General features: G+C 35.3%; 50 protein-coding genes and 1 riboswitch (1 of these 51 running past the window's edge). Of the genes, 34 read left to right on the forward strand and 16 right to left on the reverse strand.

What is annotated here, in order from left to right; all coding sequences use genetic code 11:
• Positions 1–163: 163 nt before the first annotated feature.
• The gene (locus K8344_RS09730; RefSeq protein WP_237608604.1) at positions 164–334 is read right to left on the reverse strand and encodes a C1orf53 family protein; all 171 of its coding nucleotides are present in this window, start codon (positions 332–334) and stop codon (positions 164–166) included.
• Positions 335–434: 100 nt separating this feature from the next.
• Here K8344_RS09730 and era point away from each other — a divergent pair, with 100 nt between their 5' ends.
• On the forward strand, positions 435–1,325 hold the full coding sequence (era, locus tag K8344_RS09735; RefSeq protein WP_237608511.1) for a GTPase Era: 891 nt from the start codon (positions 435–437) through the stop codon (positions 1,323–1,325).
• Positions 1,322–2,110 carry a M90 family metallopeptidase gene (locus K8344_RS09740; RefSeq protein WP_237608512.1) on the forward strand — a complete coding sequence of 263 codons (789 nt, stop codon included), beginning with the start codon at positions 1,322–1,324 and terminating at the stop codon, positions 2,108–2,110. Before era ends, K8344_RS09740 begins: the two co-directional genes overlap by 4 nt.
• Before the next feature lie 45 nt (positions 2,111–2,155).
• Here the strand turns inward: K8344_RS09740 and K8344_RS09745 are convergent, their stop codons facing one another.
• The gene (locus tag K8344_RS09745) at positions 2,156–2,647 is read right to left on the reverse strand and encodes a GTP-binding protein (RefSeq protein ID WP_237608513.1); all 492 of its coding nucleotides are present in this window, start codon (positions 2,645–2,647) and stop codon (positions 2,156–2,158) included.
• A 241-nt stretch (positions 2,648–2,888) separates the two neighbouring features.
• Here K8344_RS09745 and der point away from each other — a divergent pair, with 241 nt between their 5' ends.
• Positions 2,889–4,196 carry a ribosome biogenesis GTPase Der gene (gene der, locus K8344_RS09750; protein WP_237608605.1) on the forward strand — a complete coding sequence of 436 codons (1,308 nt, stop codon included), beginning with the start codon at positions 2,889–2,891 and terminating at the stop codon, positions 4,194–4,196.
• A gap of 41 nt (positions 4,197–4,237) precedes the next feature.
• On the opposite strand, the gene K8344_RS09755 is transcribed toward der, so the two are convergent.
• Complete coding sequence (locus K8344_RS09755; RefSeq protein WP_237608514.1) at positions 4,238–4,894, reverse strand: YczE/YyaS/YitT family protein; 657 nt, start codon at positions 4,892–4,894, stop codon at positions 4,238–4,240.
• A 108-nt stretch (positions 4,895–5,002) separates the two neighbouring features.
• The gene (gene lysS / locus K8344_RS09760) at positions 5,003–6,694 is read right to left on the reverse strand and encodes a lysine--tRNA ligase (RefSeq protein WP_237608515.1); all 1,692 of its coding nucleotides are present in this window, start codon (positions 6,692–6,694) and stop codon (positions 5,003–5,005) included.
• Positions 6,695–6,910: 216 nt separating this feature from the next.
• Here lysS and K8344_RS09765 point away from each other — a divergent pair, with 216 nt between their 5' ends.
• The 3 genes from K8344_RS09765 (at position 6,911) to K8344_RS09775 (ending at position 8,506) form a co-directional block, all read left to right on the forward strand.
• The gene (locus K8344_RS09765) at positions 6,911–7,069 is read left to right on the forward strand and encodes a YqaE/Pmp3 family membrane protein (RefSeq protein ID WP_139855930.1); all 159 of its coding nucleotides are present in this window, start codon (positions 6,911–6,913) and stop codon (positions 7,067–7,069) included.
• Positions 7,070–7,075: 6 nt separating this feature from the next.
• Complete coding sequence (locus K8344_RS09770) at positions 7,076–7,816, forward strand: hypothetical protein (RefSeq protein ID WP_237608516.1); 741 nt, start codon at positions 7,076–7,078, stop codon at positions 7,814–7,816.
• 150 nt (positions 7,817–7,966) lie between these two features.
• Positions 7,967–8,506, forward strand: coding sequence for a hypothetical protein (locus tag K8344_RS09775; protein ID WP_237608517.1), 540 nt, complete (start codon positions 7,967–7,969; stop codon positions 8,504–8,506).
• A 97-nt stretch (positions 8,507–8,603) separates the two neighbouring features.
• On the opposite strand, the gene K8344_RS09780 is transcribed toward K8344_RS09775, so the two are convergent.
• From K8344_RS09780 to K8344_RS09790, 3 genes are all read right to left on the reverse strand, one after another.
• Positions 8,604–10,877, reverse strand: a complete 2,274-nt coding sequence (locus K8344_RS09780) for a zinc-dependent metalloprotease (RefSeq protein WP_237608518.1) — start codon at positions 10,875–10,877, stop codon at positions 8,604–8,606.
• A 235-nt stretch (positions 10,878–11,112) separates the two neighbouring features.
• A complete protein-coding gene (locus tag K8344_RS09785) occupies positions 11,113–13,554 on the reverse strand; it encodes a hypothetical protein (protein WP_237608519.1) in 2,442 nt (813 codons plus the stop codon).
• 112 nt (positions 13,555–13,666) lie between these two features.
• Positions 13,667–14,266 (reverse strand): ribonuclease HII, encoded by a 600-nt coding sequence (locus K8344_RS09790; RefSeq protein ID WP_237608606.1) that lies wholly within the window; start codon positions 14,264–14,266, stop codon positions 13,667–13,669.
• 618 nt (positions 14,267–14,884) lie between these two features.
• On the opposite strand from K8344_RS09790, the gene K8344_RS09795 reads away from it, so the two are divergent.
• Positions 14,885–16,768, forward strand: a complete 1,884-nt coding sequence (locus tag K8344_RS09795; RefSeq protein WP_237608520.1) for a putative porin — start codon at positions 14,885–14,887, stop codon at positions 16,766–16,768.
• A 243-nt stretch (positions 16,769–17,011) separates the two neighbouring features.
• Here K8344_RS09795 and K8344_RS09800 read toward each other — a convergent pair whose 3' ends face one another.
• Entirely contained in the window at positions 17,012–18,154 is a 1,143-nt protein-coding gene (locus K8344_RS09800; RefSeq protein ID WP_237608521.1) for an acyl-CoA dehydrogenase, read from the reverse strand.
• A gap of 241 nt (positions 18,155–18,395) precedes the next feature.
• Between K8344_RS09800 and K8344_RS09805 the strand changes: the two genes are divergently transcribed.
• The 6 genes from K8344_RS09805 to K8344_RS09830 all read left to right on the forward strand — a co-directional run bounded on the left by K8344_RS09805 (position 18,396) and on the right by K8344_RS09830 (position 24,397).
• Positions 18,396–19,517, forward strand: coding sequence for an anhydro-N-acetylmuramic acid kinase (locus K8344_RS09805; protein ID WP_237608522.1), 1,122 nt, complete (start codon positions 18,396–18,398; stop codon positions 19,515–19,517).
• 129 nt (positions 19,518–19,646) lie between these two features.
• Positions 19,647–20,873, forward strand: a complete 1,227-nt coding sequence (locus tag K8344_RS09810; RefSeq protein ID WP_237608523.1) for a Glu/Leu/Phe/Val dehydrogenase dimerization domain-containing protein — start codon at positions 19,647–19,649, stop codon at positions 20,871–20,873.
• A gap of 167 nt (positions 20,874–21,040) precedes the next feature.
• Positions 21,041–21,760, forward strand: coding sequence for a MotA/TolQ/ExbB proton channel family protein (locus K8344_RS09815; protein ID WP_139855939.1), 720 nt, complete (start codon positions 21,041–21,043; stop codon positions 21,758–21,760).
• Positions 21,760–22,152 carry an ExbD/TolR family protein gene (locus K8344_RS09820; protein ID WP_237608524.1) on the forward strand — a complete coding sequence of 131 codons (393 nt, stop codon included), beginning with the start codon at positions 21,760–21,762 and terminating at the stop codon, positions 22,150–22,152. The genes K8344_RS09815 and K8344_RS09820 overlap by 1 nt, the downstream gene beginning before the upstream one ends.
• 95 nt (positions 22,153–22,247) lie before the next feature.
• Positions 22,248–23,066 (forward strand): energy transducer TonB, encoded by an 819-nt coding sequence (locus tag K8344_RS09825; RefSeq protein ID WP_165149299.1) that lies wholly within the window; start codon positions 22,248–22,250, stop codon positions 23,064–23,066.
• 113 nt (positions 23,067–23,179) lie between these two features.
• Positions 23,180–24,397, forward strand: coding sequence for a bifunctional folylpolyglutamate synthase/dihydrofolate synthase (locus K8344_RS09830; protein WP_237608607.1), 1,218 nt, complete (start codon positions 23,180–23,182; stop codon positions 24,395–24,397).
• A gap of 56 nt (positions 24,398–24,453) precedes the next feature.
• Here the strand turns inward: K8344_RS09830 and K8344_RS09835 are convergent, their stop codons facing one another.
• Positions 24,454–24,798 (reverse strand): hypothetical protein, encoded by a 345-nt coding sequence (locus K8344_RS09835; protein WP_139855943.1) that lies wholly within the window; start codon positions 24,796–24,798, stop codon positions 24,454–24,456.
• Positions 24,799–25,143: 345 nt separating this feature from the next.
• Between K8344_RS09835 and K8344_RS09840 the strand changes: the two genes are divergently transcribed.
• Positions 25,144–26,103, forward strand: coding sequence for a YheT family hydrolase (locus tag K8344_RS09840; protein ID WP_237608525.1), 960 nt, complete (start codon positions 25,144–25,146; stop codon positions 26,101–26,103).
• 67 nt (positions 26,104–26,170) lie between these two features.
• Here K8344_RS09840 and K8344_RS09845 read toward each other — a convergent pair whose 3' ends face one another.
• From K8344_RS09845 to K8344_RS09865, 5 genes are all read right to left on the reverse strand, one after another.
• Positions 26,171–26,965, reverse strand: a complete 795-nt coding sequence (locus tag K8344_RS09845) for a TPM domain-containing protein (protein ID WP_139855945.1) — start codon at positions 26,963–26,965, stop codon at positions 26,171–26,173.
• 18 nt (positions 26,966–26,983) lie between these two features.
• The gene (locus K8344_RS09850; protein ID WP_237608526.1) at positions 26,984–27,445 is read right to left on the reverse strand and encodes a TPM domain-containing protein; all 462 of its coding nucleotides are present in this window, start codon (positions 27,443–27,445) and stop codon (positions 26,984–26,986) included.
• A gap of 101 nt (positions 27,446–27,546) precedes the next feature.
• On the reverse strand, positions 27,547–28,152 hold the full coding sequence (locus K8344_RS09855; RefSeq protein WP_237608527.1) for a LemA family protein: 606 nt from the start codon (positions 28,150–28,152) through the stop codon (positions 27,547–27,549).
• Between the two features lie 14 nt (positions 28,153–28,166).
• A complete protein-coding gene (locus K8344_RS09860; protein WP_139855948.1) occupies positions 28,167–28,496 on the reverse strand; it encodes a MerR family transcriptional regulator in 330 nt (109 codons plus the stop codon).
• Between the two features lie 48 nt (positions 28,497–28,544).
• Positions 28,545–29,522, reverse strand: coding sequence for a M23 family metallopeptidase (locus K8344_RS09865; protein WP_237608528.1), 978 nt, complete (start codon positions 29,520–29,522; stop codon positions 28,545–28,547).
• Between the two features lie 212 nt (positions 29,523–29,734).
• Here K8344_RS09865 and alaS point away from each other — a divergent pair, with 212 nt between their 5' ends.
• The 8 genes from alaS (at position 29,735) to K8344_RS09905 (ending at position 40,842) form a co-directional block, all read left to right on the forward strand.
• Positions 29,735–32,347 carry an alanine--tRNA ligase gene (alaS, locus tag K8344_RS09870; protein ID WP_237608529.1) on the forward strand — a complete coding sequence of 871 codons (2,613 nt, stop codon included), beginning with the start codon at positions 29,735–29,737 and terminating at the stop codon, positions 32,345–32,347.
• An 84-nt stretch (positions 32,348–32,431) separates the two neighbouring features.
• Positions 32,432–33,385 (forward strand): GSCFA domain-containing protein, encoded by a 954-nt coding sequence (locus tag K8344_RS09875; RefSeq protein ID WP_237608530.1) that lies wholly within the window; start codon positions 32,432–32,434, stop codon positions 33,383–33,385.
• Between the two features lie 133 nt (positions 33,386–33,518).
• A complete protein-coding gene (locus K8344_RS09880; protein WP_237608531.1) occupies positions 33,519–34,043 on the forward strand; it encodes a Riean_0653 family protein in 525 nt (174 codons plus the stop codon).
• Between the two features lie 192 nt (positions 34,044–34,235).
• Positions 34,236–36,104: an outer membrane protein assembly factor BamB family protein gene (locus tag K8344_RS09885; RefSeq protein WP_237608532.1), complete on the forward strand. Its 1,869-nt coding sequence runs from the start codon at positions 34,236–34,238 to the stop codon at positions 36,102–36,104.
• A 111-nt stretch (positions 36,105–36,215) separates the two neighbouring features.
• Positions 36,216–36,524 carry a hypothetical protein gene (locus K8344_RS09890; protein WP_237608533.1) on the forward strand — a complete coding sequence of 103 codons (309 nt, stop codon included), beginning with the start codon at positions 36,216–36,218 and terminating at the stop codon, positions 36,522–36,524.
• Positions 36,521–38,422 (forward strand): tetratricopeptide repeat-containing sensor histidine kinase, encoded by a 1,902-nt coding sequence (locus K8344_RS09895; protein WP_237608534.1) that lies wholly within the window; start codon positions 36,521–36,523, stop codon positions 38,420–38,422. The genes K8344_RS09890 and K8344_RS09895 overlap by 4 nt, the downstream gene beginning before the upstream one ends.
• An 81-nt stretch (positions 38,423–38,503) precedes the next feature.
• Positions 38,504–39,151, forward strand: a complete 648-nt coding sequence (locus K8344_RS09900) for a response regulator (protein WP_139855956.1) — start codon at positions 38,504–38,506, stop codon at positions 39,149–39,151.
• 146 nt (positions 39,152–39,297) lie between these two features.
• Positions 39,298–40,842, forward strand: coding sequence for a M20/M25/M40 family metallo-hydrolase (locus tag K8344_RS09905; RefSeq protein WP_237608535.1), 1,545 nt, complete (start codon positions 39,298–39,300; stop codon positions 40,840–40,842).
• A gap of 152 nt (positions 40,843–40,994) precedes the next feature.
• Here the strand turns inward: K8344_RS09905 and metK are convergent, their stop codons facing one another.
• Positions 40,995–42,251 carry a methionine adenosyltransferase gene (gene metK, locus K8344_RS09910; RefSeq protein ID WP_237608536.1) on the reverse strand — a complete coding sequence of 419 codons (1,257 nt, stop codon included), beginning with the start codon at positions 42,249–42,251 and terminating at the stop codon, positions 40,995–40,997.
• Positions 42,252–42,608: 357 nt separating this feature from the next.
• Positions 42,609–42,727, forward strand: a riboswitch (SAM riboswitch).
• Positions 42,728–42,843: 116 nt separating this feature from the next.
• Here metK and K8344_RS09915 point away from each other — a divergent pair.
• From K8344_RS09915 to K8344_RS09945, 7 genes are all read left to right on the forward strand, one after another.
• On the forward strand, positions 42,844–44,139 hold the full coding sequence (locus K8344_RS09915; RefSeq protein ID WP_237608537.1) for an O-acetylhomoserine aminocarboxypropyltransferase/cysteine synthase family protein: 1,296 nt from the start codon (positions 42,844–42,846) through the stop codon (positions 44,137–44,139).
• A gap of 27 nt (positions 44,140–44,166) precedes the next feature.
• Positions 44,167–45,141 (forward strand): alpha/beta fold hydrolase, encoded by a 975-nt coding sequence (locus K8344_RS09920; protein WP_237608538.1) that lies wholly within the window; start codon positions 44,167–44,169, stop codon positions 45,139–45,141.
• A gap of 31 nt (positions 45,142–45,172) precedes the next feature.
• The gene (locus tag K8344_RS09925) at positions 45,173–46,315 is read left to right on the forward strand and encodes a homoserine dehydrogenase family protein (RefSeq protein ID WP_338144600.1); all 1,143 of its coding nucleotides are present in this window, start codon (positions 45,173–45,175) and stop codon (positions 46,313–46,315) included.
• Between the two features lie 119 nt (positions 46,316–46,434).
• Complete coding sequence (locus K8344_RS09930; protein WP_139855962.1) at positions 46,435–46,869, forward strand: OsmC family protein; 435 nt, start codon at positions 46,435–46,437, stop codon at positions 46,867–46,869.
• 38 nt (positions 46,870–46,907) lie between these two features.
• Complete coding sequence (locus tag K8344_RS09935; RefSeq protein WP_237608539.1) at positions 46,908–47,849, forward strand: pyridoxal-phosphate dependent enzyme; 942 nt, start codon at positions 46,908–46,910, stop codon at positions 47,847–47,849.
• 129 nt (positions 47,850–47,978) lie between these two features.
• Entirely contained in the window at positions 47,979–49,088 is a 1,110-nt protein-coding gene (locus K8344_RS09940; protein WP_237608540.1) for an acyloxyacyl hydrolase, read from the forward strand.
• An 11-nt stretch (positions 49,089–49,099) separates the two neighbouring features.
• A complete protein-coding gene (locus K8344_RS09945; RefSeq protein ID WP_237608541.1) occupies positions 49,100–49,849 on the forward strand; it encodes a head GIN domain-containing protein in 750 nt (249 codons plus the stop codon).
• On the opposite strand, the gene gldA is transcribed toward K8344_RS09945, so the two are convergent.
• A complete protein-coding gene (gene gldA, locus K8344_RS09950) occupies positions 49,836–50,735 on the reverse strand; it encodes a gliding motility-associated ABC transporter ATP-binding subunit GldA (RefSeq protein WP_237608542.1) in 900 nt (299 codons plus the stop codon). The two genes, K8344_RS09945 and gldA, sit on opposite strands and share 14 nt — an antisense overlap.
• A 411-nt stretch (positions 50,736–51,146) precedes the next feature.
• Between gldA and K8344_RS09955 the strand changes: the two genes are divergently transcribed.
• The 5 genes from K8344_RS09955 to K8344_RS09975 form a co-directional block, all read left to right on the forward strand.
• On the forward strand, positions 51,147–52,229 hold the full coding sequence (locus tag K8344_RS09955) for a bifunctional 3-deoxy-7-phosphoheptulonate synthase/chorismate mutase type II (RefSeq protein ID WP_237608543.1): 1,083 nt from the start codon (positions 51,147–51,149) through the stop codon (positions 52,227–52,229).
• 65 nt (positions 52,230–52,294) lie between these two features.
• Positions 52,295–53,248, forward strand: a complete 954-nt coding sequence (rsgA, locus tag K8344_RS09960) for a ribosome small subunit-dependent GTPase A (protein ID WP_237608544.1) — start codon at positions 52,295–52,297, stop codon at positions 53,246–53,248.
• 30 nt (positions 53,249–53,278) lie between these two features.
• Positions 53,279–53,731 carry a D-aminoacyl-tRNA deacylase gene (dtd, locus tag K8344_RS09965; RefSeq protein ID WP_237608545.1) on the forward strand — a complete coding sequence of 151 codons (453 nt, stop codon included), beginning with the start codon at positions 53,279–53,281 and terminating at the stop codon, positions 53,729–53,731.
• A 61-nt stretch (positions 53,732–53,792) separates the two neighbouring features.
• Positions 53,793–55,694 carry a DUF3857 domain-containing protein gene (locus K8344_RS09970; RefSeq protein WP_237608546.1) on the forward strand — a complete coding sequence of 634 codons (1,902 nt, stop codon included), beginning with the start codon at positions 53,793–53,795 and terminating at the stop codon, positions 55,692–55,694.
• 13 nt (positions 55,695–55,707) lie between these two features.
• Positions 55,708–57,671, forward strand: partial view of a transglutaminase domain-containing protein gene (locus tag K8344_RS09975; RefSeq protein ID WP_237608547.1) — the 5' portion only. 55 nt of this gene lie beyond the right edge of the window; 1,964 of the gene's 2,019 nt are visible here — the first part of the coding sequence; the start codon lies at positions 55,708–55,710; the stop codon falls past the right edge of the window.

The following is a 57,671-nucleotide window of genomic DNA, read 5'->3' on the forward strand; positions in this document are numbered from 1 at the left end:
TTCAATTGAGTATTTACGCTGCTTGCGAATACTCCGTACATTTGCTTTCATAGGTTTTCACTCGTTAAGTGGTCAACCTATATCAGAGACGTACAAGTCTCTAGTCTCTAGTCTCTAGTCTCTAGTCTCTAGTCTCTAGTCTCTAGTCTCTAGTCTCTAGTCTCTAGTCGCTTCTCCCTGTTTTTTTGTCAAACCCATACGGGCAATGGCGACATCCACTCTGGCAACAATACCCGCGTTTTAAATGATATTGTTCGGTAAAACATTTATATCCTTCAGGAGTAAGGTAGTAATCACCTTCTTCTAGTTCTATTTTTTTCTTTGGAAATAACATAATACAAAAGTACGGATTTCGATGATGAATTTTTAAAAATGAATTGGAATCCATCCATTCAATAATTAAGCCTTAAATTTGTAAGACTAATACTACAAAGATGACAAAACATAAAGCCGGATTCGTAAATATAATAGGAAACCCTAACGTGGGCAAAAGTACATTAATGAACGCTTTTGTAGGCGAGCGACTTTCAATTATTACTTCTAAAGCGCAAACCACCCGTCACCGTATTTTAGGAATTGTAAACGGGGATAATTTTCAAGTGCTATTGAGCGATACCCCAGGGATTATAAAACCTGCTTATCAGTTGCAGGAAAGTATGATGGACTTCGTTAAATCTGCTTTTGAAGATGCCGACGTATTACTGTATTTGGTAGAATTAGGGGAAAAGGAGCTTAAAGATGAAGCTTTCTTTAATAAGATTAAAAACGCCAAGATTCCCGTATTACTTCTTATAAACAAAATCGACCAAGGTAATGAAGAGCTGCTTACGGAAGCCCTTCAACTATGGCAAGAAAAAGTGCCAAATGCCGAAATTTTTGCTATTTCAGCCCTTCAGAATTTTGGAGTTCCTGAAGTATTTAATCGAATCATCGAATTATTACCCGAATCGCCAGCTTTCTATCCAAAAGATCAACTAACAGATAAGCCTGAACGCTTTTTCGTAAACGAAGCGATTCGCGAGAAAATATTGATTCACTATAAAAAGGAAATTCCATATTCAGTAGAAATTGATACAGAAGAGTTTTTTGAAGATGACAACATAATCCGAATTCGAAGTGTGATTATGGTTGAACGGGAAACTCAAAAAGGAATTATTATTGGTCATAAAGGTTCGGCCTTAAAACGTGTGGGAATAGAAGCAAGAAAGGATCTGGAGAAATTCTTCGGAAAACAAATTCACCTTGAATTATATGTGAAAGTGAATAAAAATTGGCGTAGCGACGAGCGACAATTACGCCGTTTTGGATATAATAACAAGCAATGATTTATGTAATTCTCTTTATTGCATTAGTGGCGTTTGCGGTTTATGCTTTTACACAAAACAAAAAACGTCCAGTTAAGCCTTTTCCTGAGGAATGGAAACCGCTTTTGAAGGAGAATGTACTATTTTACAGAAATCTTTCTGAATCTGAACAACAAAGGTTTCGCGAGCGAATGATGCTTTTTTTAAGCGAAGTTTACATTGAAGCCATTAATACAGATTTAGAGGAATTGGATAAAGTGCTAATTGCCGCAAGTTCTGTAATTCCTGTTTTTGGTTTTAAAGAATGGCATTACAACAATTTAAGCGGGATTATTCTTTACCCAGATAACTTCAACAACGAACTTGTGTTTGAAACTAATGGTGAAAAGCGTATTATCGCAGGCCTTGTTGGTTCGGGAAGATTTGAAAAACAAATGATTCTTTCTAAAAAAGCACTGTATCACGGTTTTGAGAATGAAACTGATAAAGGAAATACATCAGTTCACGAATTTGTTCACCTTATCGATAAAATGGATGGGGAAGCAGATGGGGTGCCTGAGCGACTATTGCAACAACAATATATTACTCCTTGGTTGAAATTAATGCACGAGGAAATGGAAGCCATAAACAATAATAAATCTGATATCCGTGCATATGGCGGAACTAGTGAAGTAGAATTCTTAGCTGTAGCTTCAGAATATTTTTTTGAGCGACCAGCACTTTTTAAAAGAAAACATCCTGAACTTTATGAAATGCTAGAAAAATGTTTTCAGCAAAATCCAGCGAAGAAAAAGTCTAAAAAGTGAAACTAAAAAAATGTTTCTATTTACTAGGAAAGGAATATTGGTCTCTTATTTAGAATTTAAAACTTCATACATAAAGTCATACAGTTTTCGCATTCCCGGCTTTCCTTTTTTCTTTCCTATACTTCCAGCTAAATAGAGCAAGAACCAAATAATTACCAATGCTACCGCTATTCCGATTTGAAGCGTTATAGGGTTTCCTAAATTATGGTTGGAGTAAAGCCAGATTAAATCTACCATAAACAATATGGCTACTACTACGTGAAAAAACATGAACATAGTCCATACCGTTGGATTTGGTCCAAAGAAACCGTGAAGGGTGCTAGTATTTTCAAATTCAGAAATTTCTAAATGAAGTTGTGGAGACCAAAAATGCTGCTCGTTTTTTGGGAGTTTTATGAAAATATGATCGTCTATACAAGATATATGAAACCGCTCTTGTGCATTTTTTGCTTCAGAAAATTTGCCAAGTATTATTGAGTGCGGTTGTTCTAACTCGATTTTAAACCGCGGTCTTAAAACTATTTCATTCGGAAGCATAATTCACTCTTGTGCGTTTAATAAATATATGGGAGATTCAGTATTCTATAAACCTAATTTTAAACCTGAAAGTTATCTGATTCTTGAGGCGAAAATAAGTTGTAAAACCCTTTTAACCCTCATCTTAAGTGTTACAGTTTTTCATGATTTTAAAATATCAAATAGTAACTATTTTTTTATAAGCGGTTAAAATAGTATTTTTTGTGCGAACTAAAACCTATTTTTGCACCCTAAATTTAAGATTATGAGCATTGTTGCCATAGTGGGGAGACCAAATGTTGGGAAATCCACTTTTTTTAACAGATTAATTCAGCGTAGAGAGGCTATAGTTGATGCTGTGAGCGGTGTTACTCGCGACCGTCATTATGGAAAGAGCGATTGGAATGGAAAAGAGTTTTCGCTAATAGACACTGGAGGTTATGTAAAAGGGAGCGACGATATTTTTGAAGCTGAAATTGATAAACAAGTAGAATTAGCAATAGATGAAGCCGATGCAATTATCTTTATGGTAGATGTTGAAAGTGGCGTTACAGGTATGGATCAAGAAGTTGCAAAACTACTGAGACGATCTAAAAAACCTATTTTTCTAGCTATAAATAAAGTAGATGGGGCGTCTAGGGTAAATGCCGCACTAGAATTCTATTCCTTAGGGTTTGAACATCAATACAATCTATCTAGTATAAATGGAAGTGGTACGGGAGACCTTTTAGATGATCTTGTAAAAGCGCTGCCAGACACAGAGGAGCGTGATGATAGTGAATTACCACGGTTTGCTGTTGTGGGTCGCCCGAATGCTGGGAAGTCGTCGTTTATTAATGCTCTTATTGGGGAAGATAGGTATATTGTAACAGATATTGCAGGTACTACTCGCGATAGTATTGATACCAAATACAACCGTTTTGGATTTGAATTTAACCTAGTTGATACTGCGGGAATTCGTAAGAAGAGTAAGGTAAAAGAAGACTTAGAGTTTTATTCTGTAATGCGAAGTGTTCGTGCAATCGAGCATTGCGATGTTATTATTCTTGTTTTTGATGCCACAAGAGGATTTGACGGACAAGTTGAAAACATCTTTTGGTTAGCACAGCGAAATAATAAAGGAATTGTGATTCTTGCTAACAAATGGGATTTAGTTGAAGATAAAGACACAAGTAGCGTTAAAGATTACGAAAAGTATATCCGTCAGCAAATAGAACCTTTTGTAGATGTGCCGATTGTGTTTATTTCAGTACTTACAAAACAACGAATTTACAAGGCTATTGAAACAGCTGTTGAGGTTTACAATAACCGAAGTAAAAAAATTAAAACTAGCGAGCTAAACGAGGTGATGCTGCCGATAATTCAGAATTATCCACCACCAGCATATAAAGCAAAATATGTAAAAATTAAGTTCTGTATGCAATTGCCTACTCCATATCCTAGTTTTGTTTTCTTCTGTAATCTACCGCAGTATGTAAAAGATCCTTACAAGCGCTTTATAGAAAATAAACTTCGAGAAAACTTCGACTTTAATGGAGTTCCGATTACTATTTATTTCAGAAAGAAATAATATTCCTTATATAAAGAAATCAATTACTAATAAAGGTTTGCTTAAGAAGAGTGAACCTTTATTTTTTTATCTAGCTTTAATCGCAAACGACTGAAAAACTTAAGAGAAAATTGAAAAATAGGGCTTAATAGGAAGGTGTAAATAAAAGTCACCCAAAAAACAGGTCCTCCTAAAAAATACCCTATAACTAGTACTATACTTTCTACCAAAATTCTAGCTTTACTAATAGACCATCGCAAGCGCTCAGATATTGATAACATAAAGCCGTCGCGCGGTCCTGCGCCTACTCCCCCAGAAACGTATAAACCGCCTCCTATTCCTATAAGCACAATCCCAACAAACAGAATTAAATAATCGGTCCAAGTGTTACTTGCGTTAGGTAAAATATCTAGCCATAAAAAGAAATCCATTATGGGGCCAATTAACAAGGCATTTAAAAATGTACCGATGTTTACGTATTTTTTGCTAACTACTAGTGAAACTCCAATTAAAGCTAAACCTACAATAATACTCCAAGTTCCAATAGTTAGTCCAAGTTGATCGTAAAGGGCTACGTTTAAGACATCCCAAGGGTGTAAACCTAAGTACTGAACTTTGATTGAAAAAGCAGCGCCAAGACCAAAGCATACTAAACCGCTAAAGTAAAAAATATAGCGGATGATATTTTGTGAGAGAGTAGCTTTAGGTTGTTCTTTCATTTTAAATTACTACTAAAAAAGTATAGACTTGTAGTTTTTATTACTGAAATGAAAAAAAGGGATGCATCCAATATGGAGCCTCCCTTTTATACAATTTCAAATTTTGGTTTATAGTAAAGAAACAGTCAAACCTGCGTCTGTTTTTTCAACTTTTGCAATCTTACTTTTTGTAAGACCTTTAATGGCTTTATCCCATTTCTTATTGCTCAAACCACTTTGTGCTTTCAATTCTTCTAAATCAATTGGAGAATTAGCTTTTAAAAGATTGAAAACAGCTTTTTCATCTTCGCTCATTTCAACATTCTTTTTCTCTGGACGCATTTGCGGGAAGAAAAGAACTTCTTGAATGGAAGCGTTATTTGTTAAAAACATAATTAATCGGTCCATGCCAATTCCCATTCCGCTTGTAGGAGGCATTCCGTATTCTAGAGCTCTTAAGAAGTCGAAGTCTATAAATGCTGTTGCTTCATCGTCACCTCTATCGGCAAGTTTTAATTGAGCTTCAAAACGTTCGCGTTGGTCAATAGGGTCGTTAAGCTCGCTATAAGCATTTGCAATTTCTTTCCCACAAACCATTAATTCAAAACGTTCGGTTAGGTCTGGGTTATCGCGGTGTTCTTTACACAACGGGCTCATTTCCTTAGGGTAATCTGTAATGAAAGTTGGCTGTATAAAGTTGCCTTCACACTTTTCGCCAAAAATCTCATCGATTAATTTACCTTTCCCCATAGTGCTATCTATTGGTACATCTAGGTCTATGGCAGCTTGACGAATTTCATCTTCAGTTTTTCCAGTTATGTCAAACCCTGTGAATTTTTTAATAGCATCTGCCATTGTAACTCTTGGGTAAGGTGCTTTAAAATCGATTTTATGTTCTCCGAAAGTAGCTTCAGTAGTGCCATTAACTTCCATAGCACAGTGCTCCAACAATTGCTCACAGAAATCCATCATCCAGTTGTAGTCCTTGTAGGAAACGTAAATTTCCATTGCAGTAAACTCTGGATTATGCGTTCTGTCCATGCCTTCATTTCTGAAGTTTTTTGAGAATTCATACACTCCATCAAAACCACCTACAATCAATCTTTTTAGGTATAATTCGTTTGCAATTCGCATATACAAAGGTATGTCAAGCGAATTGTGATGCGTTACGAAAGGTCTCGCAGCAGCACCACCTGGAATAGGTTGTAAAATTGGAGTTTCAACTTCAAAATAGCCACGCTCATTAAAGAAATCACGCATAGCATTAAAGAGCTTAGTGCGTTTTATAAAAATTTCTTTCACGTGTGGGTTTACAACTAAATCGGCGTAACGCTGGCGGTAACGTTGCTCTGGATCGGTAAAAGCATCGTGTACTTTTCCATCGGCATCAATACGAGGTTGAGGTAGTGGTTTTAAAGCCTTGCTTAAAAGAGTGAAATCTTTAACCATTATGGTTTTTTCACCAACTTGAGTTTTAAAAAGCTCGCCTTCAATTCCGATAAAGTCGCCTATATCTAATAATTTTTTATAAACGTCATTGTAAAGTGTTTTGTCTTCGCCTGTACAAATTTCATCTCTGTTAAAATACACTTGAATACGACCTTCAGCATCTTGAAGCTCTGCGAAGGATGCTTTTCCTTGAATTCGCCTAGACATAAGTCTTCCAGCAACAACTACCTTCTTACCTTCTTCAAAGTTTTCCTTTATCTTTTTAGAGGTTTCGGTAACTGGGTATAATTCTGCAGGGTAAGGGTTGATTCCCATTTCTCGCAGCTGCTTTAATTTGTCTCTACGGATGATTTCTAGTTCAGAAAGTTGCATATATTTTATGTAAAAAATGAATTTGCAAAGATAGGGAAATGAAATGTGAAATAAGAGAAGAGAATTGTCAAATGAAACGTGATATTTTGAAGGGTTTGGTTGTTGTGATTGTTTCTTATATAATGAAATGGATTGGGAGAGATATTTATAAATTTCTAGGCAAACGAATTCGAATTAAATTAAACTTCATTATTAAAAAAAACGTAGATTTGTTTTATGAGTTTTTGGAGAGTCTTACTTGCAATTATTTTCCCACCACTATCTGTGATAGACAAAGGATGTGGATCTGTTTTAATAGTTCTGATACTAACCCTTTTGGGATGGATTCCAGGTGTGATAGCTGCCCTAATTATATTAAACAATCCTAACAAATAAACACTTATGAAAAAATTAATTATTCTAGGTCTGTTAGCTATCTCATTTGTGAGTTGTCAATTTTCAGAAACCCTTGTTATGAACGAAGATGGTTCTGGAAATTTAAGCGTTGAAGTTAATCTAAATGAGATGATGGCTTTTGGTGCAGGAGCAATGGGCGATTCGGTACCTATGAAACTTGATACCATAGTGTATATAAAACAATTTTTGGAGGAGAAAAAAGATAGTATTGCTACGCTTTCAGCCTCTGAACAAAAGAAATTAAAAGCCTTAGAAAACTATAATATCGGAATTAAAATAGATTCTGATGCCTATGAAATGGTTTATAATATCGCAACAAATTTTAAAGATATAAGCGAGGCAAATAATATTCACGAGGGCTTAGGCCAGATGGGGAATATGGCGCCAAACTTAAATTCAAATTCTTCGGAAGGAAAGAAAAAAGAATCTTCAGAAGAAAGTATTGGCGTGCTTTACACCTTTAATAATGGTGTGTTTAAGCGCGATGCTTATATTAAAGATGAAGCAAGTCATAAAAAAGAAGTAGATAGCTTAAAAAACACCGAAGCATTTCTAAGCAGTTCTAAGTATACGTTGAACTACACTTTCCCTAGAAAAATTAAAAAAGCTTCAAATCCTAAAGCAACTTTTTCCGCAGACCAAAAAACAGTGATTTTAAAAGAGTCGTTTGTAGAATACTTTAAAAATCCAGATTTATTAGACTTGGAAATAGAACTGGAAAAGTAAGCCCATAATAATTCCACATATTATTTTTTCGGGAGCTGCAATATATCGCCTTAACACTTTTGTGCTTAATATTTGGTTTGGTATTTGTATATTTCAGGTATAGATGGTTTAAAATCAATAAATCAAACACTAACCTTAAATTACTTAATTATGAAATTGCTAATATACATGCTGCCTTTATTAATGGTTGGCGCCTGTAAAACGACACAAACCGATTCGGTTATTACTAAAACAAATACAGTGGAAGAGACTATAAATAAGAATTCTGGATGTCCTGACGATGGTACTTGTGGTATTGAAGTATATAAGAATAAAAAGTTAACTATTCTCGACGACGGCACAGGTTCTTTATACCCTGAAATGATTGAAGGAGATGCGATGGTGGTTGAATACACTTACTTTAAAGAGGGACCCGAAGGAACGGTAGATGGAAATTACTCGGAAACTATCCACTTCGAAATTCCGCAAACAGCTACCAATCTTAAAAAGGAAAATGCGGCTTTAGCTGATGTAAATTTATATTATGGAAAACATTGTTTCTGTAAAGGAGAAGCGGGATATTACCCAGTAACAGATGGAAAACTATTAGTAGATGTTAGCGAAGAAGGGCTTGTATTTGATTTGGTTTTTAACGTAAATAAAACCCCCCAGGTAATAAGACATGTTTCTGAAATGATAAAGTTCGACTAAATCTTACGTTTGCTTTACTACAGAATATTTATAAAATTAAAATGGCCGTCCATATTTAGACGGCCATTTTTTATGGTTTAAAAAGCTTGATTAAGAATTAATTTTTCATCAATTTCTTAGTAGCAGTTTTGTTTCCGTTTTTAACCACTAGGAAGTACATTCCACTATCAATATAGTTGTAGTCTAATTGCTTGTTAAATACTCCTGAAGTATTAACATCGTCATAGATAAACTGATTGATAATTCTACCTCTTAGGTCATAAAGCGATACTTCGATGTTATCACTAGAATCCGGAGTAAAGCTTAAGTTGAATACTCCGCTAGATGGGTTAGGGTATACTGAGAAGTTCTCGAATGAGAAGTCTTCAGTACCAACAGTTCCTTCTACGATAATTTTAGTATCGTTAATAGAGTAGAAAATATTATCAGAAGCCATAACCATAACTCTACCATTGTTTGTGTTTACGTTAGGTACGTTAACAGTTGCGCTTCCCGTGTTAGGAACATTAAGAGCAATTGTAATTGGATAAGTAAAACCTCCATCAGTTGAGAATTTAATATCAACATTAGAGCAGTTTACTGGAGCCGCATCACTATTTGCAACATCCCAAGTAATAACTTCAGTACTTTGTGTAGTCCAAGTAATTGGGTTATTAGGGTCTGACTGAGAAGTTACTTTAAATGGTCCACTATTTCCATCAACAGTAACAAAAGTATTGTCACTTGCTGTAGCTCCACCACCGGCAGCGTTATCTCTTACAGTATATCTAAAGTTCATGTTTCTACCTACAGCAGGAACTGCTTCCCACCTGTTTGCTGTTGGAGGATTGTTTCCACCAAGGTCACCGGCAAGAACAAAATTAATTCTTGGCATAAATCTATCAGGTGAATCTGAAGGCTCTTCCGATCTAAATGCTGGTCCGCCAATTGAAGTATTTCTTGGTGGCATAGGAGCAATTTCAGTATTCATTTGTTCCCATGTATGAGTAAGTGCATCGCCATCAGGATCTGAAGCCGTACCCATTAAGATAAATGGAGTAGACTTTGGAATTGTACGCCCAGGACCTGCATCTGCCAGAGGAGCTTGGTTTCCTGTTGGTGTTTGTACACCACATTGACCAACACCAGCAGAAATATTTATCCACATTTCTTGGATACTTCTTGCATGGAAATAATCGTCACTTCTACTCTGTACGTTAGGGTTACAAATACCAGCATAAGCCATAATTGTAGATCCACTACCTGGTTCTACAGCTGTACTGTTATTACGGTTACCATTACAAGAGTTATTAAAAGTATGGTTAGCTCCATATTGGTGACCCATTTCGTGTGATACATAGTCAACATCATAAGCATCCCCTTTTGGACTGCTTGTACCTGTTACACCACGAGCTTTGTTAGGGGTACATGGAGATCTTAGCTGAGCTAAACCACCAGCACCTGTACTAAAGGTATGTCCGATATCGTAATTTGCAGGACCAATTTCAGCATCAATCACAGTCTGACTTTGGTTGATAAGTGTTCCTGCATTGTTATTTGTAAATGGATCACTTGAAGCATTTAAATAAATAATGTCAGTATTGTTTGGTACTAAAATCATTGTAAGCGATAAATCTCTTTCGTAAATGCCATTAACACGTGTCATTGTTGCGTTAATAGCAGCAAGTACAGCGGCCTTTTTAACTTCGTCTGTAGCTGAAGCAGGTATTCCTTGGTCATTTAAATGAAATTGAGAATACTCACCCGTTGTTGCAACCGCTAGTCTGAAAGTTCTTAACATACCATCATTGGCATTTCTTTCATTATAATTTGGCTCTGGTCCTACAGCTTCTTCAACTAAACACTCAAAACTTTCTGGGTTAGAAGGAAGTTGGTTAAGATTGTAAGAAATGTAAAAATCTTTGTTTTGTGTAAACGGATCGATGTAAACAGTAGAATGATTACCAGAAGAAATCATACCGTGTAATCCTAAGTCTGAAACACTAAAACGCGCTACAGCAGTTGGGTCGTCGATACCTTTTGCAGTGTACGAACGAATGTTTCTGTATCTGTTTTGTAATTCAGGAGACATAACTGAAGCTTCATAAACGCGGAAACTCTGAAGTTCGCCGTTATTGGAAGGAAGCTTTATAATTACATTTGAATTTCCAGTATTTCTAGCTGGAGCTTGTGCTAATGCAGATCTTAGCGATGGAGTATTTAATTTGTATAGGCTGTATTCTGCAGGCATAGTTCTGCGAAATTCTTTCTGCAGAGACTCTGTGTCTGTGTTGCGGGCTTTCGTCCACAACGAATTGTTCTGGGCACTTAATCCAAAGCTAAATAAAGCAATGATTAAAACCAGTAGTGGTTTAAAAGTACTTTTTTTCATTTTTAGGTATAATTTTTATGAATGTTTAGAATTGTAAATATAAGAAACCTTTAATAGATTTAAGGAAAATTTAAGAGGTTATGTATTGAGTTTAGTAGATAAATATTGGTATTCAGCTCAAAACGACCTTTTATTCTCTACTCAAGTATTCCAATAATTATATGATTATAGCCTTGTAAAGCCGTACATCTTAAAAATTATCTGAGAAAAAACTGTAGAACTAACGCACTAATTTTTACATCGAATACATTATTACAGAATCTGCACCCCCTTTAACCACTAGGTTTGTAGTTCGTTTTCCTTGACTTAAACTCGCTTCTGAAGTTCCATAAACAGGAAACCCATTTTGAAGTTTTCCATTTTCATCAAAAACATAAACCTTTTTCTCTTGAGTTTCGGTTATGGTAGTGTAGTAATTTCTGTTTATCTTATAAAGCTGAGGTTGTGTGTAGATTCCCAATGGCAATTCTGCTAGCTTGCCATTTATACGCAGTAAATTATCGTCCAGAGTAGCCTTTGTGTTTCCAGAAATTGTAAACCAATAATTAGCACCAACATCTAATTTTAAAGATGACACTTTACCGTCTGGAGTGATTCTTTCTTTAGTGTTTTCTTTTGTAATTACCACAAAAGTGTTGTCCTCTTCAGCAATTGGAATACTTGAAAAATTGAATTTTTTAGAAACTGAAACCCTAGATTTCCCAACGCGACTTAAAATATTTAAACTACCGTTTTCTTCGGCAATTACGATATAATCCTTACTTCCCATTCTAATGTGAATTGGCGATTGTACTATCGAGCTTTTCGCTTTCTTAAAACCAAAGCCTGTAACAAGTTTTGCGTTTTTATCGTACATAAGCACTTCCTTGTCCTGAATAACTACAAAACGATAATTTCCATTGTTGTCGTAGTCAAACACTGAAAGGGGTTGTGTTACCTCATCTTTAAACTTTATAGGAAACGATTTTGAATCTTTTCCATTTCTATCTAATAGGTAGAAAGCACTCTTAGTGGTAAACGCAATGTGTTTGTTTCCTGAAATGGAAACTTCTTCAACTTCGCCGAGTACTGCAGAATCTAGGTTTTTTGACCAAAGAATTTTCCCGCTTTCAGAAATGAAGTAAAGTTTATTCGTAATATCCTGTACCACAATTTTACTTTCTCCATTCTTGGTTTTAACGAGTTTCGGAGCATTTAAAATCGTGTTTTCAAGTTTTACATTGAATTTTTCTGAAACTTTTTCTGACGATTTTTTTACATTGCCACCTACTTCTTTGCAGCTTAAAGTAACGTGAGCGAAATTGCGATCGTAGCTAAATTGTATAGCTGCTAGTGGAAACTTTTCAAATGAAATTTTCTTAAAAGTATTGTCATTTTCAAAAAACAGAGATAGGGACTCAGATAAATCTCCTTGTAATTTTAAAACTAACAATGAAGAAGCGGTGCTTAAATCTACAATAGTGTTTTCAAAATATGATGTGTTTTGTAATGTATTGTTGTTTTGATAATCACTGATAATCTGTTGCGCAGAAATTTCACTTTCTGTAAAAACGAAAAAATTATCCAATTGAAATACATAGTTAGCTTTTTCCGAATTGATAAGTGGTGAAAAGGTTTCTGCAAACAATTTTGGCTCGCTAAAACTTTTAATTTCAACTTCACGAAATGAACTTTTTGAAGTAACAAAGCGGGCTAATGCATCGCTTGTTAATAAGGCGTCAATGCTTTTTATGAAAATTGCAGATTCTTGTTTAAGTTCGATTATCCCAGCCTCACTTACCGACCCGAATATACCAGTGGTTTGTATAGGTTTTGTTTCACCTTTATAATGGCGAATTTTTTCTTGAATACTTTCTGCGTCGTTAAAGGTAAAGCTTAAAGCACTTTTTGCATCCGAAGGGATTAACAGCGCAACGTCATTTTGTTGTGGTATCTGACCTTCAAAAATATTAAGCAGTTGAGGAATAGTGTCTGTAGCCATGCTTATTCCAGTTGCTGTAAAACTCTCTGAAGAAAAGTTAATGTCTAAAGCGCTCCAAGATGTGAAATTTATTTTTATTGAGTCATTTATTGCCTCTTTTTTGCCGCGCAGTAAGGCTGTAAAATCGTTGGAGGACGGTAAATTAAACACTTTTTTAAAGGTGGCATCACGCTCGGTCTTCCCATTTAAAATGTCCTGAATAATTTGTTGGGACGACGAAACAACTAATACACTATCAATAATTGTTGAATAAGCTGTGTTTTCATCAATTGAAACCCTTTGAAATGACTTTTTATCTAACGTTAAAGTTTCAACAGATTTGTTTTTAACAGAATCTAACTGAAATAGTTTATCTGTGTGTTTTGTGATAAAAGTATAAGCAGAAACAGAATCATTAATTTTATTTATACTTAAAAGACTCTGAGAAGTTGGGTGAAGGTTTTTAAATATATTATTCTTTTTAGTGAAATAAGAATAGATTTCGGTGTTTTCGAACTTAGAAAGCAGTGCACTATTTTCTATATCTGCCTGTAAGTTTTCGAAATTTGAGATCTTAAAAACTACAGCGGCATTTTCTGGAACAAAATCCATTAGTGTTCCTGTTTTTGAAGGTGAGTTATCACAACTTGCAAAGACTCCCAAAAGGATTGGGATGAAAAGTAAAACCGCGAATAAATTTCTATTAATTTTTCCCATAAAACAAAAATAGCAATGTAATGCAATCGTTTAGCATATTGTTTAAATAGTTTATTGACGGGTTGTCAACAGTTCTCCTCCATAATTGATACACTATTATTAAGGAGATAATTTATAAATCTAATAAAGTTGGGTCGGGTAGGAGTTTAAAGCTTTTCCTGTGAAAAATTGAACTCCCTAATTCGCGAATAGCTTCCCGGTGCTCCTTGGTTGGATATCCTTTGTTTTTCTTCCAGTTATAATGCGGAAATTTTTCGTGGATTTCATGCATAAACTCATCGCGATGGGTTTTTGCTAAAATAGAAGCTGCTGCAATATGCAAATATTTTCCATCTCCTTTTACTACACATTCAAATGGCGTATCGTTAAAAGGTTTAAACTTGTTTCCGTCAACCGCAATAAATTCAGGAGGTGTAGATAGACCTGCTATCGCTCGATGCATTCCTAAAATAGAAGCATATAGAATGTTTATTTTATCAATTTCATCCATCATAATATGTACTACAGAGTAGCAAATAGCTTCTTTTTCAATAATAGCTCTTAGTTCTAATCTTTTCTTTTCTGAAAGTTGCTTGCTGTCTGTTAAAAAAGGATGCTGGAAATCGTCGGGAAGAATTACAGCCGCCGCCGTTACAGGTCCAGCCAAACAGCCGCGGCCAGCCTCATCGGTGCCGCATTCTAGAAGATTGTTGTTTATTTTTAGTTTAAGCATACTAAATACAAATCTCATTAAATTTTATAAATCCGGCTAATTAAAAAACACCAAATATTTAAAATCCAAATTCCAAAATTTCAAAATTCTTCTCTATGTCATTTTAAGTGGGTTGTTTGTTAAAAATTTCAAATTTTGAATGGTATTCTATGGTTTAGCAAAATTTTACGTAAAAAATGATGTGAGTGGAGGATTAAGCAAACTTGCGTCAACCGCTAAAATTATTTTAATTTTAACAGTTTAAAATCTATTAGATATAGTGTATAAATTTAAGTAAACCCTTAGTTTACGCCGTAACGACGAAAATTTTTAGTAAAGTTTTGTTCTGCCTAGACTTTTTATGGTTCGTTTTTTCTGGCTATGAAAAAAAATGAACAATTATATTTACATTAATCGATTATAATAGTTATTACATTATTAATTAATGCTAAACTTAATATACCTACTTTAATTAATATGATATTAAAATTCCAAAATTTTACCAAACACCCTTTTCAATTGAAATTTTGACTTTTCATTTCTGGAGTTTATTTGAAATTTAGATATTGTTATTTGAAATTTTTACCAGTTCTCTTTCAATTAAAAATAAATTACCTTTGCCCAAAAGTTATCTCGAAGATGAAAAGACTCCTATTGCTACTTCTTATTTTGTTCGCTTCGGGAACTGTGTATTCGCAAAATAACACTCCCAAAAAGGATAAACCCCCAATAGATTTTTATAAAATCATTTCGCACGATAGAGATACTACTTATGTAGATACCACACTTAGTATTTATAAGAAATACAAATTTAATTATTTGCGAAGAGATAATTTTGAATTATTACAGTTTTCCAACGTGGGTCAAACCTATAATTCACTAGCGTATTCCTTTTATAAATTAAACTTAAAACCACTTTTTGCAGCGCAAGCGAGACATTTTAACTATAAGGAAATTGAAGAAGTAAACTATTTTAATGTGCCTACACCGTTTACCGAGTTGTATTTTAAAACAGCTTATAATCAAGGGCAGCAATTAGATGCATTTTTCACGGTAAATACCTCACCGCAGTTTAACTTTTCTATTGGTTATAAAGGAGTGCGATCGCTTGGAAAATATCAAAATATATTAACGAGTACAGGAAACTTTCTTTTTACTTCCAATTACCGTACAAAAAACAACCGATATGTCATTCGGGCTCACGTTGCAGCACAGGATTTAATGAATCAAGAAAATGGTGGTTTAACAGATAATTCACTGCGATTATTTATGAATGGTGACCCTGAGTTTAGCGACCGAGGTAGATTGGATGTAAATTTTGAAGATGCTGAAAACAAACTAGAAGGGCTTCGTTTTTACGCAGATCATTATTATGAACTACTCAGCCAGCGCGATAGTACAAATTATTCTGTTTTAACAATCGGAAACGTGTTAAGCTATGAGGATAAGTTTTTTGAGTACAAGCAGGACACCCCCTTTAGTACCTTTGGTCCGTCGTATAAAAATGCCGATTTGTACACAAAAACAAAGCTAGAAGATTTTAACGTAAAAGCTTACGCCGACTATAACAGTTCATTGTTGGGAAAAATTACTGCTTGGGCAGGTTATAACGATTTTAATTACGGGTATAATTCGGTTTTAATTCTCGATGAAAATAGAATTACAAATAGGATTAAAGGAAATATTATAGAAGCTGGAGCAGCATACGAAAAGGAATATCGCGGGTTTAAATTATCAGGAAAAGGAGCAATTAATATGGCTGGAGATTTTGATGCAAATTACCTGCAGGCCGCTGCTTCATACGACTTAAATGAAGAGTACAATGCGAAGGCATCTATAACAACTCACTCTGTAGCTCCAAATTTTAATTTTCAATTATATCAAAGTGATTACCAAAATTACAATTGGAAAACCAATTTGAACAATGTAAAAACGCAAGAACTAAAGTTTGAGATAAACACCAAGAGGTTTGGAAATGCTTCTGTGAGCTATACAGGTATTGACGATTACACCTACTTTGGAATTAGAGAAAACGACAGTACTCCGTCACCAATACAAGCTTCTGAGCGTGTAGATTACTTAAAAATAAAAGCGCAAAAAGAATTTACATTTGGGGTTTTTGCTTTGGAAAATACAATAATGTATCAGCAGGTTTTTAATGGAGATAATGTGTTTAACGTGCCTCAATTAATTACTAGAAACTCACTATATTATCAAGACCATTGGTTTAAACGTGCGTTGTTTATGCAAACGGGAGTTACGTTCAAGTATTTCACCGAGTATAATATGAATGCTTACGATCCTGTGCTTGCTGAATTTTACGTGCAGAACGATCAGAAACTCGGAGGGTATCCATTGGTAGATGTATTTTTTAACGCTAAGATTAGGCAAACCCGTATTTATTTCGTGTACGAAAACCTTACCTCCTTATTTGGCGGGAATAACGATCACTTTGCCGCACCAAGACAGCCTTATCGCGATGCAGTATTGCGCTTTGGATTGGTTTGGAATTTCTTTTTATAGTTTCAGGACTTCAATGCTGTTTTTTATTTATGTTTTTCACACAAATTTAAATCAAGCGACTGGTGAAATATAAACTTTGATTGGTTTTCGATATAATTTGAGTGTTGGGATATTACTTTGTAATTACCCAAGCTGTCTATCACATTGTAATTTATAAAACATTAAGACATAAAAAAAACCCTTGAATTTTCAAGGGTTTTATAATATCTAAGAAAGTATTTTGCTTAAACCAGATGTTTCAATCTAGTCTCGTAGTAATCCTCTAGAAATAACAATTTTCTGTATTTCTGAAGTACCTTCGTATATCTGTGTAATTTTTGCATCACGCATTAAACGCTCTACGTGGTATTCTTTTACGTAACCGTTTCCACCGTGAACTTGAACTGCCTCAACAGTAACGTCCATTGCAACTTGACTAGCGTAAAGTTTAGCCATTGCGCCGCTCATATCGTAGTTGTTTCCTTGATCTTTATCCCAAGCAGCTTTCATTACTAAATGGCGAGCAGCTTCAATGCTGGTGTGCATATCAGCTAATTTAAATGCGATAGCTTGATGGTTGCAAATTTCTGTACCAAAAGCTTTACGTACTTTAGAATACTCACGAGCTAAACCGTAAGCACCAGATGCAATTCCTAAGGCCTGAGAAGCGATACCAATACGACCTCCAGAAAGTGTTTTCATGGCAAATTTAAAACCGAAACCATCTTCGCCAATTCTATTTTCCTTTGGCACTTTTACATCGTTAAAAATTAAAGAGTGAGTATCACTACCTCTAATTCCTAATTTATCTTCTTTAGGACCAACTTCAAAACCTTCCCAGCCTTTTTCAACTATGAAAGCATTGATTCCTTTGTGTTTTTTCTCTTTATCAGTTTGAGCGATTACTAAATAGAAATCTGCAGACCCACCATTGGTAATCCAGTTTTTTGTTCCGTTTAATACGTAGTGGTCACCTTTATCTATTGCTGTAGTGCGCTGAGATGTAGCATCGCTACCTGCTTCTGGTTCGCTTAAACAGAAAGCGCCAAGCTTTTCGCCAGTAGCTAGCTTGGTTAGGTATTTTTGTTTTTGCTCTTCAGTTCCAAATTTTTCAAGACCATAACAAACTAATGAGTTATTTACTGAAACAATTACAGAGCAAGAAGCATCAATTTTGCTCAACTCTTCCATAACAAGAACGTATGAAACAGTATCCATTCCGCCTCCACCGTATTTTGGATCTACCATCATTCCTAGGAAACCGAGTTCGCCCATTTTTTTAACTTGTTCGGCAGGGAATTTTTGTTGGTTATCACGTTCTATTACACCTGGTAAAAGTTCGGTGCGTGCAAAATCACGAGCTGCGTCGCGAATCATTAAATGTTCTTCGGATAGACTGAAATCCATAGGGCTTATTATAAGTGAAAATTGTGTTTTTATTAGAAAGGGCAAAGATACTTATAAAATGTAAATTCCAAAAAGACAATTCCTAATTTATAAAGAAACATCAAACGCTACTTTTCAATAGGTTAGAGCATAATTCTGTCGATATTTATCTAATCTGAATTTTATTTAGAATTTGGTTCTCTTAATATGAAATTTTTAGTATCATCATTGGTATATTTAAATTTAAAATATTCTTCAAATTTTGACAAAAGAAACTTATCGTATTATTGGTGTAATGAGCGGCACATCCTTGGATGGGATAGATTTGGTGGAATTAGAATTAAATGTCTCAATAAATAAAGATATTCCTACTTCGCTTCAGATTTTAGATCAATCTCAGGGAGATTTTGAAAGCAATTCTTGGAGTTTTAATATTTGTGCAGCTGAAACAGTACCGTATTCTATAGGTTGGAAAAACGATTTACAAGAGGCAATAAACTATTCTAAAGATAAACTTGAGGTTTTAAATCTAAGGTACACCGAAAAGCTTGCTGAAGAAATTACAAAGTTTATTGAAAAACACGATATTCAAGATATTGATGCGGTGTGTAGTCACGGGCATACGATCTTACATCAACCCGATAAAGGGATAACATTACAAATTGGAAATTTACCGCATATTTCAAAATTACTTGAATTGACGGTGGTTTGCGATTTCCGAGTGGAGGATGTAAACCTTGGCGGACAAGGCGCACCTTTGGTTCCTATAGGCGATAGATTGTTGTTTTCAGCTTATGACTATTGCTTGAATCTTGGAGGTTTTGCTAACTGTTCTTATGAAGAAAGTAATAAAAGAATTGCTTTTGATATTTGTCCAGCGAATATTGTATTAAATAAATATGCAGAAAAGCTTGGTAAAGCGTATGACGAAGGAGGAAAAATCGCTGAAGCAGGTGAGGTAAATCAAACTTTGCTTCAGCAGTTAAATTCGTTATCATTTTATTCTGAAAAGCCTCCAAAATCTTTAGGACTTGAGTGGGTGAAAGAAAATATCTTCCCTTTAATAGATTCGTTTAACATTTCAACCGAAGATGTTTTACGAACTTTTACCGAACATATTGCTGTTCAACTCAAGGCTCAATTCAACGTCAATGCTTCAGTATTAATTACGGGTGGCGGAGCTTATAATTCATTTTTGATTAAAAGATTAAAGCAGATTTCAACTGTTAATGTTATAATTCCCACTTCGGAAATTGTTGAATATAAAGAAGCGTTGATATTTGGGCTTTTGGGAGCCTTGAAGTTACGTGGCGAAGTTAATTGTTTAGCTAGTGTTACCGGGGCTTCAAAGGACCATTCTTCTGGAAAAATCTATCTTCCATAATTTTTCTTAAAATCCACTTATAAACTCTTACAAGTTTTATATTTGCTTTTGCCGAAATGGTATAAATGAATAAATAGTCAATACACTCCTAAGCAATCGCAAAGGAGAATTTTAATGCTAAATATAATAATGAAAGAACTGCTTAAGAAGTACGAGGAAAAAGATCCTGAAATTGTATTCCATTGGAAAGACCCTGAAACAGAAGCCGAAGGTTGGACGGTAATCAACTCATTGCGAGGTGGAGCTGCTGGTGGTGGAACTAGAATGAGAAAAGGACTTGATATGAATGAAGTACTTTCTCTTGCTAAAACTATGGAAGTAAAATTTTCAGTTTCGGGACCTGCAATTGGAGGTGCCAAATCTGGAATTAATTTTGATCCTGCCGATCCTCGTAAAAAAGGAGTTTTAGAAAGATGGTTTAAAGCTGTTTCTCCGTTATTGAAAGGATACTATGGTACTGGTGGTGATATGAATGTAGATCAGAAAACTGAAGTAATACCATTTACTGAACAAAGCGGTTTATGGCATCCACAGGAAGGGGTGTTTAATGGGCATTTTGCACCTTCAGAAGCCGAAAAAATTAACCGAATTGGTCAGTTGAGAAATGGTGTAAGCAAAACATTGGAAAGTTTGGAGTATTGCCCAGATGTATCAAGAGATTATAAAGTAGCCGATATGGTTACTGGTTTTGGCGTTGCTGAAGCTATTAAGCACTACTACGGGATTTATGGTGGTGAGGTAAAAGGAAAACGTGCAATAGTTCAAGGTTTTGGAAATGTAGGTTCTGCTGCAGCGTATTACCTTGCGCAAATGGGTGCCAAAATTGTGGGTATTATCGACCGCGATGGTGGAATCATCAATAAGGATGGTTATTCTCTAGAAGAGGTAAGACAGCTTTTCCTTAATAAAAGTGGAAACGCCTTGGTAGCAGATAATATGCTTTCTTTTGATGAAATAAATGAAAAAATTTGGAATCTCGAGGCCGAAATTTTCGCGCCTTGTGCTGCTTCAAGGTTAATTACTAAAGAGCAAATTTCTCAAATGATTGATACTGGTCTTGAGGTAATTAGCTGTGGAGCAAACGTTCCTTTTGCTGATAAAGAAATTTTCTTTGGTTCAATTATGGAATACACAGATGAGCGTATCAGTTTAATTCCAGATTTTATTAGTAACTGTGGAATGGCACGTGCATTCGCATATTTTATGGAAGGCAAAGTTGAAATGACTGATGAAGCTATATTTAATGATATTTCAAATACTATTAAAAAAGCAATTCAGAATACATTCGACAAAAATAACTCAAAGACGAATATTAGTAAAACAGCTTTCGAAATTGCTTTAAAAGAGTTATTATAATTTACTAAGTAGAGATAGGAAGAAGTTTTCTGTTTTGAAATTAATCGGTGCAATTGGGCTGTATTTTTTTTGCATTAAACTTCTTCTTATTTTGAAAAATTATATTTCATAACTTATAACAATTTCTATAATCAATTTCCGTTATTCACTAAAACAAAACTTTATTTATGTTAAACTTCTTTATTCAAGAGGGTGCTGATATAGCACAAGATACCGATTCCATCGCTGAAGGCATACCAGTCGAAGCTCAAGAGAAAACTTTATCAATAATGGATCTGTTGTTAAACGGAGGCGTTGCAGGGCAAATAATTATAGGTGTACTGTTTATCCTTCTCTTTGTGGCAGTTTACATTTATTTTGAACGTCTTTTTGCAATCAAAGCGGCGTCTAAAATGGATAACAACTTTATGAATCAGATTAAAGATAATGTTAGCTCGGGTAATATTCAAGCTGCAAAAGTATTATGTGCTCAAAACAATACACCAGTTTCACACCTAACTGAAAAAGGAATTTCTAGAATTGGTAGTCCTTTGGAAGACATAAACACGGCAATTGAAAATGCTGGACGTTTAGAAGTTTACAAATTAGAGAAAAACGTAAGTGTTTTAGCAACTATTGCTGGTGCTGCACCTATGATTGGTTTCTTAGGAACTGTAATTGGTATGGTTTTAGCTTTCCACCAACTTGCAACAAGTAGTGGTCAAGCAGAAATGGGAGCTTTGGCTGAAGGTATTTATACAGCGATGACAACTACAGTAGCAGGATTAATAGTAGGTATTATTGCCTATATGGGTTACAACCATTTAGTAGTGCGTACAGATAAAGTGGTTCACCAAATGGAAGCCACAGCAGTAGATTTTCTAGACATGTTAAACGAACCTGTATAATGAATTTAAGAGGAAGAAATAAAGTTAGTGCCGAATTTAGCATGAGCTCAATGACAGATATAGTATTTCTGTTGTTAGTTTTTTTCTTGCTTACTTCGCCTGCTATTACACCAGATGCTTTAGATTTAATTTTACCTAAGGCAAAAGGAAAAACTTCTAATGTGCAAAAAGCTTCCGTAAGTATTACAAAAGATGGAGCCTATTATGTAGATAAGGAGCGTGTAAGCGAGTATAGTATGGAAAATGAACTAAAAAAAGTTCTTGCAGGTCAAGATGAACCAACAATTATCTTGCGAGCCGAAGAAGGGGTGCCTATTGAAGACGCTGTTTTTGTAATGGATATTGCAAATAGAAATAAGTTTAAGGTAGTCCTTGCTGTAAGACCTAATTAAAATTGAACATTGTCCTATTGAAGTAAGCGATCTGCTTACTATTAAAATAATTTTTACTACAAACCCTAATCTCGGTTACTAAGCGAAATCGAAGCATGAAACTTTTAGATACAGAACATAAACGTAAAAGTATGATTATCACGGTAATCGTGCATGTGATTATTTTAATTCTATTGTTTTATGTGGGTATGAAGTATCTCGACCCACCACTAGAGCAAGGAATTGCAATTAATTTTGGAACAACTGAAACTGGAAGTGGGGAAGTACAGCCTGTAGATAGAATTCAGTCTGCACCTAAAAACACTACTCCCGAACCCGTTTCTCAGCCTAAAGCTGAAATACGAGAAGAGGTAGTTACGCAAGACACGGAAGACGCTCCAATTATTAAAAAGGAGAAGCCAAAGAAGGAACAAACCCAGACTCCAGTAAAAGAAGAACCTAAAAAAGAGGTAAAAAAACCAGATCCAAAACCAGACAAGTCAACTACTGATGCACTATCAAGCATCCTAAATGGACCTAAAAGTGATGGCACTGCACAAGGTGGCGAAGGGAACGATGGAAAACCTGGAGATAAAGGGAGCCCAGATGGTGACCCTAATGCAAGCTCTTATTACGGAACAGGGAAAGGCCTAGATGGGGATGGAAATTATATGTTAGGAGGAAGAAAAGCACTTAACAAAGAAAAGTTTGTACAAGACTGTAACGAGGCTGGAACGGTAGTAGTTAGTATAGAGGTGGATAGAAGTGGAAAAGTAATAAACGCTACTCCTGGAGTACGTGGAACAACCAACAACTCTCGCTGTCTTATAGAGCCTGCTAGGCGTGCTGCACTAGCAACAAAATTTAATGCAGACGATAAAGCACCTGCAAAACAAGTAGGGAAAATCATTTACAGATTTAGTCTGTCTGAATAGATTATTTAGATTCTAAAAAAACTTCATTTATAGTTATCTTTAAGCCTTTATTAGTGCAATAAAAATGCATTTTTAAAGGCTTATTTTTTTATTCATTTTTAAATCTCTGTCTTATCAATTATTCTGAAACCATAGCATGGCTTTTTAACCAATTGCCAATGTATCAAAGAGTAGGGCAGTCTGCCTATAAAGCAGATTTGTCTGCCACAATTACCCTTGCCAATTATTTAAACAATCCAGAAAAGAGCTTTAAGAGCGTACATGTGGCTGGAACGAATGGAAAAGGCAGTACAAGTCATATGATTGCTTCCGTATTTCAGGAGGCTGGTTATAAAACGGGATTATATACTTCGCCTCACTTAAAGGATTTTAGAGAGCGAATTAAGATTAACGGTAATATGATACCTGAAGAATATGTTTCAGGATTTATACAAAGGCATAAACCGTATTTCGAAAGCAATCAACTGTCATTCTTTGAAATGACGGTAGGTTTGGCTTTTGACTATTTTAGAGAGGAGGAGGTCGATATAGCCATTATTGAAGTAGGAATGGGAGGTAGGCTAGATAGTACAAACATTATTTCTCCAGAGGTATCTGTGATTACAAATATTGGTTTAGACCATACAAAGTTCTTAGGGGATACTTTAGAAAAAGTCGCTTTTGAAAAGGCAGGAATTATTAAAGAAAATATTCCAGTAGTAATTGGTGAGGCCGTTTCAGAAACTGAAAATGTTTTTAGAAGAATTGCTGTAGAGAAAAATTCTGCAATAGAATTTGCCGAGGCAATAGACTCGTCTAACTATTTTTCAGATTTAAAGGGAATTTATCAACAGAAAAATATTAAAACTGTTTTAAGTGCTTTGAAGATTCTACAAAACAGAGGTTGGGAGATTTCTGAAGAAAATATTCAAAACGGACTTTTAAATACTGTCAAAAATACTGGCCTAATGGGGCGCTGGCAAATTTTGAATAAAAGCCCAAAAGTTATTTGTGATACAGGTCACAACAAGGAAGGTTTAAAACTAGTTCTTAAACAATTGCAAAACGAAGATTATCAAAATCTTCATATAGTTTTGGGAGTGGTTAACGATAAAGATTTGGAATCGGTGCTTCCACTATTTCCTGTAAATGCTACTTATTATTTCTGCAAACCAAATATTCCACGTGGTTTAGATGCCTCATTACTTTTATCAAAAGCAAGAGGTTTTGGACTAAAAGGCGAAGACTATTTTTCTGTGAATAGCGCTTATGAAGCAGCGAAAACTGCAGCTTTAAAAGACGATTTGATTTTTATAGGAGGAAGTACTTTTGTAGTTGCGGAAGTGGTATAAAAAAACCCTTTCGTCTTAAAGAGAAAGGGCTTTGCAACTATAATTATAATCACTAATTATTTGTTTTTGTTCCATTTAGCGTATTGCTCCTCGGTTAAGGTTTTCTTCATAATATCATCTAATGAAGAGTCAAATTTTTTCTTATTTGCGATTACATTTGCGTCTGTTGCATCTTTACCTTCAATATGCTTTTGATAGTTTATTTCTTTAGCAACAAGAGCTCTGAAAATCGTTCTACTTTGTTCCCCGTTTAGGTTTAAAGTTTCAGTTAATTCAGCAGTTTCTGCTTTTGCAATTACTTCAGGTCTGTTTTTGTCAACAGATAAAGATTGTGCTGATATGTTTTGAATACCAAAAAGCATAGTAGCTGCAAACGCAATTATTGTAAATAAATTTTTCATCTTTTTTATTTTTAATTTTAAAGTTACTAAAATAGTATATTCTGTTTATAATAGAACAATTATTACGCCAAAATTAACTAATACTTTTTATTTTTCTTTACATAAAGTGTTTCATGCTAAATAAGCCAACTTATAATTCTTAGAAATGTGGTGAAATCTCTAAGTTTCTATAAGCTTTAAAAGTGTTTTTCTTTAGGACCTATTCTCAATATTTAATATACTCAGTTGTTGACAGATAAGCCTGATAGTGATAGGTGCAATATTCTTTACTCCCACGCCATATATAAATATAAATAACGCTTATCTTTAAGGAAAGCAAGTATTAACTAATAAGAGATTGTTGTTATGCCTTATATAAGTAATTCTTCTTATGAAACGGACTTCATTTTCCAAAATGGGCATATATCTACTATTTATTCTGGAATCATCAGAAAATTAGAGTCGCCAGAATATCGGCGAAAACGATTGTTCTTGACAGATGGCGACTTTCTACTTTTAGACTATGTATTGCAAACCTCTAAAAAAGCAATTATATTGTGTCACGGGTTAGAAGGCGATTCAAAGAAAAACTACAATAACGCCTGCGCCAACTTTTTTATAGAACAAGGATACTCGGTCTTTGCTTGGAATAATCGCAGTTGCGGAGGTGAAATGAATTTACTTCCCAACTTATACCATCATGGGTCTATTGAAGATTTAGGAGCTGTAATAAATTATGTTTTAGCTCAAAATATTGAAGAAGTTTTTCTAGTTGGCTTTTCATTAGGAGGCGATCAGATATTGAATTATCTCGGTAGAAAGCAAGTTTCTGAGAAAATAAAAGCTGCCGTGGCTATTTCTGCACCTTTTCAATTAAAATCTAGTGCTGAGAAAATTCAGGGAGGAATAAGCAAAATTTATTTAAGCCGTTTTATTCGAAAGATAAGAGGAAAAATTCAGCAGAAATCGGTTCAATTTCCAAGTTTGATTTCAAAAGAAATATCTAAAAACATTAAAAGTTTTGAAGATGTTATCGATAGGTTTATCGTTCCTGTACACGGTGGATATACAGATCTTGCCGACTATTATAAAAAAGCTTCTCCTGCATATTCTACTGATGGCATAAATATACCAGTGTTAGTTTTAAACGCTTGGGACGATCCTATCTTAGGCAAGGAAGATCATCCTATTGCTTTGGCTGAGCAGCATAAATATCTATATCTAGAAACTCCTCATCACGGAGGGCATTGTGCTTTCCCTTTAAAAATTTCAAAGCATCCCTATTCTGTAGTTCGCGCTTTTGAGTTCTTTAAGAACAATACATGATAAGATCGGTACGATTGGATTTGGATAGAAATTTCTGATCTTAATTTGGGTGAATGAATTTTTGAGATTACCAACCACCGCTAGCACCACCACCGCCAAAGCCACCGCCACCGAAGCCGCCTCCAAAGCCGCCTCCGCCACCGAAACTTCCGCCGCCTCCAAAGCTACCACCGCCACCACCAAAACCTCCACGGCCAAGACTACTTAGCACGATAATATCTAATAGGGTTCCACGTCCGCCACCACGACCCCCACGACCACCTTTATTCATTAGGGCGATTATAATGATGATAAATAGGAAGATTAGAAAAAATGGAATAGGAGCAGCATCCTTTTTTCCAAAATCACGGTCTTCCTTAAACTCACCTTTTAAAGCTGCAAAAATGGCATCACTACCTTGATCAAGACCAGCGTAGTAGTCGCCAGCTTTAAAATTTGGGATGATAATTCGATTAATGATTCGCTCAGCCATTAAATCGGTTACACGATATTCTATTCCATACCCGGTATTAATATCTACTCTTCGATCGTCTTTGGCTAGCGTTATTAAAATTCCATTATCCTCACCCTTCTGACCGATACCCCATTTTTGTCCCCATTCGGCACCAAGCATGGAAATATCCTCACCATTTGTAGAACCAATAATAATACAAACAATCTGGGTAGAAGTTGAATCGGCATAACGAATTAACTTACTTTCTAACGCAGATTTTTGGGATGGCGTTAGAAGATTTATATAATCGTAAACCGAAGTTTCAACTGCAGGCTTAGGCGGAATTTCGTATTGCGCCAATACATTTCCAGAGATAAGCCAAGCAATGAAAAATACGAGAATTGTGGAATATTTCTGAATTCTAATCATTAATATTTTTTTTACAAACTATCCTACAGAGATGTCGTCTGGAAGTTCGTTTTTATCATCTTTTTTATAAGGGAAATGTTTTTTCAGCTGTTGTCCAGCTTTTAAAATTCCATCGACTAAACCTTGTTTCATATCACCATTTTTAAAGTGATTAATGATTACGTCTTTAGTGCCTTCCCAAAAGTTTTGACCAACAACGTCATTGATGCCTTTGTCGCCCATAATAACTAATGTGCGGTCTTCAACAGCTACGTAAATTAACACTCCATTACTTTCTTTAGTGTTGTGCATATTAAGCATTTCAAACACTTCAGTAGCTCTATCAAAAGCGTCAATGTGTTCATGGGGTTCTTCAGAAGATATCGATTCTGCTTCAAGGTGAACCCTAATCTCACCTGATGTATTCTTTTCTGCTATGCGAATAGCTTCAACAATTGCAGATTCTTCTTCCGATGTAAGAAAGTCTTCTACTCTAGACATATTTTACTTAGTTTAAATTATCTAAAATATTTTCGGCTAATTGTGATTAATAGCAATCTAAATTGCTGAACCAAGCCGAAAATATTTCAGAAAATAGATTATTAATTGTCCGATCCGAAGTCAAAATTAACCTCAGGAGCGCTGTCGGTTCCTTCGTCTGCTTTAAAGTAGGCTTTTTCATTGAAACCTAAGATGCCAGCAAATATTTTAGTAGGAAACTGTTTTACTTCAGTATTAAAAATCCTTGCTTGTTCATTAAATCTATTACGCTCTACGTTAATTCTGTTTTCTGTACGTTCCAATTCGTTAATTAACTCCTTAAAGTTTTCGTTTGCCTTTAAGTCTGGATAGCGTTCAAAAACGGCTAATAAACGTGAAAGTGCAGAAGTAAGCCCTTGTTGAGCCTGTTGGAACTGTGCTAACTGTTCAGGTGTAACGTTAGATGGGTCGATGTTTATAGAAGTTGCTTTACTTCGTGCTTCTGTTACTTTAATCAAAGTTTCCTGCTCAAATTCGGCGTATCCTTTGGCAGTGTTTACGATGTTAGGAATAAGGTCTGCTCTTCGTTGGTATGAGCTCTCTACGTTAGACCATTGTGCAGTAGCTTTTTCGTCTAATACTACTAGTTTGTTATTTACTTTTGCTAAGTATAATCCAATCAATAGAATTCCACCAAGGATTATAATTATTGGTAACCATTTTTTCATAATGAAGTTGATTTTTAGAGTTGTTCTTTAATTTTAATTAGTTCTGCTTTTACCGATTCCAATTTGCGAATAATTTCAAATTGGTCTAGTGTTTTCTTTTTATTTTCTTTTAAATGAATTTTTGCACCCTCCAAAGTAAATCCGCGCTCTTTAACCAAATGATAGATAAGTTCAAGATTCTTGATGTCTTCTTGTGTAAACTTTCTATTTCCTTTGGCGTTTTTTTTTGGTTTTAAAACGTCAAATTCCTTTTCCCAAAACCGTATTAATGATGTGTTCACATCAAAAGCTTTGGCAACTTCGCCAATGCCGTAATACATTTTTTCTGGGAGGTCTATGTGCATTATTTAATTTAAGAGTTAATAATGTTTTAAGTTGTATACTGGGCTAGATTAATCGAGAGACTGGTTTTCTTCTTGTGATTTTCTCAAGATGTCAGCAAATTCTTCCGCAGTTAAACTTCCATAATAGAAGTTTATTGGGTTAATGCGTTCGCCGTCTTTAAACACCTCATAATGGCAGTGTGGAGCCTGACTTCTACCAGTACTTCCAACAAATCCGATGATATCACCACGTTGCACTTTTTGCCCAACTTTCACATTGTATTTATATAAGTGCGCATAAAGGCTTTCATATCCATAGCCGTGATCTATAACTACATGATTTCCATATCCACTCGCTCTGTTATCGGCACGTACAATTTTTCCATTTCCTGTTGCGTAAATTGGAGTTCCCCTTGGTGCGGTGAAATCCATGCCATAATGAAATTTACGAGCTTTTGTAAATGGGTCTGTTCTATAGCCATATCCAGAGGCCATTCTCGTTAAATCTTTGTTTTTAACCGGCTGAATTGCTGGAATTGCCTCTAATAACTTTTCTTTTTCTTCAGCCAATTTAGCTATCTCATCTAAGGATTTAGATTGGATGACGATTTGTTTTGTCAAAATATCTAAATTGCGTGTAGAGTTTATGATTAGTTTAGAATTATCAAAACCTTCTAAATCTTTATATCGGTTTATTCCTCCAAAACCTGCTTTACGCTGTTCCTCTGGGATAGGGTTCGCTTCAAAATATATACGGTACAAATTGTTATCTCTTTCTTCCACCTCAGATAAAACAGCTTGTGCTTGCTCCATTCTTCTGTTTAAAAGCTCAAACTGCAATTGCATATTTTGAAGCTCGCGTTGTAAGGATAACTCTTTAGGAGTTTGAACCGAGGGAAGGTTTAGGTAAATGATGAGAAGTATAAAACCACTCAAAAACATCCCTAGAATACTTAAGGCGAAGATTTTTATTTTTCTCCCTTTTTTCTTCTCTATTTTTTTATACGAAAGTGTTTCGCTATCGTAATAATATTTAACCTTAGACATGCGTTAAAAAATTGCTATTTTTGCGCGTTGATTATCAGCGCGAAGTAAAGGTAACGTTTTTACAAATATAGAAATTGTTTGCTAGTGCGCCTAACCAATAATTTTAGCATAATTTTATAATAAATTGAAACATCTTATCTGAAATCTTAAGATAATTAAAAAGTTTAGACCCAGGATGAGACAAGACCTTCAGAATTAAATAAAAACAAAACATGAAGTCAAAGGAAATACGTTCCAAATTTTTAGAGTTTTTCAAGTCGAAAGAACACCTTGTAGTTCCATCGGCACCAATGGTTGTGAAAAACGATCCAACGTTAATGTTTATTAATAGTGGGATGGCCCCATTTAAAGAATATTTTTTAGGCAATGGTAAGCCAAAGAGTAACCGTATTTCTGATACTCAAAAATGTCTTCGCGTAAGTGGAAAACACAATGATCTTGAAGAAGTAGGGATGGATACTTATCATCATACTATGTTCGAGATGTTGGGGAACTGGAGTTTTGGAGATTACTTTAAAAAAGAAGCAATCGAATGGGCCTGGGAACTCTTAACCGAAGTTTATAAAATAGACAAAGATATTCTTTACGTAACGATTTTTGAAGGTGATAAAAACGAAGGTCTAGAGCGCGATACTGAAGCTTATAATCTTTGGAAACAGTTTGTTCCTGAAGATCGAATTCTCAATGGAAACAAAAAGGATAACTTCTGGGAAATGGGAGATCAAGGACCTTGCGGACCTTGTAGCGAGATTCACGTAGATATTCGATCTGCGGAAGAAAAGGCAAAAATTTCAGGAAAAGATTTAGTAAACCAAGATCACCCACAAGTTGTTGAGGTTTGGAATTTGGTTTTTATGCAATTCAATAGAAAAGCAAATGGAAGCCTTGAAAAATTAGCTGCGCAACACGTCGACACTGGAATGGGCTTCGAACGATTATGTACGGTTTTACAAAATAAAACTAGTAATTACGATACAGATGTATTTACTCCGCTAATTCGTGAAATTGAAGCTATAACTGAAACTAAGTACGGGAAAGATGAGAAAATAGATATCGCAATTCGCGTAATTGCAGACCACGTTCGTGCCGTTGCATTTTCTATTGCAGATGGGCAGTTGCCAAGCAATACTGGTGCTGGTTATGTAATACGAAGAATTTTAAGAAGAGCAATCCGTTATGGTTTTACCTTCCTAGATAAAAAAGAACCGTTTATTTATAAGTTGGTGGCTACACTAACAGATCAAATGGGAGAAGCTTTCCCAGAACTTGTTTCTGAGAAAAACTTAATGACCAATGTTATTCGCGAGGAAGAACAATCGTTTTTAAGAACATTAGATCAAGGGCTAGTTTTACTCGAAAATATAATTGAATCGACAGATTCTAAAGAGATTTCTGGTAAAAAAGCTTTCGAACTTTATGATACTTTCGGATTCCCGATAGATTTAACCGCGCTTATTTTACGTGAAAGAGGATATTCCTTAAACGAAGAAGAATTTAATGCAGAGCTTCAACAACAAAAAGATCGTTCTCGTGCTGCAACTAAAGTTGAAACTGGCGATTGGATTGTTTTAGAAGAAGATGAAGTTGAAGAGTTTGTAGGCTACGATACCTTAAAAACGCAAGTAAGAATTACACGATATCGCAAAGTAGAAAGCAAGAAGGATGGCGAAATGTATCAGCTTGTTTTCAACCTAACACCATTTTATCCTGAAGGAGGAGGGCAAGTAGGTGATAAAGGATATTTAAAAGCTGCAGATGGTGGTGTAACTTATATCGTAGATACTAAAAAGGAGAATAATTTAATTATACATTTCTCTAAAACACTACCGCGTAATATAGAAGATCCATTTTTGGCCGTTGTGGATGAGAAACAACGCTTTAGAACTGCTTCCAACCATACAGCAACACACTTACTTCATCAAGGATTAAGAAATATATTAGGCGATCATATTGCTCAAAAAGGAAGTATGGTTCACAGCCGAAATTTGCGATTTGACTTCTCACACTTTTCGAAAGTGACAGCTGAAGAGTTAAAGCAGGTTGAAGATTTTGTAAATGCTAGAATTCGTGAAGGAATTGCTTTAGAAGAAAGAAGAAATATTCCTTACCAACAAGCTATAGACGAGGGTGCAATTGCACTTTTTGGAGAGAAATACGGCGATGCTGTTCGCGCAATTAAGTTTGGAAAATCGATGGAACTTTGTGGGGGTACTCACGTTGGGAACACCAATGATATTTGGCATTTTATTATTACTTCAGAAGGGGCTGTTGCTTCTGGAATTAGAAGGATAGAAGCTATTACTGGCGATGCTGCAAAGCAATATTTTATTGATAGAAGTGAATCGTTTGCATCACTTCAAAAAGCGCTGAATAACGCTAAAGATCCAGTGAAGGCCGTAGAGAACTTACAAGAAGAAAACAGCAATTTGCAAAAACAGATTCAGCAGTTGTTGAAAGACAAAGCAAAGAATTTAAAAGGCGATTTAAAAGCTGAAATAAAAGAAGTAAATGGCATCAACTTCCTTGCGAAAAAGATAGATTTGGATGCAGGCGGAATGAAAGATTTGGCTTTTGAAATGGGCGGAGAGTCTGAAAATTTATTTTTAGTATTTGGTGCAGAAAATGACGGAAAAGCATTGCTGGCTTGCTATATTTCAAAAGAATTAGCTCGAGAAAGAGATTTGAATGCTGGTAAGATTGTTCGAGAGCTTGGAAAATTCATCCAAGGAGGCGGGGGTGGCCAAGCATTCTTTGCAACTGCAGGAGGTAAAAATCCAGCTGGAATTGGTGAGGCTTTAGAAAAGGCTACAGATTATCTGAAGTAATATAATCACTTTGCATGCTCTGCGTCTCTGCAGTAAATTTATACAGCAAAGACGCAAAGTATGTGGAGGAGTTTTTAAAATATCATGAAACTTCAAACCGAAATACCATTAACGCCCGAAACAAATCAGATAGATTATTCTTCAAAAATGCTGCTCTTAGGAAGCTGTTTTTCGGAAAACATTGGAGCGAAGTTCGACTATTTTAAATTTCAAAATATTCAAAATCCATTTGGAATAATATTCAATGTTGTTTCACTTGAGAAATTGGTGATGCGTGCCATTGAAAACAATCTTTTTTCTGAAGAAAATATATTTAATCACCATGGCATTTGGAAATGTTTTGAGGCCCATTCAGAGCTTAATTCAATAAATAAAAATCAGTTTTTAGAAGGGCTTAATGCATCGCTTAGAGTTTTGCGAGAAGCTTTATTTACCTCTACCCATATCATTTTTACTTTAGGTACTACGTGGGTTTATAGAAGTATTGAAAGTAATGAGGTAATTGCAAACTGTCATAAACTTCCACAGAAAAACTTTAAAAAAGAACTTCTTTCGGTTGAAGAGACTACAAGAAGTCTTCAAAATTTACAAAATAAGATCTCAGAAGTAAATCCTCAAGCTATTGTATTATTTACTGTTTCTCCGGTAAGGCATATTAAAGATGGCTTTGTTGAAAATACGATTAGTAAAGCACATTTAATTTCGGCCATTCACCAATCCTTATCAGCTCGAACGGAGTCGAGCAGCTTCTACTTTCCATCTTTCGAAATTATGATGGATGAACTCCGTGACTACAGGTTTTACACTGAAGATATGCTTCACCCTAACAAAACCGCCATTGAAATTATCTGGCAGAAGTTTTCAAATGTTTGGATTTCTTCTAAAACACAATCCTTGCAAAGGGAAATAGCAGCGATACAAAGTGGACTACTTCACAAACCTTTCAACGCTGAAAGTGAGGAGCATCTTCTATTTTTGGAAAAGCTCAAACAGAAAATTTCTTCAGTTAAAGAGCTATTTCCTCACATCCATTTTTAAAAATTTTACTATCTCGCGTCTTAATTCAAAATCTCATTATACGTCAATTGCCTTATTGATATGAATTTCTTTTAGATGCAATTTTGTTTTTATAATAATTAAACTTCCAAATAGGAAATTAAAACCGAAAATTATGAAAACATTCAACAAGATTTTTTTAGTCTTAATGTCAGTGCTAGCATTAAGTTTAACCTCTTGCAGCAAGGACGACGATGGGGGGCAAGACCCAACGGGTGGAACAGGAACTTTTAAAGCCAAAGTAGATGGAGAATCTTTTAACTCCCTAAACGGAACTGTTGTCGGAGAGATTACTCAATCTGGTCCAACTAAAGCTTTTGTCATTAGTGCAGGTACTTCCGACTCGGAAAATTTACAAATGGTAATCACAACTTTTGATGGGGTGGGAACCTACGATCTAAATTTCACCAATATAGGTACGTATAGTTATTTGCCAGACCCAATTAACCCAGACCCTAATACGGTTGTCATTTATACTACTGGTAACGGGCAGCCTACAAATGGCGAAATTAAAGTTTCAAGTTTTGAAAATAACATTGCTAAGGGGACCTTTAGTTTCACAGCCTACAATCTAGATAATCTATCGCAATCTGTTTCTGTTACAGAGGGCGAGTTTAACATTGAAATGACCGTAAACTAGGGTGTTATAGAGCATATTATCAGATTAAACCGATTTCAAGACGCAGGTTTTGTATTCGGTTTTTTTATTAAACTACTTGCGCTGGATAACGTACTCTATAATTATTTCTTACTTAGTAATACGTCAATTGCCTTATTGATTTTACCCTCAGACGTGATCATATTTGAATCATAAACTAATAACCAAAATATTATGAAGACCTCAAGAAAATGTTACATGCTTTATGCCATTTTGTTCTTAACGTTAAACACTGGTATTGCGCAAAGGGCGGAGCAACCTGATTTTAGATATGATACAGGTGCCAAGATAAATGATATGATATTAACTCAAGGAGGAACAATGGTTGTTGCTACTAATAATGGTTTAGTGGGGATTAAGCCAGGTAGCAACCAACTGTTGTTTAATTTTACCGAATACGGACGTGTAAAACCCGAGGAACTTACTTTTGTGCCAAATGCGCCATACGTTATAGTTGCGCAAGGTGGGTTCGCTAATTTAACTGCAAAGAAATCAGTTATCGATTATATGTCTGGACAAGTACTTTTTAATACCGAAAGTAATGGTTGGAAAGTTGCTTATAGTTGTGAAGTGAAAATGCCACAGAACAAATTAGTGGTTACAGGGCAACGCCGATCAGATGAAAAATATGCAACTGCTGTGGCTGTTTATGATTTAAATAGTGGAAAGGAGGATTATCGTTTTAATCTCGGTGAACCTGGAAAAGTTTCTGTGGGTGCAGGAATGCAACCGAGCGGATCTGTTTTATTGTTGAAAGATTACCTTATTGTTCCAACAACTAAAGGGTTATTGGCAAAAAAAGCACAGACAGGTGAAACTCTTTGGCAGAATGATATGAAGAATATAAATTGGATGGTAGCTGATGCTGCTGAGAACGAAATATATGCATTCGAAAGTGTAAATCAGGGTAAAAACACCCGAATTCATAAGGTGGGTGTAAATGGAACAGAACTTTGGAAAGATGATCATAAGGTAAAGGGGCAAGTAGTAAATTTTGAAATCCTACCAAACGGAATAGCAGTAGTTAGCAATCAAAGTGACGGGGGGAATAACAGCATATTTGCAACGAAAAACGAATCCAATATTGCATTTTTAAGTGCTGTAAATGGGGAAGATCTTTGGGATAAAGCACCCAAAACCAAAGGCTATGTACAGCACTTTTATGTAATGGAAGACGGTATTCTCTTCGGAATTTACCAAGGGGGTATCAATAAGATTTCATTTGATGGAGAAACGCTTTTTAAAAAACCATTAAAGACGGGAGAAAATATTTTAACTATGGCGCATACCCCACAGGGCTTGATCTATATTACTTCGGAAGACGCCAATATTGTAAATCTGGAAAATGGTGAGCAGGTTTGGCAAAAACCGCTTAAATATAAAAGAGCAGGAGCGGTAAGTTCAACTCTCGACAAAAGGAACAATCGCTATTTAATTAGCGCAGATGAAACTTTGTACGCTGTAGATGCAACCTCTGGTGATGTTAGCATTTTGGTCGAAACTAATTTTGAAGGCAAGGAAGATCCTTCACACGTTGAGATTCGTGATGGCGGTATTTTATTAACCAGCGATCAAAATATGCAATTAGTAGATTGGGATGGCGAAAAGCAATGGCACGAATATTATCGCGCACCTGGTAAAAGTGCCATGGGTGCAGTTTTAGCTGGGGTTGCAGCCGTAGCTACGGCTACGACGGCTGTAGCTGCTGCAAATTCGTCCATGCAGAACAAGCTTGCAGGATATGATGAAAAATCTGAAAGCGATGCAAGATTGGCAGGAGCAATGGCTGCTGCAAGTGGCGCTTCGGTTGCAGAAATGTTGAAACGGTTTAAAGCTACCGCTGCAACCAGAAACGACCAATTTATACTTACTAAACTTGACGATGGTGTTGGCTTGGTGAAAGTTAATAGAGATACTGGTGCTAAAGAAAAAGAAATTGTATTAAAGGATAAGCAGCCGGAATATATAGTGGATGAAATAGGTGGTTTGCTGTATTATAAAGCAGATAATAATTCAATTTTCGCATACGATCTTAAAAAGTAAACGGAATCAAAAACTTTTTTTAACCACGGACGAGGTGAGGAGCGTTCAAGGTTTTGAAACCCCATGGGAATCCATGGGGTTAAATTATTTTGAACATGGCAAATAAGGCAGATGCCCTATACGTTTGATTCAAAAGAAGATATATCTTTATTTATTAAAAGTCCTATGGAAATAGATTTTACAATTCTTTTTATTGCCATTCTTACCCTAATTATTTCAGGAATGTTATGGTGGCACTATATTGTTCGCAAAATGGCTATGCAAATACATTCACAAATTAAGGAGAAAATAAATATAGCTATTAAGCAACATAGTAACCAACTTGATTTTCGGGCAAAAAAATTGGATAATTATAATTTTTTAATTCATAATTTAGAGCAGGCTTTAATTATTCAGCCCGAAATAACTTTAAAAATATGATTAGATTTTTATTTTGCTTTGTATGTATAATATTTATTGAAGCTAACTTATTTGCGCAACCAAAAAAAATCGATAGTCTTAACCATTATGCTGTCTCAATCTATAAACAATCCCCTCAGGAGGCTGTAAAGATTTTAAATCAAGCATTACGATTAGCCCAAGATGGTATGTATATTCCTGAAATAGCAAAAACTAAAAATAATCTTGGAATTGTACAGCGAGATTTGGGGGCTTTGGAACTAGCGATGTCATTGTCTAAAGAGGCTTTCGAAGCTAGCCCAGATTCTCTCGTGAGAGCTTCGGCACAAAACAACTTAGGGGTAATAAATAGAAAACTGGGCAATTACGAAGACGCTCTTGAAAACTATATTTATGCCGATAGAATATACGAAAAGATGGGCTTAGAAAAAGAGCAGGCCACGGTGAATAATAATATAGGGATGGTCTATAGCATGTTACAAATGAATGAAAAAGCCGTAGAATATCACGAAAAAGCGCTTACATTTTTCAAAAAAATTGCTGACAAAAAAGGTATTTCAGAAGCAAAAAACAATATAGCGATTATCCATGCATCTGAAGGTCGATTCGAAGAGGCGCTTTTATATTTTAAACAATCTTTTGCGATTGAGAAATCCTTGGATGATAAAAAAGGAATGGCTGAATCGGTCAACAATATTGGGGGTGCCTATTATTACCTTGGAAGGATAGATTCTGCGGTACATTACTTTAAAAAATCTGCAATGATTGAAAAATCCATCGGTAATTTTTCGGGAGTAAGTGCTAGTTATAACAATATTGTTCAAGTTTTGCTTGACAAAAATGAATTGAACGAGATTGAGGTTTATTTGGATTCGGCCTATCAATTCGCGAGACAAAGTCAAACCGCCGAGGACATTGAGATGTCCCTGCTAAATTATTCAGATTACTATGCAGCTAAAAAAGAAATTGGACCATCCTTTGAATATTATAAAAAATATGTAGCCTTTAAGGATAGTGTTTTAGGTAAATCCAATATGGAGACGTTGCAAGAAATGGAGGTAAAATATGATACCGAAAAAAAGCAAAATGAAATTCTACAACAACGTGCCCAACTAGCAGAAAAGGAAATGGAGGTACGCCGAAAAAATACTTTTATTTTCGGCAGTCTCGGCCTAGTTTTGGTTCTCGGGCTGCTGGGCTATTTACTCTATAATCAGCAGAAACTTAAAAACCACCAACTTCAAAAGGAAAGTGAGTTAAAAACGGCTTTGGCAAAAATTGAAACCCAGAATAAACTGCAAGAACAGCGTTTGCGTATTTCTCGAGACCTTCACGACAATATTGGAGCACAGCTCACTTTCATCATATCTAGTATTGACAACCTAAAATTCGGCTTTACAGATATTGGTGAAAAACTTGGCAACAAACTTAGCGCTATTAGCGTCTTTACCTCCCAGACCATTTATGAACTCCGCGATACCATTTGGGCGATGAACAAAGAGAGAATAACTTTTGAGGATTTACAAGCGCGAATAGCAAACTTTATTGAGCAAGCAAAAAACGCATCGGAAAATACCGAGTTCTCATTTAACATTGAAGAAAGTGTTGACGAAACACATGTGTTCTCGTCTGTTGAAGGAATGAATATTTACAGAATTATTCAAGAGGCGGTAAACAATTCATTGAAATATGCTCTTGCCGACGAAATCGAGGTAAATATTTCAAAAGAAGGTGAGCAGTACCAAATTGAGATTGCCGATAACGGCAAAGGATTTAATCTCGAGACAATCGATATGGGCAACGGCCTTAATAATATGAAAAAACGCGCCCGGGAGATTGATGGTACACTTGAAGTTCAAACCTCTAAAAATGGAACTTCTATTTTGCTGAGGTTGGCAAAACCATTTACAGAAGGATAAATTAATACGGCAAATGCCCTATTTTACGGTTGTCTTTTTTGAGCTAAATTCATTATCTTTAAACGACTAACCGAAAATAAAATGTTGAAACTCGCTATTGTTGACGATAACTCCTTCCTTATTCATGCCATAAAGGAAAAATTATCTTTTTTTGAAGATGTTTCGGTAAAGCACACCTCGTTAAATGGCAGTGAGCTGCTTACAAAACTACAGGAAAACCACAATCTCGATTTAATATTGATGGATATTGAAATGCCTGTTTTAAACGGTATAGAGACCACCCAAATGGTAAAGCAGAAATATCCGCATATCAAAATAATTATGCTAACTGCCTTTGACAATGACGAACATATTTTCAACGCTATAAAAGCAGGTGCCGATGGATATTTGCTGAAAGAAATTAACCCCAAAGATTTATACGAAGGTATTTTTGAAACACTAAATGGAGGTGCAGCTATGACTCCTTCTATAGCTATGAAAACTCTAAAACTACTTCGAAATCCTATCGATATTCAAAACCTAAGAGATAAAGAACAAATCTCCCTGTCCGCACGTGAGGTTGAGGTTTTAGATCAATTAAGTAAGGGTTTGACTTATACTGTAATTGCAGAGCATCTTTTTTTATCGCCTAGCACTGTGCGAAAACATATTGAAAATATCTACAAAAAACTTCAGGTACACAGTAAGATTGAAGCTGTTCAAAAAGCGAGAAACCACAATATTATTTAATACTTTAGACCTTCCCTATCATTTAATACTTAGAATCGGGCATTTTCTATTTCTGTGGTTTGTTTGTAAAACTTTTCTTAATATAAAATATATTGTAGTTTTAGCTTTTACATTTAAAATTTGATACCGAACACAAACCCCTCATTATGAAAAAACTATTGACGCTTGCCTTTTTAATGTCGGCAACCTTTACAATCTCTGCACAAGAGAAAGATCCTGTAATTGATAACATTTTAAAGGAGGCTTACGAAAACTCACAACTAGAAACTCTTGGTCACGAATTAATGGACGACATTGGTCCGCGATTGGTGGGAACCCCACAAATGCAAAAAGCACACGATTGGGCGGTTGCAAAATATAAATCTTGGGGTATTTCTGCCGAGAATCAACAGTATGGTGAATGGAAAGCTTGGGAGCGAGGTATTACTCATATAGATATGGTTCACCCTAGAGTACAATCTTTAAACGGAACTCAATTAGCTTGGAATCCTGGAACATCAAAAAAAGGTGTTACTGCTGAATGTATTATTCTTCCAGAAGTAAAAGATTCTATATCATTTCAAAAATGGCTTCCTAATGCAAAAGGTAAGTTTGTGATGATTGCAATGAAACAGAGCACAGGAAGACCTGATTACAACTGGGAAGAATGGGCAACTCCAGAGTCTTTTGAAAAAATGAAAAATGAAAGAGAAGCTCAAACTAAGGCTTGGAATGAAAATATTAGTAGAACTGGTTACAACCGAAGAAGTATTATTTCTGCATTAGAAGATGCAGGTGCAGCTGGAATTATAGATAGCTATTGGTCTAAAGGTTTTGGCGCTAACAAAATTTTTGCGGCGCGTACTAAGAAAATACCAACTGTAGATATTCAATTGGAGGATTACACTATGTTATATAGAATGGTTGAGCATGGTGATAAACCTAAAATAAATATAATAGCACAATCTAAAGACTTAGGTGTAGCTCCTGCTTTCAACACTATTGCTGAAATTAAAGGAACTGAAAAACCAGACGAATATGTAATTCTTTCTGCTCATTTTGATTCGTGGGATGGAGGAACAGGTGCTACAGACAACGGTACAGGAACTCTTGTAATGATGGAAGCAATGCGTATTTTGAAAAAAGTGTACCCAAATCCTAAACGCACAATTCTAGCTGGGCATTGGGGAAGTGAAGAGCAAGGACTAAACGGATCTTCTGCCTTTGTTGCTGATAATCCAAAAATCGTAAAAAATATGCAAGCAGCTTTTAATCAAGATAACGGTACAGGGAGAGCTGTTAAAATTAACGGAGCAGGATTCTTACACTCTTACGATTATATTTCTCGTTGGTTAGCTGCAGTACCAGACACTATTAGCAAGCATATTGAAACAACTTTTCCAGGATGGCCGTCAAGTGGAGGTTCAGACAATGCTAGTTTTGTAGCTGCGGGCGCACCTGCTTTTAATTTGAGCTCTTTAAGCTGGAGTTATTGGAACTATACTTGGCACACCAACTTAGATACCTACGATAAAATTGTTTTTGACGATGTGCAACACAATGCTATTCTAGCTGCAATCATGGCTTATAAAGCTTCGGAAGATCCAGAGTTTACCTCTAGAGAGCAAATAAACCTTCCAATTAATAAACGAACTGGCGAGCAACAAAAGTGGCCTACGCCAAGAACTCCAGAAAGAAAAGGAGGAATGTAAACCTTAAATGCACCAAGTAAAAAATCCCATGTTCCAAAGTATTCAATTGGAATTTGGGATTTTTTTATTTTTATAGAATCGAGAACTATAAATGTAATAGGTTTCGACTTTAGTTTATCCTGAGCCAAGTCGAAGAGCTCAACCTGACTTTGTTAAATGTTAAAAGCTTTTTTTACTTTATCGACATATTCCAATTTTTCCCAAGTGAAAAGCTCAACTTCTTTTTCTACTTTTCCGTTGTACGGGCTTTCAAAAGTTTTATTAATGGTTTGAGGAGTTCTTCCCATATGTCCATAAGCAGCCGTTTCAGAATAAATAGGCTCTCTAAGTTTTAATCTTTTTTCAATTGCAGCTGGGCGCATGTCAAAAATCTTTGCCACTTCTTTAGCAATCTCACCATCAGTAAGATTTACGTTTTTAGAGTTGTAAGTGTTTACTAAAATTGAAGTAGGTTCTATTACACCAATAGCATAACTTACCTGTACCAAAATCTCATCAGCTACACCTGCAGCAACAAGGTTTTTAGCAATATGTCTAGCCGCATAAGCTGCACTTCTATCAACTTTACTTGGGTCTTTTCCGCTAAAAGCACCACCACCGTGAGCACCTTTTCCACCGTAAGTATCAACGATTATTTTTCTTCCTGTTAAGCCTGTATCTCCGTGTGGTCCACCAATCACGAATTTTCCAGTTGGATTAATATGATAAGTAATATCATCGTTAAATAATTTTTGAACGTGCTCAGGGAATTGCTTCTTAACGCGAGGAATAAGTATTTTCTTTACGTCATTTTCAATTTTTTTAAGCATAACCTTGTCGTCCTCATCAAAGTCGTCGTGCTGTGTAGAAACAACAATTGTAACAATTTTTTGTGGAATATTGTCATCGCTGTATTCAATTGTAACCTGGCTTTTTGAATCGGGACGCAAATACTTTATTTCGTCCTCTTCTCTTCTAAGCGCTGCCAATTCATACATTATTTTGTGTGAGATATCCAATGCCAAAGGCATATAATTCTCTGTTTCTTTGGTAGCATAGCCAAACATCATTCCTTGGTCTCCCGCACCTTGTTCCTCTTTTTTTTCGCGATCTACACCTTGGTTAATATCTTGAGATTGTTCGTGAATTAATGAAATTACCCCACATGAATCCCCACTAAATTGATACGCGCCTTTAGTGTAACCAATTTTATTAATTACATCACGGGCAATCGTTTGTACATCTAGATAAGTATTGCTTTTTACTTCTCCAGCAAGAACAACCTGACCGGTGGTAACTAAGGTTTCACAAGCAACTTTACTTTCTGGGTCGAAAGCTAAAAAATTATCTAAAAGCGCATCACTAATTTGATCTGCAACTTTGTCTGGATGTCCTTCAGAAACGCTTTCTGATGTAAATAAATAAGCCATAATCTGTATTAAATTTTTAAAAAACATTAAAAACGACCTAGAATAAAATGTTTTAAGACTTGCCTAATGGCTTATGACTTACATTTATGTGAATAGCCTAAAGTCCTATATTTTATAGTCTTAAGTCATTTATTTAAAAAAAGATTTGACGGGTCGCGACCTTGGGAAGTTCTCACTGCCTTTAGCATTTTTTAGGGAGGTTGCAATCAGTCAAATCTTTCCTCTTAAATTATCTGCTGCAAAAGTATAGAATTTAAATGAACTGAAGATTTGTTTTAAAAATTTTTGACAAAAAATTAGGTTATTAATTTTTTCCGACCCTATATTTGCACACACAAAGTTCAAACTTTTATTGAAATGTTATCAAGAAAGGCCGAGGGAATAGACCCTATGACGCCTTAGCAACCCTTTCTCCGGAATGAAGGTGCTACATTCTACAACTATCTTGAATTATTAGGATTGATGATAGATAACGACAAGTCAGTTTCTTTTCTGAAGCTGCTTTTCATTTATTCTTTTTAACATTTTTCTATTGTCCCGAATTTATTTCGGGATTGGTTTAATCTATTTATTAACTCAAAAAATTAGAAAAATGAGTACAAAACACAATTTCGCAACAAATTTGTTGCACGCAGGACACGACGTAAACGCAAATGGAGGAACTAGAGCAGTCCCAATTTACCAAACCTCCAGCTACGTTTTTAGAGATACAGACCATGCGGCGAATCTTTTTAATCTCTCCGAGGCAGGATATATTTACTCTCGTCTTAACAACCCAACTTGCGATGTATTGGAAAAACGATTAGCAGCTTTGGAAGGCGGTATTGGTGCAGTTACAACAGCTTCTGGTGCAGCTGCTGTATCAACAGCATTGTTGACGCTGCTTCGTGCTGGCGATCATATAGTAGCATCTAGCAGTTTGTATGGCGGAACTTTCAACTTGCTGAATGTTACTTTAACGCGGTTAGGCATTACAACAAGCTTTGTAGATGCTTCTAATCCTAAAAATTTCGGAAACGCAGTCAAAGAAAATACGAGAGCTGTTTTTATCGAATCGATTGGAAATCCCAAATTAGATGTTCTTGATATAGAAGCTATTGCCGCTGAAGCAAAAGAGAATAAAATCCCGTTGATTGTTGATAATACCGTTGCTTCCCCAGCCTTATTGCGACCTATTGAATACGGAGCAAACATTGTAATCCATTCACTTACAAAATACATAAACGGAAACGGGACAACTCTTGGAGGGGTTATTATCGACGCTGGGAATTTTGATTGGACTAATGGTAAATTCCCTGAATTTACTGAGCCATCTGCAGGATACCACGGATTGATTTACGCTGATGTTTTAAAAGAAGTTGCTTTTATTGCCAAGGTTCGCATGGAAGGTCTTCGCGATTTTGGTGCAGCTTTAAGTCCGTTTAGCGCTTTTCAAATTTTACAAGGATTAGAAACCTTAGAAATCAGAATAAAAAAACACAGTGAAAATGCACTGAATTTTGCGAAATGGTTACAAAATAGAAAGGAAGTAGCTTGGGTAAATTACCCAGGTTTGGAAGATAACAAGTATTATAATTTAGCTCAAAGGTATCTTCCAGAAGGGCAAAGCGGACTTGTAACTTTTGGTGTAGAAGGCGGATATGAAAGTGCTAAAAAAGTAGTTGATAGCGTAAAAGTTTTTTCACTTTTAGCAAATATTGGCGATACAAAATCTTTAATTATACATCCTGCAAGTACCACTCACCAACAACTAAATGAAGTAGACCAAGCCTCATCTGGGGTGTCTCAAGATTTAATTAGACTTTCCGTGGGATTGGAAAATATAGAAGATTTAAAAGCTGATTTAGAACAAGCGTTTCAGGAAGTTTTTAAAGAGCAATTGGTTTAAATAAATAATCTTCTTATAGCTAAGATAATGTCTCAAATCACACAGCTAAAAATAAAAGAATACACCACACAAAGCGGTTTGTGCTTAAAGAACCTTCCCTTAACCTATCAGGTTTTTGGGAGGGAATTAGGCTCAGCTCCAATTGTTTTGGTAACTCACGCGCTAACAGGAAACAGTAATGTATGTGGTGAAAACGGTTGGTGGAAAGCTTTAATTGGTCCTGAAAAATGTATAAATACTAATAAATACACCATTCTTTCATTCAATATTCCAGGGAATGGATACGATGGTTATCTCATTAAAAATTATGAAGTCATCACAACCTACGATGTTGCTAATTGGTTTATAAACGGATTAGAACAACTTAAAATTTCATCAGTATTTGCTGGAATCGGAGGTTCATTAGGAGGAAGTATTTTATGGCAAATGGCAGTTTTAAAACCTGCATTATTTCAGAAGTTAATCCCTATTGCTACCGATTGGAAAGCTACCGATTGGGTAATTGCACAATGCAGAGTGCAAAAGCAACTATTAAATAATTCAGAAAATCCTGTTCACGATGCACGCATTCACGCGATGACATTTTACAGAACTCCACAGTCTCTTAAACAAAAATTTAATAGAAGTTTAAATGAAATTGCTCCATTGTATAATGTAGAAAGTTGGTTGCTTCATCACGGTAATACGTTGCAAAACCGCTTTCATTTACAAGCCTATAAGTTGATGAATCATTTATTGATGACTGGCGGTTTACAATCTGAAGATGAGTTTTTACAATTAGCTTCAACAATTGAAGGAGATATTCATTTGGTTGGAATAGATAGCGACGGATTTTATTTAAATGAAGAAATAAAACAGACGTATTCTTTATTAAAAACTAAAAAAAGTAAAGTGCATTTTTCTGAAATAAATTCTATTCACGGACACGATGCTTTTTTAATAGAATACGAACAATTGGCGGAAATTCTGAACCCCATTTTTAATTCAGATGCCTTGCTGTAAAACAGGCAAGAAATTAATAAAACAAAAAACTATGAGCACTCAAATATTAGATAACGAGGTGTCGAACCTTATAGATTTAAATAATATAAAAAAGAAGAAAATAAATATTGCCATTTTCGGTCATGGCAATGTTGGTCGCCATTTAATAGACCAAATTATATCCTCTAAGGAAGAAATATCTAGAAGGCGCGATTTAGATTTGAATATTTTCGCAGTTGCAAATTCAAAAACAGTTTTGATTAAGCAAAAGGGTTTAAATGAAAACTGGTTGGAAGAAAAACAGGAATTTGGACAAAAATTTAGCGTAGAGGATGTTATTTCCTTTGCAAAAAACCACAATCTTCAAAATCTGATTTTAGTTGATAACACGGCTGATGCTGAATTTGTGCATAATTATGAAACCTTTGTTGAAAATGGTTTTCACTTGGTATCTTCAAATAAGATTGCCAATACTTTAAACTTGAAGTTTTACCAAAACCTTCGAAAAAAGTTAACTGCAAAAAAGCGTCATTATTTATATGAAACAAATGTTGGAGCTGGACTTCCATTGATAGATACCATCAAACTATTACATCTTTCAGGAGAAAATATCACTCGTATTCGAGGTGTGTTTTCTGGTTCCTTAAGTTATATATTCAACACGTTTTCAGAGTCTGATAGAACTTTTAGTTCAGTTTTAAGATCGGCAATTGATAAAGGATATACTGAGCCTGACCCGAGGGAAGACCTTTGTGGTAATGACGTTGGAAGGAAATTGCTTATCTTGGCGCGTGAATTGGATTTGCACAATGAATTGAAAGATATTACAATTCAGAATTTAATTCCTAAGGATTTACGGAACGTTTCAAAAGAAGAGTTTTTGGGAAGATTGAAAGAGTTGGATGTTCCGTTTCAAATTAAAAAGAAAAACCAGTCCAAGGACTTTGTTTTTCGATATGTAGCAGATTTGCACGGCGATTTGTCTAAGGAAACGGGAGCTCTTTTAAACGTAAGTTTAGTAAGTGTTTCTAAAAATAGCATGTTAGGTGCTTTAAAAGGAAGCGATTCAATTTTTGAAATATACACAGAGAGTTACGGTGATAATCCAATTGTAATTCAAGGCGCCGGAGCTGGTGCAGCTGTTACTGCTCGTGGTGTTTTTGGAGATATTTTGAGAATAAGTGATAAAGATTAAAAAAAGATTTAAGACGGCTGCGTTGTAAGAAGCTAGACCTAAAACTAAAAATACAAAAATAGTACTAGGCGTTTTTTCTTACCGTTTTAAGCATTAGTAATAAAAGAAAACTTATAAATATGAAAGTAAATTTAGAGCGTAAAAACGATAAGTTTTTATTTGAAGCAAAAGGAAATTCTGGAGTTCCGGTTTATATAGACAACAAAACAGATGAGGCTTCCAAAGGAGCTAGTCCTATGGAACTTTTATTAATGGGTGTTGGAGGATGTAGTGCCATTGATGTTATTTCAATATTAAAAAAACAAAGACAAGAAATTACTTCTTATAAAATGGAAGTAGAAGGTCAACGCGAAGAAGTTCGTGAGGCAAAACCATTTAAAGCTATTCACGTAACACTTTATTTGGAAGGTGATATTGATGAAGCTAAAGCAGTTCGCGCAGCAAAATTAAGCTTCGAGAAATATTGTTCAGTTTCAATAACTATGGAGGCTTCGGTAAAAGTGACTTATAGCATTGAGTTAAATGGAAAGAATTTAAATATTCTAGAGGGTTAAGCTAAACTTGTATTAGGTTATATTTAATTTCCATTTAAATGATTCCATCCCAGCGTGAAGTAGAAGAGGCTTATGAACGTGTGAAGCCATACGTTCACAAAACACCTGTGCTAAAACCTTCTTTTTTAAATGAAGTTTCAGGTGTTGAAATATATTTCAAATGTGAAAATTTTCAGCGAATGGGTGCATTTAAAATGCGTGGTGCCGTAAACGCTATCCTTCAGCTTTCTGAAGCTCAGAGAAAGGCAGGAGTTGTGACGCATTCATCAGGAAATTTTGCACAAGCTTTGTCCTTAGCTGCAAAAAACTTGGGAGTTAAAGCATATATTGTAATGCCTAAAAACGCACCCCAAGTAAAAAAGGAGGCCGTTGAAGGTTATGGCGGAATCATCACAGAATCTGAATCAACACCAATTGCCAGAGAGCAGGAAGCCGAGAGGATTCAAAATGAAACTGCGGCAACTTTTATTCATCCTTCAAACGATAAAAATGTAATCCTTGGGAATGCGACATCAGCTTTAGAATTGTTAAAAACGCATCAGAATTTAGATTATCTGTTTGCGCCAGTTGGGGGCGGAGGATTAATTGCAGGTGCTTCTGTTGCAGTAAAATATTTCGGAAAGAATTGTAAAACAATTGGTGGAGAACCTTTTGAAGTAGATGATGCTTTCCGAAGTCTTCAAACAGGAAAAATAGAGTCCAACAAAACCACAAACACCATCGCCGACGGACTTAAAACATCTCTTGGGGATGTTAATTTTCCTATTATTAAAAATTTGGTTTCAGAAATAATCAGAGTTGAAGAAACCGAAATAATTTCAGCAATGAAACTCATTTGGGAGCGTTTAAAAATTGTTGTAGAACCTTCTAGTGCTGTGGCTTTAGCTGCTCTGCTTCGCGAGAGACAAAGATTTCAGAATAAGAAAATTGGAATTATTATTTCAGGGGGAAATGTGGATTTAAAAAATTTACCATTCTAAATTTTATTTCAAATTAATATTCTGTAAAAGCTTAGGGGTGAACGTTAAAGGTAGAAGCGAGAAAAAGAAAAGAAATGCTCTAATTCAATGTTTATAGTTTAGTTTATCTTTATCGCCGATAAAAAAAATATGAAGCATTTTCTTTTAAAATTTACTGTTCTTTTAATTAGTCTTCCAATTTTTTCTCAAGAAAAAGAGTTGAAGCCTGTTTCCTTAGAAGCGGATTTTTTCTACGGAACTATTCTAGAACACAATTTCGATATTCAGCATGTAATTACGGGTCATCCCACGGGTTTTATACTTTCGTTTAATCGAAAAACTTATGGTTTTAATGAATGGGAGCGTAGATATAACTATCCAGACTGGGGGTTTACGTTAGCGCATCAAAATCTTCACAACGAATTTTTAGGCAAAGCTGTAGGTGTTTACGGCCATTTTAATTGGTATTTTTTAAACAGATATTTAATGTTACGTGTAGGACAAGGAGTTGTTTATGCCTCAGATCCTTTTAACCCTGATACAAACTATAACAACAGTGCCTACGGAAGCCATTTACTAAGTTCAACTTTTTTGAAAGGAAATTTTGTGCGTGAAAATATTTGGAAAGGTCTAGGTTTCCACGCAGGTTTCACACTCATTCACTACAGTAATGCAAATTTAAAAGCACCTAATAATAGTACCAACACCTTTGCATTAAACGCAGGTTTGAGCTATCAATTAGATTACAAAGAATTTCCCGAGTATATTAAAAAAGAAGATTCCCTTAGTAGAACTTATGCCGAAAAATTCAAATATAATCTTGCTTTTAGAACTGGTATAAACGAAAGTGATGTAATAGGTTTAGGTCAGGAGCCTTTCTATGTAATTTCAGCATTTGTAGATAAAAGAATCAATTATAAAAGCACCTTTACAGCAGGTGTTGATATTTACTTTTCAATGTTTTTAAAAGAATTGATTAAATATCGTTCAATAGCCTATCCTGAAGACGGCCTGTCTGGGGATGAAGATTATAAGCGTGTTGGGGCTTTTATTGGTCACGAATGGCGTTTTAATAAAGTTGCTTTTGTAAGTCAGTTAGGGTATTATGTTTACTGGCCTTATGAGTTTGAAAATAGGGTTTATAATCGATTAGGATTAAAACGATATTTCTTTGACGATAAGGTGTTTGCAGCAATAACATTGCACGCACATTGGGCAAAGGCCGAAGCTGTTGAATTTGGAATTGGGTATAGGCTTTAAGTACGAAAAAAATGAAGAAAATAGCATATCTATTAATAGTGTTACTAACGGTTAGCTGCAATTCAGATTCTGGTTGGAACTGTACGCAAACCGCTGGAGATATAATACAAACTGAAGTTGGTGTTCCCGAGTTTACCAAAGTTCTAGTTGCTCAGCGAACAAAACTTATCGTACAGCAAGGAGAAGAGCAAAAAGTTGTGGTGGAAACAGGTGAAAACTTGTTAAGCGATGTTGAGGTTTCAGTTGTGGATGGTGTGCTCAAAATATATAATCACAATTCCTGTAATCTAGTTCGAGATTACGGCCTGACAAAAATTTTTGTAACCTCTCCAAATCTTACTGAAATTCGCAGTAGTACGGGGTATTTAACTGAGAGCATTGGTGTTTTGAGATATCCCAAATTGAGTTTGCTTTCGGAAGATTTTGGGATGGAAGATGAGTATCATACGAATGGCGATTTTAAAATTAATCTAGAGGTAGAAAACCTAACAGTTTCGGCAAATGGGCTTTCTAAGTTTTACTTAAGTGGAAAAGCTACAAATGCTAGTTTTGGATTGTATGCTAGTGATTGTAGAATTTATTCAGAAGACTTAGTAGTTCAAAATTTAAATGTATATCACCGAAGTGCGGGACCAATGGTGGTAAACCCTCAACAATCAATTAAAGGAAAAATTGTCGGTTTGGGCGATGTTATATCTAAAAATAAACCTCCTGTAGTGGAAGTTGAAGAGTTATATCGTGGTAGACTTATTTTTGAGTAGTAAGTTCGGTAAACAGCCTTTCTAAGGTTGTGTTTTTCTGATGCAGTTGAAGGATTTTTAAGCCATTGTCGTGCGCAAAATCAAAAACTTTTCCTCGCATATCTTGTTCGGTATTGAAGTATAGCTGATATACAAAACCTATAGAGTTCTCAACCTTATCAATTTTGGGAAGTTGTTGTAAGGCAACATCTTCAACACGATAGTCGAATTCTACTTCAATAATTTGTTGCTTGTTCTTTTTAAGGTCGGCGAGTTTCTTGTCTAAAACAATTTCTCCTTTATTTATAATAATCACACGATCGCAAATAGCTTCCACTTCCTGCATAATATGGGTAGAAAGCAGCACTGTTTTATGTTCCCCAACATTCTTAATTAGCTGACGTATTTCAATCAACTGGTTAGGGTCTAAACCGGTTGTAGGTTCGTCAAGTATTAAAACATCTGGATCGTGAAGAAGTGCATTTGCTAATCCAACTCGTTGTCTGTATCCTTTTGAAAGTTGTCCAATTTTTTTATTTGCTTCAGGGGTAAGCCCGGTTTTTTCAATAACACTTTCAACCTCAGATTTTGGAATATTATATATACCTGCATTAAAAAGAAGGTATTCCCGAACGTACATATCTAAATAAAGAGGGTTGTGCTCAGGCAAGTATCCTACACTCTTTTTAACTGAAATATCGTCTTTAGATACTTCAAAATCATTTACAATTGCAACACCTTCCGAAGCAGGAATATAGGTGGTTAAAATCTTCATCATTGTAGATTTTCCAGCACCATTAGGGCCAAGAAAACCAACAATTTCACCTTTTTCTACTGAAAATGAAACATTGTTCAGCGCTTTTTGTTCGCCGTAGGTTTTGGTTATATTTTCTACTTTAATAGACATATTGAAATAAGTTGAGCAAAGTTACACAATGAACGCATTTAAACTTTTTAGATTGTAGAAATTTTCAAAGAGTTTAATAAAATGGCAAATTAAGTCTTTTTAACAATACATAAATGTTTACCTTAGCACTATATTATTACAAGATGAACACGATTTTTAACATCATTAACCTTTGGCAATTCTATTTTATAAAATAGGAGCGGGATGGTTGTGTAGTTAATTGTATTATAAAACATTTAAAGTCCCGGAAAATTTCTGGGACTTTTTTTATTTAAAAGAAATAATAACAGTTTAATATCAAGATAACTAATATTATAGTTGGCTAATTATCTTTAAAACATTGTAATGTGTTTACTTTGCAAATGTTTTGTTTGGAGGTACAAAACCCTATTAGAATTTAAAGTTTAGTATATGGAAAACACTAAATCATTGCGCAATTGGTTGAACGCTATGGAGCTCTCTCATCCTTTGGTGATTGCAGGACCTTGTAGTGCAGAAACAGAAGAACAAGTTTTGAAAATAGCGCATCAGTTAAAACAAACTGACGCCACGGTATTACGTGCAGGAATTTGGAAGCCTCGTACAAGACCTGGAAACTTTGAAGGTGTTGGCGCTTTAGGATTAAAGTGGCTTCAAAAAGCAAAACAAGAAACAGGTTTAATGACTGCTACCGAGGTAGCAAACGCCAATCACGTAGATTTAGCGTTAAAGCACGATGTAGACATACTATGGGTAGGAGCAAGAACAACTGTTTCACCTTTTATTGTTCAGGAAATTGCTGATGCTTTAAAAGGAACCGATAAAATTGTTTTGATAAAGAATCCCGTTAACCCAGACTTAGCCTTATGGTTAGGCGCTGTTGAGCGATTTTACGCATCAGACGTAAAGAAACTTGGGGTAATTCATCGTGGATTTTCAACTTATGAGAAAACTCGCTATAGAAACAATCCTGAATGGCAAATCCCTATTGACCTTCAAAATAAATTTCCAGATTTACCCTTAATATTAGATCCTTCGCATATTGCAGGACGAAGGGATATCATTTTTGAACTTTGCCAAACAGCTTTAGATTTAAACTACGATGGCTTAATGGTTGAAACGCATTACGACCCTGATAATGCTTGGAGTGATGCTGCACAACAGATTACGCCAACAACCTTAGATAAGATGACGGTCGATCTTAGAATTCGAAAACAAGAAGGTGATGCCGTTGAGTTTAACAACAAGCTAGCAACACTACGTACACAAATAGATGTAATAGACCGTCAATTAATCGATTCTCTAGGGAATCGTATGAGGATTGCCGATAAAATTGGCTTGTTGAAAAAGAAAAACAATGTAGCCATTCTGCAAACAAAGCGATGGAATGAGATTTTAGGAAAAATGATTTTAGAAGGAGAAGAAAACAACCTCAGTGAAGAATTTATTTTAAAAATATATAAAGCTATTCATCAAGAATCTATTAACCATCAGAAAAAGGTGATTAATGAATAGAGTCGTAAAAATTATTGAGTATTTTCGTAAATCTTGAATACTAAACATTGAATCAATGAATTATAATGAAAGGCATAGTTTATAAATCTACCGGAAGTTGGTATTCTGTTAAGGCAGAAGATGGAACTTTTTACGATTGTCGTATTAAAGGGAAATTTCGCATTGGCGGGATAAAAAGCACAAACCCTGTAGCGGTAGGCGATCACGTATTGTTTGATGTGGATAACAAAGGAGATGAAACGGTAGGTGTGATAAAGCATATTGAAGAGCGTGAAAACTATATCATTCGTAAATCGGTTAACCTTTCAAAGCAAACACACATTATTGCATCAAATATCGATGTTGCGTTTTTACTAATAACCCTTAACAACCCACCAACGTTTACCACTTTTATAGATCGATTTTTAGTTACGGCAGAAGCTTATCATATTAACGCTGTACTTCTTTTTAATAAAGTTGATACGTACGACGAAGACGAATTGCTTGAAATAAAGTACCTAGCAGCAGTATATCGAAATATTGGTTACGAATGTATAGGTATTTCAGCCACTACAGGCAAGAATATCGATAAGGTAAAAGCCATAATGAAGGACAAGGTAACAATGTTTTCAGGACATAGTGGTGTTGGGAAGTCTACTTTGGTAAATGCAATTGAGCCTGGATTAGATTTAAAAACTTCAAAAATTTCTGAACAGCACTTACAAGGACAACATACTACAACTTTTGCTGAAATGTTCGACCTTTCTTTTGGCGGGCAGATTATTGATACTCCCGGCATTAAAGGCTTTGGTGTGGTAGAAATTGATAAAGAAGAATTAGGAGACTACTTTCCAGAGTTTTTTGAATTAAAAGAGCATTGCAAGTTTAACAACTGTCTTCACTTAGAAGAACCCCATTGTGCTGTAAAAGAGGCATTAGAAACAGAGGAAATAGCCTGGTCTCGATATAAAAGTTATCTGCAAATTTTAGAAGGCGAAGAAGAACACTTCCGAAAAGATATTTATAACAATGAAAAGTAAATATTCAATTACAAAAAGTATTAAATCATAATGCGTGCATTAATTCAAAGGGTTAAAAAAGCATCAGTTACCATTGAAGGAAAAATTTATTCTGAAATCAATCAAGGTTTGCTTATTTTAATAGGAATAGAAGCCGAGGATACTCAAGAAGACATAGATTGGTTGGCTAGTAAAATAGCTAAAATGAGGATTTTTTCTGATGAAAACGACGCTATGAATCTCTCTGTGCAAGATGTTGAAGGTGAGTGTTTAGTAGTAAGCCAATTTACACTTCACGCAAGTACAAAAAAAGGAAACCGCCCATCGTTTATAAAAGCAGCTAGGCCCGAAATTGCAATTCCCTTGTATGAAGAATTTATTCTGCAGTTAGAAAACATCACCAATAAGAAGGTTAAAACTGGAAGCTTCGGCGCGATGATGGATATTTGTTTAATAAACGAGGGGCCTGTTACAATTTGGATTGATTCAAAAAACAGAGAATAATTCCTTTAACCTTTTTTTAACTTTTATAAGTTTCATATATTGGTCCGCTGTAAAGCCGATTATGAAAAAAATTACCTGCCTTGTATTACTTCTTTGCACAGCTATAACATTCGCCCAAAACGAATTTTCAATAACCTCTATTAATAAGGAGTTGTTGGAATATTCTAATAGTGTGTTAATAGACGAGAATGTTGCCTTAGATGTTACTAATATTAATACAGTTAAAACAACGAAGCGCCGTGTTATTGCCGTTTTAAATAAAATGGGCAATGGCGATACAAACCTTTATGAATACTACGACGACAATTCTAAGGTAAAAAACATTAGAGTTTGGATATACAATGCTTTTGGGAAAGAAATTGCCAGTTTTAAAAAGAAAGATTTTAACGATGTAAGTCGAACTGGGATAAGTATTTATAGTGACGACCGTGTGCTTTATTTAAATTACACGCCTACTACCTACCCCTATATAGTAGTTTATGAAAGTGAAGCCGAAAGTGGCGACTCTGCTTTTATACAGCCTTGGCAACCCTTAGGTGGATACGCCGAAAGCACTCAAAAGAGTGTGTTTACGATTAAATACAATCCATTAAATAAGCCAAACTACAGCGCAAGAAATATTGAAGATTTTGATATTTCAATTTCAGATACCGACAACGAACTTACTTTTACAGCTGTGAACTTGAAGGCAGTTCGCCTAGAAGAACACAGCCCATCGAGTAGAAGCATATTGCCTCACGTTATGGTTGCGTTGCAAAATTTTAAATTAAAAGGTACAGCCGGAACAAGTGAGAACTGGCAAAAATTTGGTAGTTGGTTGGATAATAAGCTCCTAGCCGATGTAAGTGATCTTCCCGAAGGAACAAAAGCAAAGGTTAGAAGTTTAGTAGCAAACGAAACTACAAACGAAGGAAAAGCAAGAAAAATATACCAATTTGTACAAGATAAAGTTCGTTATGTAAGCATTCAAATAGGTATTGGTGGATGGAAACCTATGCCTGCTTCGGATGTAGATAAGTTAAGTTATGGCGATTGCAAGGCGTTGACGATGTATACAAAATCTCTTCTTGAAGTTGCAGGTGTGCCTTCATATTATACCTTGGTAAATGCAGGGGAGAACATAATGGAGATTGAAGAAAACTTTGCCACGCCTTGGTTTAATCACGCTATACTCGCCATTCCAGAAGATGATGGTTATACTTGGTTAGAATGCACAAGTCAAGATACACCTTATGGTTATTTAGGAGATTTTACAGATAATCGAGATGTATTAATAATGACTCCTGAAGGAGGAAAAGTTACCCGTACCAAAACGTATACAACTCAAGAAAACTTACAAACCAACTTCACTAATCTTACAGTAGATGCTCAAGGGAATGTTACTGCGCATTTTAAAGGTGTTTCTGAAGGGATGCAATACGACAGCAAGTATCTTCTTCCAAAACAAAAACAAGAAGATATAGATAGATTTTACAAAAAGAGATGGAGTTATGTAAATGGGTTTACTGTAGATGACATTAAATTCAAAAATGATAGAGAAGAAGTGATTTTTACTGAAAATATTGAAGTTTCAGTTCCAAATTACGCCAACCCAGTTGGAGAAGATTTTCTCTTTTGTCCAAATATTTTCAATCAAAATAAATACATACCTCCACGAATTGATGATAGGAAACAAAACCTATTTATCCGTCACGGATTTATTGATGTAGATACTGTTGAAGTAGCTCTTCCAGAAAATTTCAGCATTGACGGCCTGCCAGAAGATTTGGCTTTGGAAACCAAATTTGGGAAATACGAAGTTAGCTTCAATGAAACCGATGAAAATAAATTAATATACAGTCGAAAGCTTCGTATTGAAGAAGGAGAGTATCCTCCAAATGAATATGAAGAATATCGTGATTTTTTAAGATCTATTGCGAGGCTTGATAAAACCAAAATTCTTTTAAAACAAAACGTTCAATAACTAACTATCACTTATGAAAACTAATCTACTTTCAGTAATAATTACTATGTGCTTTTTGAATATTTCAGTAGCGCAAGACTATAGATTTGGAAAGGTTTCTAAAGAAGAATTACTTCAAAAAGAACACCCTACAGATCCTTCTGCAAACGCTGCAGTGTTGTATCGAGAAGTAAAAACCGAATTTCAATACAATCAAGATTCCGGATGGTATATGGTTACCGATTACTTCGAAAGAGTAAAGATTTACAACAAAGAAGGTTTTGATTGGGCAAACGCCGAAATTAATTTGTACAAGGGTGAAGGGGAAGACAAACTGCTAGGACTGAGAGGAAACACGTATTACTTGGACGAAAATGGAAAGGTACAAGACGAAAAACTTCGAAAAGATGGAATTTTTGAAGAAGAAACTTCTAAGTACCTCACACAGACAAAAATTACGATGCCCGCTGTTCGCGAAGGTGCTGTAATAGAGTATAAGTACACTATTAATTCACCATTTATCTTTAATATAGATGAGTTTAGGTTTCAGGAAATCATTCCGATAGAGAAGGTGAATATGGTTTTTAAAACACCAGAATATTTCATTTATAAAACACACCAAAGAGGGTGGGAGCCATATAAAGTAGATAAATTTACTAGAGAAAGAAGTATGAGTTTTAGACAACTAGAACCAATGGATACAAGAACTTTTGGAAAAAGTATTCGAGAAACTATAACTAGAGAAATTAAGTTTAAGGAAGATACTTATACAGTAGATTTGGAAAATGTACCTGCTTTAAAAGAAGAAGCGTTTGTAGGTAACTTAAACAATTACACCACAGCCTTACAGTTTGAGATGAGTTACATAGACTTTCCTGGTTCGCCGTTAAAAACCTATGCTACTAATTGGGAAGATGTTTCAAAAAGTATATATAGAGTAGATTTATTTGGAGCTGAATTAGAACGTAAAAACTATTTTGAAAAAGACTTAAACAATATTCTTCAAGGGGTTAGTTCTTCTGAAGAAAAAATTGGACGTATTTTTTCTTTCGTATTAAATAAAATGACTTGGAATGGCTACAATGGTTATTATACCAATGAAGGAGTTAGAGATGCCTATAAAAAGGGCTCAGGAAATGCAGCCGATATTAATCTAATGTTGGTGGCTATGCTTCGCCACGCGAATTTGGAAGCCAATCCAGTGTTGGTTAGTACAAAATCTCATGGAATTCCACTTTTTCCTACGCGTAATGGTTTTAACTATGTAATTGCTGGGGTACAACTGCCTCAAGGAATATTATTGTTAGATGCGACAAATAAAGATGCTGAAATAGGTGTTTTAAAGTCTAGTATTCAAAATTGGAAAGGTCGTGTTGTAAAGAAAGATGGAACTTCGAGTTGGGTATCGTTAAGCTCAATAATTCCTGCTGTAAAAAGTACGATGATAGCTGCTGAAATTACTCCAGATTTAATGCTTACTGGAAAAAACCAAAGTAGATTTACTGGAAATTATGCATTTAAATACCGCTCAGATTTTAAAAGTTTAAATGAAGATGCACAGCGAAAAAAAATAGAAAAAGATTTAACTCCAGCAGAATTAGCTAACTTAGAGTTCGAAAATTTAGCTTCCCCTGGTGCCCCGGTATCTCTAAAATACGATTTTGAAGCTATGGACTTAGTAGAAGATGTTGCAGGAAAACTTTATTTTTCGCCTATGGTATTTTTAGCTACAGAAGAAACTCCTTTTAAAACTGAAACTCGCTTGTATCCAATAGATTTTGGATATCCGATTAAGGATAGATATATTGTTACTATATCGCTGCCAGAAGGTTATAATGTTGAGTCGCTACCTGAAAATGTGGTTTATAATTTAGGTGAAAACCAAGGCACTTATCGTTATTTAATTTCACAGGCAGGAAACAAACTTCAGCTATCGGTTGAATTTGCAATAAATCAATCGTATATCGCAGCGGAAGATTATGGGAACTTAAAAAAATT

Source organism: Aequorivita xiaoshiensis, assembly GCF_022008395.1.
Taxonomy (GTDB): Bacteria; Bacteroidota; Bacteroidia; order Flavobacteriales; family Flavobacteriaceae; genus Aequorivita; species Aequorivita xiaoshiensis.

What these genes read in the sequence shown, in the direction of transcription:
- K8344_RS09730 (WP_237608604.1), bottom strand. Translation starts at nt 334, where the DNA reads ATGTTATTTCCAAAGAAAAAAATAGAACTAGAAGAAGGTGATTACTAC.
- era (WP_237608511.1), top strand. Translation starts at nt 435, where the DNA reads ATGACAAAACATAAAGCCGGATTCGTAAATATAATAGGAAACCCTAAC.
- K8344_RS09740 (WP_237608512.1), top strand. Translation starts at nt 1,322, where the DNA reads ATGATTTATGTAATTCTCTTTATTGCATTAGTGGCGTTTGCGGTTTAT.
- K8344_RS09745 (WP_237608513.1), bottom strand. Translation starts at nt 2,647, where the DNA reads ATGCTTCCGAATGAAATAGTTTTAAGACCGCGGTTTAAAATCGAGTTA.
- K8344_RS09755 (WP_237608514.1), bottom strand. Translation starts at nt 4,894, where the DNA reads ATGAAAGAACAACCTAAAGCTACTCTCTCACAAAATATCATCCGCTAT.
- lysS (WP_237608515.1), bottom strand. Translation starts at nt 6,694, where the DNA reads ATGCAACTTTCTGAACTAGAAATCATCCGTAGAGACAAATTAAAGCAG.
- K8344_RS09765 (WP_139855930.1), top strand. Translation starts at nt 6,911, where the DNA reads ATGAGTTTTTGGAGAGTCTTACTTGCAATTATTTTCCCACCACTATCT.
- K8344_RS09770 (WP_237608516.1), top strand. Translation starts at nt 7,076, where the DNA reads ATGAAAAAATTAATTATTCTAGGTCTGTTAGCTATCTCATTTGTGAGT.
- K8344_RS09775 (WP_237608517.1), top strand. Translation starts at nt 7,967, where the DNA reads ATGAAATTGCTAATATACATGCTGCCTTTATTAATGGTTGGCGCCTGT.
- K8344_RS09780 (WP_237608518.1), bottom strand. Translation starts at nt 10,877, where the DNA reads ATGAAAAAAAGTACTTTTAAACCACTACTGGTTTTAATCATTGCTTTA.
- K8344_RS09785 (WP_237608519.1), bottom strand. Translation starts at nt 13,554, where the DNA reads ATGGGAAAAATTAATAGAAATTTATTCGCGGTTTTACTTTTCATCCCA.
- K8344_RS09790 (WP_237608606.1), bottom strand. Translation starts at nt 14,266, where the DNA reads ATGCTTAAACTAAAAATAAACAACAATCTTCTAGAATGCGGCACCGAT.
- K8344_RS09795 (WP_237608520.1), top strand. Translation starts at nt 14,885, where the DNA reads ATGAAAAGACTCCTATTGCTACTTCTTATTTTGTTCGCTTCGGGAACT.
- K8344_RS09800 (WP_237608521.1), bottom strand. Translation starts at nt 18,154, where the DNA reads ATGGATTTCAGTCTATCCGAAGAACATTTAATGATTCGCGACGCAGCT.
- K8344_RS09810 (WP_237608523.1), top strand. Translation starts at nt 19,647, where the DNA reads ATGAAAGAACTGCTTAAGAAGTACGAGGAAAAAGATCCTGAAATTGTA.
- K8344_RS09815 (WP_139855939.1), top strand. Translation starts at nt 21,041, where the DNA reads ATGTTAAACTTCTTTATTCAAGAGGGTGCTGATATAGCACAAGATACC.
- K8344_RS09820 (WP_237608524.1), top strand. Translation starts at nt 21,760, where the DNA reads ATGAATTTAAGAGGAAGAAATAAAGTTAGTGCCGAATTTAGCATGAGC.
- K8344_RS09825 (WP_165149299.1), top strand. Translation starts at nt 22,248, where the DNA reads ATGAAACTTTTAGATACAGAACATAAACGTAAAAGTATGATTATCACG.
- K8344_RS09835 (WP_139855943.1), bottom strand. Translation starts at nt 24,798, where the DNA reads ATGAAAAATTTATTTACAATAATTGCGTTTGCAGCTACTATGCTTTTT.
- K8344_RS09840 (WP_237608525.1), top strand. Translation starts at nt 25,144, where the DNA reads ATGCCTTATATAAGTAATTCTTCTTATGAAACGGACTTCATTTTCCAA.
- K8344_RS09845 (WP_139855945.1), bottom strand. Translation starts at nt 26,965, where the DNA reads ATGATTAGAATTCAGAAATATTCCACAATTCTCGTATTTTTCATTGCT.
- K8344_RS09850 (WP_237608526.1), bottom strand. Translation starts at nt 27,445, where the DNA reads ATGTCTAGAGTAGAAGACTTTCTTACATCGGAAGAAGAATCTGCAATT.
- K8344_RS09855 (WP_237608527.1), bottom strand. Translation starts at nt 28,152, where the DNA reads ATGAAAAAATGGTTACCAATAATTATAATCCTTGGTGGAATTCTATTG.
- K8344_RS09860 (WP_139855948.1), bottom strand. Translation starts at nt 28,496, where the DNA reads ATGCACATAGACCTCCCAGAAAAAATGTATTACGGCATTGGCGAAGTT.
- K8344_RS09865 (WP_237608528.1), bottom strand. Translation starts at nt 29,522, where the DNA reads ATGTCTAAGGTTAAATATTATTACGATAGCGAAACACTTTCGTATAAA.
- alaS (WP_237608529.1), top strand. Translation starts at nt 29,735, where the DNA reads ATGAAGTCAAAGGAAATACGTTCCAAATTTTTAGAGTTTTTCAAGTCG.
- K8344_RS09875 (WP_237608530.1), top strand. Translation starts at nt 32,432, where the DNA reads ATGAAACTTCAAACCGAAATACCATTAACGCCCGAAACAAATCAGATA.
- K8344_RS09880 (WP_237608531.1), top strand. Translation starts at nt 33,519, where the DNA reads ATGAAAACATTCAACAAGATTTTTTTAGTCTTAATGTCAGTGCTAGCA.
- K8344_RS09885 (WP_237608532.1), top strand. Translation starts at nt 34,236, where the DNA reads ATGAAGACCTCAAGAAAATGTTACATGCTTTATGCCATTTTGTTCTTA.
- K8344_RS09890 (WP_237608533.1), top strand. Translation starts at nt 36,216, where the DNA reads ATGCCCTATACGTTTGATTCAAAAGAAGATATATCTTTATTTATTAAA.
- K8344_RS09895 (WP_237608534.1), top strand. Translation starts at nt 36,521, where the DNA reads ATGATTAGATTTTTATTTTGCTTTGTATGTATAATATTTATTGAAGCT.
- K8344_RS09900 (WP_139855956.1), top strand. Translation starts at nt 38,504, where the DNA reads ATGTTGAAACTCGCTATTGTTGACGATAACTCCTTCCTTATTCATGCC.
- K8344_RS09905 (WP_237608535.1), top strand. Translation starts at nt 39,298, where the DNA reads ATGAAAAAACTATTGACGCTTGCCTTTTTAATGTCGGCAACCTTTACA.
- metK (WP_237608536.1), bottom strand. Translation starts at nt 42,251, where the DNA reads ATGGCTTATTTATTTACATCAGAAAGCGTTTCTGAAGGACATCCAGAC.
- K8344_RS09915 (WP_237608537.1), top strand. Translation starts at nt 42,844, where the DNA reads ATGAGTACAAAACACAATTTCGCAACAAATTTGTTGCACGCAGGACAC.
- K8344_RS09920 (WP_237608538.1), top strand. Translation starts at nt 44,167, where the DNA reads ATGTCTCAAATCACACAGCTAAAAATAAAAGAATACACCACACAAAGC.
- K8344_RS09925 (WP_338144600.1), top strand. Translation starts at nt 45,173, where the DNA reads ATGAGCACTCAAATATTAGATAACGAGGTGTCGAACCTTATAGATTTA.
- K8344_RS09930 (WP_139855962.1), top strand. Translation starts at nt 46,435, where the DNA reads ATGAAAGTAAATTTAGAGCGTAAAAACGATAAGTTTTTATTTGAAGCA.
- K8344_RS09935 (WP_237608539.1), top strand. Translation starts at nt 46,908, where the DNA reads ATGATTCCATCCCAGCGTGAAGTAGAAGAGGCTTATGAACGTGTGAAG.
- K8344_RS09940 (WP_237608540.1), top strand. Translation starts at nt 47,979, where the DNA reads ATGAAGCATTTTCTTTTAAAATTTACTGTTCTTTTAATTAGTCTTCCA.
- K8344_RS09945 (WP_237608541.1), top strand. Translation starts at nt 49,100, where the DNA reads ATGAAGAAAATAGCATATCTATTAATAGTGTTACTAACGGTTAGCTGC.
- gldA (WP_237608542.1), bottom strand. Translation starts at nt 50,735, where the DNA reads ATGTCTATTAAAGTAGAAAATATAACCAAAACCTACGGCGAACAAAAA.
- K8344_RS09955 (WP_237608543.1), top strand. Translation starts at nt 51,147, where the DNA reads ATGGAAAACACTAAATCATTGCGCAATTGGTTGAACGCTATGGAGCTC.
- rsgA (WP_237608544.1), top strand. Translation starts at nt 52,295, where the DNA reads ATGAAAGGCATAGTTTATAAATCTACCGGAAGTTGGTATTCTGTTAAG.
- dtd (WP_237608545.1), top strand. Translation starts at nt 53,279, where the DNA reads ATGCGTGCATTAATTCAAAGGGTTAAAAAAGCATCAGTTACCATTGAA.
- K8344_RS09970 (WP_237608546.1), top strand. Translation starts at nt 53,793, where the DNA reads ATGAAAAAAATTACCTGCCTTGTATTACTTCTTTGCACAGCTATAACA.